The following is a 57,671-nucleotide window of genomic DNA, read 5'->3' on the forward strand; positions in this document are numbered from 1 at the left end:
GGAAATCCGGGCATGGCAACCGCCGGTAGCGGAGATGTGCTGACGGGTATCATCCTCAGCTTATTGGCGCAAGACTATTCTCCGGAAACAGCCGCTGTAGTCGGAGTATTCTTGCACGGCACAGCCGGTGATCTCGCCGCCGCTTTCCGCTCGGAAGAGAGCATGATCGCCAGCGACATCACGGATATGCTCGGAAAAGCGTTTAAGCAAATCAAATAAATCCAGCAAAAACAACGGGCGTTTTTACTCTCGTTTGTTACAATTACTACCGCTATTCCATATATTATACGGACTTACAGTGTACATATAGAATGGTGGTAGTAAATTTTCATGGTACCCCAACGCCTTTTGCTATCACATTTCAACCTTTTCTTACTCACTCAATAAATGTCGGCGATATCTTTTATGACAAAGCTCTGTAAAGTAGAGTTATTGTAACTTTTAAACATGTATAATTGTATCCCTATCATTTTATAGAAAAACACGTACATGAATTTTTTTAAACATGTACGACTTTTTTCGAAAACACGTACGTGTTTCAGCATAAACATCATGATATTTTCACAATACTGATTATCAACACTTTAAATAAAGTATTCGATTACTGGCTTATTGTAGTATTTTCTGTAAAGAAAAGCTTCAGTCGTTGATACCATAACTATTACAGCAACATTTGGCTACATCATATAATGTATTTAGTGTATCCAAATCAGATATACTGCGTTGGCGATGTTTGTATATATTACTTGGCAAAGTCAGTACTACTGCGTTTGCCGACTAATAAATGACCGATTGCCATACACTTCCGTTAAAATAAATAAAAAAGGAAAAAGAGCTTACGTATCCCTTGCCCCAGAGTTGTCTCATATATAAAACACCGACAAATTTGTATTAACAATAAAGCTATACGTACATGAAAATAACAATCGTATCGTTCGCAATGGCAGCTGCTTTCGGTTTAATCGCCTGTGATAACACGAAGCATAACACATTGACCGAACAAGAGAAAGCGGAAGGTTGGGAACTTCTATTCGATGGGGAAACCTTGGATGGCTGGCGGGATTATAACGGAACTGCCTTGACCGGACCTTGGGAAGTTGTAAACGGAACCATCCAAGCGGACGGGCAAGGTAGCGATGCCAGCGGATACATCGTCACCGACAAGGCTTATGAGAATTTTGAGCTTTCGTGGGACTGGAAAATCTCGAAAGGAGGAAATAGCGGTTTATTATATCATGTGGTAGAACGTCCTCAATTCCCGGTTCCCTACGTTACCGGTCCCGAGTATCAATTGATTGATGATATCAATTTCGCGGAGCCATTGGAAGATTGGCAACGTTGCGGAGTGGATTACGCGATGTATTTACCGGACTTCAACACGATAAAAGTACATCCGGCCGGCGAATGGAACAACTCTAAGATTATTTTTGACAACGGACATGTCACCTACTTTATGAACGGGCACAAAACCGTAGAGTTCGATGCATGGTCTGATGATTGGTTCTCCCGTAAGAACAGCGGTAAATGGGCGAACGCTCCTGAATACGGATTAGCGCATAAAGGCTTGATTTGTTTGCAAGACCACGGTTATCCCGCATGGTTCCGTAATATCAAGATCAAGGAACTTCCCCGCAAGACACGAGAGGCTCGTTTATTCAACGGCGAGGACATTACAAACTGGGATAAATACGGCACAGAATTATGGTATGTAAAAGATGGTTTATTAGTATGCGAAAGTGGCCCGGATAAACAATACGGCTATCTAGCCACCCGGGAATATTACGACGATTTTGACCTTACCGTGGAATTTAAACAGGAAGCGGATGGTAATTCTGGCGTATTTATTCGTTCCTTTGTAGAAGAAAAAGATGTAAAGGTAAACGGCTGGCAAGTGGAAGTCGCCCCCAAAGGCTTTGACACGGGCGGTATCTACGAATCCTACGGACGAGGATGGTTGATACAGATCCCGGACGAGAAGGAGAACATCCTAAAACAAGGAGAGTGGAACACGATGCGTATCCGGGTACAAGGAGATAATGTACAGACTTGGCTCAACGGAGAGGAGATGGTAAACATCCGGGATGAAAAGATCGGAGCCGGTCAAGGGCGTATCGCTTTGCAAATACATGATGGTGGCGGCATCAAGGTTCTTTGGCGCAACCTTCATTTACAAACATTATAGAATATCGTTTTCTTAAAATTTAATAGTTATGAAAAACATTTCGAGAAGAAGTTTCCTCAAGACCGGAGCCGTAGCGGCAGCCGGACTAACGATCGTTCCGGGTTCTGTACTCGGTAAATCCTTTGGCTATACAGCTCCTAGTGACAAACTGAATATCGCGGGTATCGGTGTCGGCGGTATGGGACGTCGTAACCTCGCCAACATGAACACGGAGAATATCGTAGCTTTATGCGATGTAGATTGGCACTACGCGGACAAGACCTTCAAGGACTATCCGAAGGCTAAACGCTTTAAAGACTGGCGTGTCATGTTCGATGAGATGGGTAAATCAATCGATGCGATTATGGTAGCCACCCCAGACCATACACATGCCGGCGTGACCGCCCACGCAATCACGCTAGGCAAGCATTGCTATACGCAAAAACCGCTTACCCACTCCGTTTACGAATCGCGTTTGCTTACCAAACTGGCGAAGAAATATAAGGTAGCCACCCAAATGGGTAACCAAGGTAACTCATTCGACTGGTGCCGGCAGATCGCAGAGTGGATACAGTCTGGCGTAATCGGCGATGTATATGAGGTACATTGTTGGACAGACCGCCCCATCTGGCCCCAAGGCTTGATGAAGCCGAACGATACCCCGAAGTGCCCGAAGACACTGGATTGGGATTTATGGATCGGCCCGGCTCAAAAGCGGCCTTATAATCCGGTCTATACCCCTTGGAACTGGCGTGGATGGTGGGACTTCGGAACCGGGGCCTTGGGCGATATGGCTTGCCATATCATGGACCCGTTGTATTGGGCACTCGACTTAAAATATCCGACCAGCGTAATCGGCAGCTCTACTTTGAGTAACCTGTACTCCCCTCCTCACGCACAGATCGTAACCTATACATTCCCCGCACGTCCACCCAAAGGAAATGTCAAGATGCCGGAAGTGAAAGTCTATTGGTACGATGGTGGTCTGATGCCTCCCCGTCCGGAAGAATTGAAAGACGGGCAGATGATGGGCGACGAGAACGGCGGTATCATCTTCATCGGAACGAAAGGAAAGATCATGACAGGCTGTTATGGAATGAACCCGACCTTATTACCGGTTTCCGACATGGAACATTTCAACCAGCCCAAACCGACGATCCCGAGAGTGAAAGGTGGCAATGGAGACATATGGTCCACCAATGCCCATGAGCAAGACTGGATCCGGGCTTGCAAGGAATCCCCGGAAAATCGTACGGAAGCCTCATCCAACTTCCAGTTCTCCGGTCCGTTCAACGAGATGGTCGTGATGGGAGTCTTGGCCGTTCGCCTCTCCGGACTGCAAGGTTTGCATCGTGAGTTGCAATGGGATGGAGAGAACATGCGGTTTACGAACATCTCCCCGAACGATAAGATCAAGATCGTCACGGTGGATGATTTCAAGGTAATTGACGGAGATCCGCGTTTCGACCGTCGCTTCGCCGAGTTTAACGCTGCGGAAATGGCCAACGAATGGATCAAGCATACGTATAACAACGGTTTCTCTTTGCCGGATATGCCAAGATAAACCTTTTAATAACAGCCAAATATGATAAGACATATCTATAAAATAATGATAGCGATCGTTTGCTGCCTATTGGCTATTCCAAGCGAAGCGCAAACGAAGGCCGAGAAGAACGGATGGCGTCTAGGGATGCAATCCTATAGTTTCCACCTGTTCCCTTTGACGGAAGCTCTCGATAAGACACAAGAACTGGGATTGAAATACATCGAGATTTATCCCGGCCATAAGCTCGGTGGTAAATGGGGAGATAAAGTATTCGATTTCAACCTTGATGCGCAGACCCAGAAAGAGATCAAGGAGCTTGCGGCATCCAAAGGTATCAAGATCGTAGGAACCGGGGTGTATGTAGCCGAAAAGTCGTCCGATTGGGAAAAGATGTTCAAATTCGCGAAAGCGATGGACCTAGAGTTCATTACTTGCGAACCGGCTTTAAGTGACTGGGACTTGGTAGAAAAATTGTCCAAGCAATACAACATTAAGATCTCCGTCCATAATCACCCGCAGCCTTCCGACTACTGGAAACCTGAGAACCTGTTGAAAGCCATCTCCGGACGCAGTCAATCGCTTGGTTCTTGTTCCGATGTGGGGCATTGGCGTCGGGAGGGGCTAAACCAGATTGATTGCTTAAAGCAACTCAAAGGTCGAATCATCTCTTTGCATTTCAAGGATATCGCCCCGAAAAAAGCAGGAGAGAATGAGCAGCACGACGTGATCTGGGGCACAGGCATCCTAGATGTAAAGGGAATGTTGAAAGAACTCAAATCCCAGAATTTCAAGGGAGTATTCTCTATCGAGTATGAATACAACTGGGAAAACTCTGTACCGGACATTAAAGAATGTATCCAATACTTCAATAAAACCGCAAACGAAATCTTATAATAGGGATTAGCATTAATTGACAGGTAGTAAGCGTATAGGCCCAAGGGACGTTCTCCTAGCCTATACGCTCCACCTTTCTAATAATACACGGGAATAAAATGGCATCTGACAACAAAATAATCGAATTGATCAAACAAGGAGATATAGCCGCCTTTAATACCCTGTTCAAGTCTGTTTATCTCCAACTTTATATACATTGCCGAAAATTTATCCCCGCCCCGGAAGACGCAAAAGACATCTTACAAAACGTCTTCCTCCGCTTCTGGGAAAAGCGTGAGAACATCGATATTCACACGTCTTTAAACGCTTATTTATACAGGGCTATACAGAACGAATGCCTCAATTACCTTCGTTCTACCGGAACTCCCTATCTGATTAGCCATAATTAATAAATTTAAGATTAATAATAAGATCTAACAATGTTACGTTTTTTATCCGTATTACACTAAAAATCATCCATTTCTCATAAGCAAGACTGTTTTTAAGATTAATAATTCAATGATTTATTATTTGATTACTATAGTATCTTTCAGTATTTGATAGCGAATACCCGTATTCGTCTTTATCACATTGAGAATCTCCGATAAATCTTCGTTGTTACGGAAACTACCGCTAAACCTTAATTTTTTTATCCCTTGATTTTCATAACGAAATACAACGTTATAGTTCCTTTCCAACAACTTTGTTATATCTTGCAGATACATCATTTTAAAAGACAAGAAACCTCCTCTCCATTGAGCGAATAGTTTCTTATCGTAAGGTACTACTTCTATCTTATTTCTACTTTTATCATAAACCGCCACTTGGTTAGGCTCAAGTAAGACCTCTTGTTTAGTCAACGTAGGTTGTACGGCGACCTTGCCATTGAACAAGGTTGTGGTTAGTTGCGAGTCTTCCATATAAGCGGAAACATTAAAGGCCGTACCAATCGCTTTCACATCAATACCGTTTGCCTTTACAACAAATGGTAAGTCTTTATTCTTTGCGACTTCAAAATAAGCTTCTCCATCCAAATAAATGCTACGATTGGAATGGCCGTAGTTCTCCGCATATTCTAGAGTTGTACAAGAGTTAAGCCAAACCCTCGTACCATCCGGTAATTGCAAATAGCTCTTCTCTCCTTTGCTCGTTACTAATTTATAATTTCCAACTGTCGATAAGTTCTCTTGATTCGTAAGATACAACGTTGATAGTGAAACACCTATGCCCAAAACCACGGCAGCGGCATATTTCATGTATTGAAGGAATAGCCTTCTTGTTTTCATTTTGGAAATAGTTTTTTTCTCTATGGATGAAAACAAACGCTCCCACTCCCTATCAACATCTACTTCGTCTTTGAGACTTTCCGCAATTATATTTTTTATATATTCTTTCATTGTTTTTTCTCGATTCTATATGTATGACACTTCAAAACGATGTGCTACTTACAAGATTGATAGATTTTTGTATTATATTTTTTCAAGAAACCAGATAATCTTTCAATCTACTTTTCAAAATCTTAAGGGCTCTATATATCTGTGTTTCCACTGTACGGACGGAGATATCCAATTTATCTGCGATCTCTTGGTTCTTGAGTCCATTTATACGACTCAATTTAAAAATGGATTTACATTGATCTGGTAATTCCTCTATCGTATTTTCCGTGATTCGTTCTATTTCAAAAATACTAAGTATCGAATAAGGATCATTATCTTCCACAGCCTCTTGTTTATCCATCTCTGATATTTCATATCGGGGAATGTCAATGGTTCCGGTAGAACTAATTACAGAACCCTGAAAAAATCATTATTTTTAGGTTTGTGCTTAACCTTTTTCCAGCCGTACACAGTAGCGGCATCAGCACAAATTATATCCTTAAATATCACAAAAGGAACTATCACTGAAGTTTTTAAGGCGATTGAAGACCAAAGTGAATATAAATTCTTTTATAATGACAATCAAATCAATTTGAATAAACGGGTTGATGTCAATATCCATGAAGAATCCATAGAACAAGTATTAAACAATGTCTTTAGAGGTACGGATATTACGTATAAGATCGTCAAGAATCACGTAGTACTTACCAACAAGACCATGAAAGATACGGAGTTGCCATCCACCAACCAAAATCGCAAACGGCTAACCGGACAAGTAGTAGGACAAGATGGGGAGCCTCTGATCGGAGTAAACGTTGTAGTGAAAGGTACTACAATCGGATCTATGACCGATATGGACGGAAACTACATTCTAGAGAATGTTCCCTCCAATGCTACCGTTGAATTCTCGTACATCGGCTATCTCCAACAAAGTATCAACGTAGGCAATAAAAGCAACCTCAACGTCACTTTAGCGGAAGACACTCAAAAGTTGGATGAGGTAGTAGTTGTTGGTTACGGTTCCTTCAAGAAAAGAGATTTAACCGGAGCTGTTTCTCAAGTAAAAGGAGACGAGATCTCGAACCTACCGCTTCGCAGCGCCGCCGACGCCTTGCAAGGAAAAGCAGCCGGTGTAACCATAACATCTAGTTCCGGTAGCCCAGGTTCACTCGGTAATGTCCGTATCCGTGGTGTCGGTACTATCAATAATAATGATCCGTTGTATGTAGTAGATGGTCTACCTCAAGGTGATATCGGTTGGTTAAATGCCCGTGATATCGAGAGCATAGAGGTATTGAAAGACGCTTCCGCACAAGCGATCTATGGTGCCCGTGCTGCCAACGGTGTGATCCTAGTATCCACAAAGCGAGGAGCTTCCGGCGAGAGTTACCGAAGCAACATCGAGTTTGATATGAACATTGGTTTCCAAGATGTAGTGAAAACGTATGACATGCTAGACGCCGAAGGTTTCATGGAATATAAGAACCGGGCTTACGCCGCATCCGGGAAAGCCTTGATCGATGATTTCGCCACATCAGAGAAGCGAGAGCAGATCCTTACTTTCCTAGGGAAAAACGGAGGACGATCCGGTACGGATTGGTGGAAAGAGAGCACCCGTAAACCCAAGGAAGCTATCAGTCAGAATTACAACCTAGCTTTCTCCGGAGGTATGAAGAAACTCAGATACCGTGCTAGCTTCGGCTATATGGATCAACAAGGAATCTTGAAAGGTTCCGACTATGAACGCCTCTCCGGTCGGTTGAACGTAGACTCTGAGGTAACCAAGTGGTTGAACCTCTCCGCAAATGTGAACGTCACGTACGAATCCAGGCGCAACCTAGATGAGAATAACTCTTACACAGCAACCGTGTTCAGTACCCTTGCGGCAGACCCAATCACTCCGGTATATCGCGACAACCTAGTGGATATCCCAGATTTCTTGCAAAACCGGATTATGGGTGGTTATGAGCCGACCAATCCTTGGTCTCGCTATACAGGCGTAATTTACTCAAACAAACCGAACACGGTTGGACAGGTAGACCGCTCCGCATTAAATCAATGGCACGGGATCGCCACGAAAAGTAATATCTCCGGCGAAGTCAAGTTGTTACCCTTCTTGACCTTCAAATCCAGTATCGCTCTTGACTTAGTCCGTAACCAAAGCGACTCTTTCCGTCCTTCTTACTATCTGGATGGAGATGAGTACTCCACTTATGCGGGCGCCAGTCGGAGCGTAGCGAATAAAGATTACTGGGTATTCGACAATTACCTAACTTACAATCAAAAATTCGACAAACATGCGGTAACAGCCATGGTCGGTACCTCCGCAGAGAAAGAGCGCTACGAGGAGATCTACGCCTATAAAGAAGGACAGGTCAACAACAACCCGAACCAGCAGATCATCAACGCCGGTACCATGAATCCCGCCGCATCAGGCTACTACGCCACGAGTACGCTGAATTCTTATTTCGGTCGTGTATTTTATTCCTTTGACAACCGTTATATGATCACAGCCAATATCCGTTGGGATGGATCCTCTAAATTTGCAGATGGTAATCGCTGGGGTTACTTCCCCTCCGTATCCGCCGGTTGGAATTTCTCGGAAGAGAGCTTCATGAAGAACCTTGAGTGGCTGTCACAAGGTAAGTTAAGAGCAGCTTGGGGTGAGATCGGGAACCAGACTATCTCCTCCGGAGCCTATATGAATACGTTCGGAAATGGTAGCTACTACCTCTTCGGTAATCCGTATCAGACGAACTTGTATGCCGGACGTACGCAGGTGGGTAATCCGGATCTGAAATGGGAGACTACTCGCCAACTGGACTTCGGATTGGATTTGGCCTTTTTCCAAGGTTCCTTGAGAGCAACCTTCGACTACTTTGACCGTCAGACAAGTGATATGTTGGTGCAAGTACCCGTGCCCAGTTCACTAGGATTCCCCAACACGCCGTGGATGAATGCCGGTAGCGTAAGCAATAAAGGTTTTGAAGTAACGCTCGGATACGACGGTAAGATCGGGAACGACTTCCAATATCATATCAACGGAAACGTATCCACCTATAAAAATAAGGTAAAAAGCCTAGGTAGTGGAGCGAATATTCCGGGTAAAGGCATCCATCTAGGATACTTCTCCTATACGATGACAGAGCCAGGACAACCGATCGGTTATTTCTACGGATATAAAACCGATGGTGTCTTCCAGACCCAAGAAGAGATCGACAACTACAAGAACAACGGTCAAATGGTAATGCCAAACGCAAAGCCGGGCGACTTAAAGTTCCAAGATTTGAACAAAGATGGTAAACTAGACGACGAAGACCGCACGATGACAGGAAATCCTCATCCAGACTTCACCTTTGGTTTGACCTTAGGCGCAGAATGGAAAGGATTCGACATCTCCGCCTTCTTCCAAGGATCAGTCGGCAATGACATCTTAAACATATTGAAATATGACATCTATTCAGGTACCGGTTGGTACAATGCTCCGAAGGATATATTAACAACCTACTGGAACGGACCGGGTAGTACAAACGAGAACTTCGCAATCGATGCGGATAGCCGCATGAACTTGGAGATGTCCGATTGGTATGTGGAAAATGGTTCTTATGTTCGCTTGAAGAACCTGACAATCGGTTATACGCTTCCGTCCGAATGGACTAAGAAGATCACGATCAACAACCTTCGTTTCTTTGTTGCCGCACAGAACTTATTCACGATCACCGGTTATTCCGGACTAGATCCTGAGATCGGAGAGATCAATAACTCGCCTCTTTACAAAGGCTGTGATATGGGATTCTATCCGCAACCGCGTACATTCATGTTCGGTCTTAGTTTGAAATTATAATCTTAAAATGAATTATTATGAAATCTATAGTTAACATAGGGAAATTACTTGTATCGATCGCATGCGTCGGTGCCCTTACGACAAGCTGTAACAGCGACTTTCTAGACCGCCCGCCATTGGGAACATTGGATGAGGTAACTTATCTGAGTACCAAGGATGCCGGCTACAAACTTTTGGTCAATTGCTATCAGCCCTTACAAGATAGCTGGAACTATCAGGACATGAAATTTGTCTTGGGAGATCAATTGAGCGACGACTGCTCCAAAGGCGGCTCTGATGCAGGAGACCGCGTTCGTATCACGGAAATCGCCCGCGGAACACCAATGGCGACTAATCAAGTCTTGTCCGACCTTTGGACTCATCGCTACCAAACAGCGATCTCAGCCTGCAACGTATTCCTGTCGCTAATCACACCTGAATCAGAATTGATCGATGATGCCGGAGGCTTGGTCAGCACAGAAACCAAACAGCGATGGATCGCAGAGGCTCAATTCATGCGTGCGTTCTATTACTACGACCTAGCTACAATCTTCCAGAATATTCCACTAATTGACAAGCCCATGGAAGTCGTCGACAAAAGTACGATCACGAAATCCAGCAAAGAGGAGGTCATGAACTTTATCCTGAAAGACCTGAACACCGCAATCGCCGAACCTAATCTACCTAATGCAAAAAGCCTTCCGACCAGCGAGATTGGGCGAATCACCAAAGAGGCCGCCATGGCTTTCCGTGCTAGGGTATTGATGTTCTACGGCAACTACGGAGAGGCTCTGAAAGACCTGAAGGCAGTTGTCGAATCCGGAAGCTATGAATTAGTAGATGACTACGAGAAGCTATTCAATAACGCCACAGAGGGCTATATGTCAAAAGAGTCCGTCTTCATCACCCTGCGCTCTTACATTCCTAGCTACACTAGCGGTAGCGTTTGTCCACAAATGAATGTCGGTCGCGGTATTGCCGGCGGATGGGGCGGCGAGTGTCCGACGAAGGATTTGGTAGACGAATATGAGGTAGGCGATCCACGCTTGGTACACACGGTATTGTCATCCGGCGATATATTCGTCAAGAACGATGGTTCCGAAGAGGTACACGACTATTCCGGCTACGACAATTTCCCACAGCAACACAGCCGTAAGCAGTATCCAGACTTCTCCAGACGGCCACTAAACGATTTATTGAACACGGATTGGACCCACTATCACATCCGCTATGCCGATGTATTGCTGATGTACGCTGAATGCCTGATCGAGACGGATGGCGACAAACAACTAGCGGCCGACCTGATCAACCAAGTACGTTATCGTGCCTTCGTGACAACCTCTTTGACAGATAGCTACGCTAAATACCGTAAGTTCAACCTCAAGGAGAGCGATCGAGTGACCGAGGATACTTTCAACGCTAAGTATAAAGTGAAAGCTTCCGATGATCTGCGTGCCGCCGTTCGCCACGAACGCCGTATCGAACTTGCAGGCGAGGGATTACGCTTCTACGACTTAATTCGCTGGGGCACCTTCGTATCTACAATGCAGAAATTCGGCAAGACTGATGAGGGCAAGTATTCCGGTGCCGGGACACTCGTCACCGATAAGACATACCCCTACCCGATTCCACAAAGCGAGATCGACTATGTAGGAGGCGCATTAACACAGAACGATAATTATTAATCTTCAATTTTTATTACTGTAGCCCCCGCAGATAGTCCTTCTTGTTGTCTGCGGGGGTTTCTATTCACGAAATACCTTAGAAATCCATGAAACGAATCTTATTTCTCCTAACCATCGCCCTCCTAAATTTGGGAAGTGGCCTATGCAAGACACGACAATCGTTAAGAATCATGAGCTACAACATCCGCATCGGGATCGGTATGGACCAACAGACCAATTTGAAGCGAATCGCTGAAGTGATCAACAAGATCCAGCCGGACTATGTCGGGCTACAAGAGGTGGACAGTGTATGCGAACGCTCTGGATGGATCAACCAATATGCAGAATTGGCACGGTTGACCGGCATGTATCCAATCTTCGCACCTGCCACAGAACGTTCTAAGGGATTATACGGAATCGCCGCACTCTCCCGCAAAAAACCTCGCAGCTACCAATACATACCTCTGCCGGGAAAGGAAGAGCCACGTACCTTCCTTTGTCTCGAATATCCGAACTATACCTTGTGTAACACACATTTCTCGCTCGACCCAGACTCTCGCCTGGCCTCTATACGACTCATCAATGAGACGATGAAAAGCGAAAACAAACCAATCCTGATCACCGGAGACTTCAACATGGAGCCAGACTCTAAGGAATTCAAGGCGATGAAACAAACGTGGAGGCTCTTATCCGACCCTACGTTAGAGACCTACCCCTCGGATCATCCCCGTTTGCGTTTAGATTATATCTTCGGCGACCTAAGGCATGAATTTAGGATTATCAACGACCAAGTGATCGATATCCAGTCGTCCGATCACCTGCCGATCTATATAGACGTGCTATTTTAAGCTTTCTCCCCCGGACATCCTCAGAATCCCGAACAATGCGAATCTAGAAATTCTTAATGTTGTCCGGGATTTTCATGCAATAAGAATACTTCCAATTGGTTTTAAGCAAAATATTTCCTAGTTTTGCGCAATAATATACAGAATTAAAATAAACTGGGATATGAAGAATATAATCATTATAGCTAGTTTACTCCTCGGGATGCCGCTTATGGCACAAACCAAGGTGGTAAAAAAGAACGCTGTAAAAGCCAATAATTTCGGAATCACCTACTCGTTGCCCAAGACCTCGCTAGTCGTAGACGCCGAAGTGACGAAAGTAACTTGCAAAGCCGGGCCTTACTATCAATATGCAGAGAAGTATCTAGGCGTAAAGGATGCGGTCACGGAAGACAAGGTTTATTTCGATCTCGGAAAAATCAGTCTGATCAACCGGGGATTACCCGATGCGGATAATACCTATATCGTAGAATTCAAACAAGGTACGGTCGCCCCTTACGCTTATCTTACCGAAGATGGATTATTATGCTCGATAAACGCAGAATATACACCAGTTGAATCCGAGCTAGATGCCGCAAAGAAAAATAAAGGCTCCCAACAAAAAGTGACAGACGCTTCCGTTTTCTCAGAGGAATTACTAATGGCAGGCTCCACCGCCAAACAAGCGGAGGTGGCCGCTAAACAAATTTACCGTATCCGGGAAAGCCGTTTGAACATCTTGACCGGCGAGGCGGATAATTTACCTCCCGATGGTGAAGCCATGAAACTGGTGATCCAGCAATTGGAGGAGCAAGAAAAAGCATTAACAAACCTATTCACCGGAATCTTGACCAAAGAAACCGAGCATTATGAGGTAAGTATCATCCCCCACGACAACCTAGATAAAGAAGTATTGTTCCGTTTCTCCAAGCAGCTAGGTATCGTAGACGCTGACGATTTGGGCGGTACCCCTGTCTATATGAACTTGAAAGCGACAGAAAGAGCTCCGATCCTTGATGCCAAGGAAGCCGAGAAGAAAGACAAATCATTGAAAGGAATCGTCTACAATGTTCCGGGAAAAGCCAGCATAGAAATACTAATGAACAAAAAAACGCTCTACAAAGGAGAGGCCCAAATCACTCAATTCGGAACACGGGAAGGATTAGCCCCTGTTATGTTTGAGGATAAGAAAGCCCCCGTCAAAGTTCTTTTCTATCCGGAAACCGGCGCCATAAAGCAAATTATTCAATAAGTATAAACTAATATTATCTAAAACACATGTTACAAGGACAACCTAAAGGTCTCTATGCCCTAGCACTCGCGAACACGGGCGAACGCTTCGGTTATTACACGATGCTTGCGATTTTCACACTATTCTTGCAAGCGAAATTCGGCTATACGGCCGCTGAGACATCAACGATTTTCGCTAGCTTCTTAGCGTTCGTGTATTTTATGCCATTGATTGGCGGTATGATGGCCGATAAGTTCGGTTATGGAAAGATGGTTACCTCGGGTATCATCATCATGTTTGTCGGTTATCTTTTATTAGCCATCCCAACAGATGCCGCCTCGGGAAAAATCATGATGTTCGGCTCGCTAGCGCTAATCGCTTGCGGTACCGGATTATTTAAAGGTAACTTACAAGTGATGGTAGGTAATCTTTATGATGCCCCGGAATATAGAAGTAAACGTGACCAAGCCTTTAGTTTGTTTTATATGGCGATCAATATCGGTGCCATGTACGCACCTACGGCTGCCACTAAAATGACAGACTGGATGTTGGGTAAGTATAACCTTTTCTACGAGTCACAAATTCCGGCACTCGCTCACCAATTCTTAAACGGAACAATCTCCGCAGAGAACAAAGAGGCACTCGCCGCTCTGCAAAGCGCACAAGGTTTCACCGGCGATATGGCTACGTTCTGTTCCACGTATATCGAGAAGTTGTCTGAGGCATACAACTATGGATTCGGTGTGGCTTGTATCTCATTGATCATATCGATGGCTATCTATATGGGATTCCGCTCTACCTTTAAGCATGCGGATGTCAATACCAAACAAGCAAAGGCTTCCCACGCTCCGCAAGAGGAATTGTCACCTGCCGAGACGAAACAACGTATCACCGCCTTGCTGCTGGTATTCGCCGTGGTATTGTTCTTCTGGATGGCTTTCCATCAAAATGGTCTGACAATGACGTTCTTTGCTCGCGACTATACGGCCAACCAAGTGACCGGACTGGATCGTATCGGCTTTGATGTGATTAACTTAACGTTATTGGTTATCGCCGTGTATGGGGGATTCGCTATCGCACAATCCACAACGAGCAAAGGTAAGACGATCGCCAGCATCGTGACCGTGGGCGCATTAGCCGCTCTAGGTATCAAATATATGGCTCTGCCGGAAACCGTAACGATCCTTCCGCAGACCTTCCAGCAATTTAACCCGTTCTTCGTGGTTGTATTGACTCCGGTATCGTTGGCGATCTTTGGTTATCTGGCTAATAAGAAGAAAGAGCCGTCCGCTCCTCGTAAGATCGGATTGGGTATGATGATCGCCGCTTGCGGTTTCTTGATCTTAGCGATCGGTTCTATGGGCTTGCCTACACCGGACGCTTTAGCGGCAGATAGCAAATTGCAGGTATTGGTTTCTCCGAACTGGTTGATCTCGACTTATCTGGTATTGACCTTCGCCGAATTATTGCTTTCTCCGATGGGTATCTCTTTCGTATCCAAAGTGGCTCCTCCTAAATACAAAGGTATGATGATGGGTGGTTGGTTCGTGGCTACGGCTATCGGTAACTATCTGGTCGCTATCATCGGTTATTTGTGGGGAAGCATGCAATTATGGATGGTATGGAGCGTGTTGATCGTTCTTTGCTTACTGTCTGCGTTGTTCATGTTCTCTATCATGAAGAAACTGGATAAAGTGGCTTGACAATTGAGAATTGAAAATTAGAGGATGAGGAAGTCGTATACATATCGTTCGCAGGCACTCCGTTTCAGAAGATGGAGCCGGAAGGCGTATGCGGCTTTCATCAGTATACAGAGGGCTGTTACGATCGGACAATTATCCTTTTCCGTAGCCGATCGCTTCGAGAAAAAGAACCAGTCTTTACATACCGGCATCGGTATGTTCACGGACGGATTTTTCGAAGAGGATGACGAGGAGAGGGAGAATACCGAGGAGAACAAACGGAGCCTCGCAGTATCGCATGGACTGTTTACGGCATTACTCCCGGTATTAGTATCAAATGAGATCGCTCATCCGGCTCATCGTGTAGCTCACTATACATTATATAATATAGTAAAGGCGGGAAGTATTCTTTCGGATACTTCCCGCCTTTCTTATTTCCATCCGGTTGTAGAGACGGGGCACGCCCCGTCTCACTACAGACTAATGCGTACCCTAAGTTACCATTTGGAGGGGATGAGACGGGGCACGCCCCGTCTCTACAACTAGGTATATATATACGTGGAATTATTAAATGAGAGAAAATGACAATAGAAGAAGCAAAGCAGTACATCCTAGAGGGTGGGAAGATTACTGAGGAACAGGCTTTAAGCTTGGTGAATCACCCGGACAAAGAGGCGCTTTACAAGGCCGCCCACCAAATCACCCGCCATTTTATGGGGAATAAGTTCGACACTTGTTCCATCATCAACACCAAAAGCGGTAATTGCAGCGAGGATTGTAAATGGTGCGCACAGTCGGGACATTACAAGACCCTCGTAAACTTATATCCTTTGCTTCCGGCCAAGGAATGTGTCTATCATGCGGTATATAACCGGAAACAGGGTATCCGGCGTTTTGCCTTGGTGACTAGCGGCAAGCGAGTATCGGATAAAGAATTGGAACAGATCACCGATACGATCCGGCAAATCAAGCGGCAAAGCGATATTAAATGCTGTGCCTCCATGGGATTGCTAACCCGCTCCCAACTCCAATCGCTTTACGATAGCGGAGTGGAGAATTATCACTGCAATATCGAGACTGCCCCTTCCTATTTCCGTCAACTCTGTTCCACGCATACGATCGAGCAGAAGATGGAAACCATCCATACCGCCCGGGAAATCGGTTTCCGTATCTGCTGCGGCGGCATTATCGGCATGGGCGAGACGATGGAGGAGCGAATCGAGATGGCTTGTTTCTTACAGCAAGAAGGTGTCTTATCCATCCCTCTCAATTTATTACAGCCGATACCGGGAACTCCTATGGAGAATACACAGATCCTAGAAGAAGAGGAATGGCTAACAACGATCGCCCTTTTCCGCTTGATCAATCCGAACGCATTTCTCCGTTTCTCCGGCGGACGGGCACAATTAAGCGAGGTCACGCAACGGAAATCCCTATATATAGGGATTAACTCCGCGATCATCGGAGACTTATTAACGACTATCGGAAGCAAGGTAGAGGAAGACAAAGTCTTATTTACCTCCGAAGGCTATTCACTCACCGAAAACACCGATTGGGAAAAATGACAACAACCGAACTTTTACAATACGACCGGGATCATCTATGGCATCCCTACACCTCGACCATCGATCCACTTCCCGTCTATCCGGTATCCAAAGCGGAGGGCGTGACGATAACCCTTGCGGACGGCAGGGAGCTAATAGACGGAATGTCTTCTTGGTGGGCGGCAGTCCACGGATACAACCATCCGGTACTTAACGCGGCGGCTAAAGCCCAATTGGATAAGATGAGTCATATCATGTTCGGGGGATTCACGCACGAGCCGGCTGTCGAGTTGGCCGCTAAATTATTACCGCTATTGCCCCCTTCCCTAGAAAAGATATTCCTAGCGGATAGCGGCTCGGTCGCCGTGGAGGTAGCCTTAAAGATGGCGATCCAATACTGGCAGTCCAAAGGCATACCGGGAAAACATACCTTCGCCACGATCCGTAGCGGTTATCACGGGGATACTTGGCACGCCATGTCGGTATGCGATCCGGTGACGGGTATGCATGGGATCTTCTCCGGAAGCCTACCCATCCAATACTTCATACCTCAACCTTCGGTCCGATTCGGCGAGGAATGGAGAGAGGAGGCCATGGCTCCCTTGCGGGATTTACTAGAGCGGCATGCCGACGAGATCGCCGCCTTGATCTTGGAACCGGTCGTACAGGGGGCAGGAGGCATGTATTTCTACTCCCCCACTTTCCTCGTTCGTGCTCGGGAACTTTGCGACCGGTATAACGTCTTATTGATATTCGACGAGATAGCGACAGGCTTCGGACGTACCGGAAAGTTGTTCGCATGGGAACATGCGGGAGTCGAACCCGATATCATGTGTATCGGAAAGGCATTGACGGGAGGTTATCTTACGCTTTCCGCCACGATCACGACGAAGCCGATAGCCGACACGATCTGTTCCGGCGAGGCGGGATGCTTTATGCATGGACCTACGTTTATGGGAAATCCCTTGGCATGCGCTATCGCTTCGGCCTCGATCTCTTTATTGATCGCCAGTCATTGGCAGGAGAAAGTGAAGCTTATAGAGGAACAATTGCGGGCGGAGTTAGCGCCAGCCGCCAAACTGCCTGAAGTCGCTGAGGTACGGGTATTGGGGGCGATCGGGGTGATCGAGATGAAGCATCCGGTGAATATGGCGGTATTGCAACGTCGATTCGTAGAGGAAGGGATATGGGTACGTCCATTCGGACGGCTGGTTTATCTCATGCCTCCTTTCGTTATCTCCACGTATGAACTATCCAGACTAACCTCCGGATTATTGAGAGTATTAACGCATAATTAACATATCTACAACCGGGTAATATATAGATATATGAAATCATATAACGAGCAACTTACGGCTTTACGAGCCTCCGGGAATCTTAGGCACCTACCGGAAGTCGAGCATCAAGGAATATGGATATTAAAAGAGGGAATGCGTATGCTGAATCTCTCTTCCAACGATTATCTTGGATTAGCCAGCCGGCAGGATTTACAAGAGGAGTTTCAAGCATCCACACAAGACCGCTTCTATCCCTACTCCTCCTCATCATCCCGCTTGCTGACGGGTAATTTCTCCGTCTATACGAAACTGGAGAAACAGATCGCCCGCTCCTTCGACCGGGAAGCCGCATTGATCTTCAATAGTGGCTATCATGCCAACACCGGAATCCTCCCGGCCTTAACCGATAAACAGACCTTATTACTCGCCGACAAGCTGGTGCACGCCAGCATCATCGATGGCATCTTGCTGAGTGGTTCCCCATTCCTCCGTTACCGCCACAACGACTATGACCAACTGGAACGCCTCGTACAAAAGAACGCCTGTCAATACGAGACAATCATCATCCTGACCGAAAGCATTTTCAGCATGGACGGGGATGTAGCGGACTTAAACCGCCTGATAGCAATCAAAAGGCAATATCCCAATATCCTATTGTACGTAGACGAGGCTCATGCCATCGGAGCCCGTGGAAAGACGGGGCTAGGTATCGCCGAGGAACAAGGCTGTATCCAAGAGATCGATCTATTGGTCGGTACTTTCGGCAAGGCGTTAGCGTCTATGGGGGCCTATTTGGTTTGTTCCCGTACGATACGGGAATATCTGGTCAATACGATGCGACCGCTCATATTCAGTACGGCCCTGCCACCGTTCCAAATCGCATGGACTTCCTTCATCTGGGAGCAACTCCCCTCGTTCACGAAGGAACGGGAGAATCTTCTAGCGTATAGCCGATTGTTAGCGGAGGCTTTAACGGGCAAAGGAGGCGAGATCAGCCAAAGCCACATCATCCCCTTCATCGTGGGAGAGAGCGAGGATTGCGTACGGAAAGCGGAAGAGCTACAACGAAAAGGCTTCTACTGCCTCCCCGTTCGCCCGCCGACAGTGCCCAAAGGTACCTCCCGTATCCGCTTCTCCCTTACGGCAAACCTCACAATAAAAAATATTCATCAACTGATTGTAGAGACGGGGCGTGCCCCGTCTCCCACCGACTGATAGAGAACTGGATAGATAGTATGTATATAAATTGAATTGATAGTATGTATATAGATAAGATAATAAATAAGCGATCCCCTAGTCTGATCCTCTGTCTCGCCGGCTGGTCCACCTCGCCGGAGCTTTTCCGCCATCTGGAAGTACCGGAGCAGACAGACCTATGGATTGCCTACGATTACAGGACGCTCGGGTTCGAAGAGACATTCGCCCCCTATAAGGAGGTGCATCTGGTCGCTTGGTCTTTAGGCGTATGGGTAGCCACCCGGCTCTGGGCAGGCCACCGATCCTTTACCACGGCGACCGCCCTGAACGGTACCCCTTTTCCCATGCACGATACGCTAGGCATCCCGACCGCGATCTTCGAGGGAACCCTCCATCATATCAGCGAGGAAGGTATGCGTCGCTTTAACCGCAGGATGTGCGGAGACAAGGAGACATTCAATTGCTATTCGGAACTCTCACCACGTCCGCTGGAGGAGATCAAGGAGGAACTGGAATCTCTATATAATCAGATCCTCCCGGAAAAGCTCGAATCAGCCGATCCGCGGATATCCGCCTTCTGGGATCAAGCCATCCTGTCCACCGAAGATAAGATATTCCCGGCAACCAACCTCCGGAACTACTGGCAAGGCCGTTGCCCCATCCAAGAGATCAAGGCGCCTCATCTTCCTTTTTACCACTATCAATCATGGAACGAATTATGGAAGTAATCGAACAAGAACGGATCCGCCGGCGTTTCAGCCAAGCGGTGAATACATACGACGATCACGCGGATGCCCAGAAACGGATATGCGCCCATCTGGTACAGCTATTGACCGTATACACCTCCTCTCATTTCCGCAGGGTGCTGGAAATCGGTTGCGGAAGCGGCGGATTCACCCGTTTATTAAAACAAGAATGCCAAATCGAGGAATGGGTACTCAACGATCTTTGCGAGACTTGGCAAAGCGCCATCGAGGAGTTGTTTCCTTCCGCCCCTCCTCTATTCTTGGCCGGTGATGCCGAGCGACTGGCTTTTCCCGGCACGTTCGACTTGATTGCCTCGGCCTCCGCCCTGCAATGGATGAAAGACCTTCCACGTTTCCTCCATAAGCTATCGTCCACCCTATCGCCCGGAGGCATGCTGGCTTTCAACACCTTCACGCCAGACAACCTTCACGAGATCAAGGAACTGACCGGAGAAGGGCTCACCTATCCTACCGCCGGACAATTAAGGGAGTGGTTATCCACCTACTTCCGGATCGTCCATGAAGAGGAAGGAAATATCGCCCTGACCTTCCGGCACCCGCTGGAGGTGCTAAGACATCTAAAGTACACGGGTGTCACGGCCAACGCCTCTTGCGTCTGGACACGGGGAAAACAGGAACGTTTCTGCCGGGATTATCAAGAGAGATTCCCCTCGGCGGATGGTGGGGTCACATTAACTTACCGTCCACTCTATATCTTAGTGGTCAAAAGATAAAGGTGAGGTAGATCGCCTCTTCCGAGGTATTGATCCTTTCACCTATATGATATGATCGTATCACAAGGGTGAAACGATCTTTTCACAAAGGTGATACGTTCTTTTCACAAAGGTGAAAAGATCAATAGCGCAGAAGAAAAGGAATAAATCTCTTAGAGACAAGGAGTAATATCCATAGAGACAAAAGATTAATCAAGCAACTATTTAAACAACAGAACAATGAACCATCAAACGAAAGAAAATGTATTATTTATCTCCGGCATAGACACGAACGTCGGAAAGACCGTAGCCACCGGAATGATCGCCAAGGCATTGGCGAAAGCCGGAAAGAAAGTGATCACCCAAAAGATGATACAGACCGGATGCGAGCACGTATCGGAGGATATCGAGGCACACCGCCAAATCCAAGGGCTCCCCTTTACCGACGAGGATACGCAAGGACTGACTTGTCCTTATATCTTCACCTATCCCTGCTCTCCTCATATGGCGGCGGCGAAAGATGGAAGACGTATCGATTTAGAAACGATCACCCAAGCCACCCGGCGATTGCGAGAGACCTACGAGTATGTATTACTGGAAGGAGCCGGAGGACTGATGGTTCCGAACGACATGGAATCCCTTACGATCGATTATGTGAAGGAACAGGCGTATCCCCTGATACTAGTCACGTCCGGCAAGCTGGGAAGTATCAATCATACTTTGCTCAGCCTGTACGCCTGCGAGCGATACGGTATCGAGGTAAAAGCCATCGTCTATAACCAATATCCAAGCATCGACCCGCTGATCGAGGCGAATACCTTGGAGTATCTAAAGGCCAAATTCCCGGAGATCCCCTTAATCCTCCTTCCGGAAATGAAAAAGGGAAGCGAGGAGCTTCCCGATATTCGCCCGTTGCTATAACGCCCTATCAAGCCGGATCAGGAAACAGATCCAGTATTTTCTGATCCGCTTTTCTCCGGATCTCCGGTGTAATGCTATCCTTCACCATTTTCAATACGAAAGTCATCACCGCCACATCGTCCGTGAAGCCGATAATGGGGAGCACGCTCTCCGGGATCAAGTCGAAAGGCAATATAAAGTATCCTAAAGCCCCGATTATATAAGCCTTATGTTGAAGAGGTACCTTTTCATCCTGCAACATATAATACAGCGTGAAGACAGGACGCAATACCGTAGCCCCCACTTTCTTCGCTACCCGCTCTATCTTCTTCCAGAAACTCTTCTCCGAGAAATAAGTCCCATATCTTTGTATCTCATGTACTTCCTCGAAAGGAACATCCTCAATCTTTCTTGTGTCCATAAACGAATCCTATTAAATCATCTTTCACAAAGATAACAAGTAGTGTAGAAAAATTGCACATCAAATGAGGAAATATTACACAATGCCACCTCCACACCCGTATTCAAAGCTTTTCGTAATAATCTCATAAGAAAACAATTATAAAGAAATCTACAGGATTTATCACATCTGGCACGTCTTTTTCAGATAATCCTTTAGTTAGTATAGGTATTAATAAGACGTTTTAAACAAAAAGAGATGAGAAATGTAAAAACATGGGGCATACTATTCCTATGTCTACTTCTATTGCCCGGGGTAGCGTATGCACAAAAAAGACAGATCGAAGGAACGGTGATTTCCCAAGAGGACAAGGAGCCTCTGATAGGAGCGACCGTTATCGTAAAAGGGAGCCTGTCGGGAGCAGAGACCGATCTCGACGGGCATTTCACGCTGGAAGTTGATCCTGACGCCAAATTCATTATTGTCGATTACATCGGCATGAAGCAGACCCAAGTACCTATCCCGAAAAGCGGTATCTTAAACGTGGCTTTACAACCGGAGGCGATGAACCTCGATGAGGTCGTGGTAACCGGTTACGGTAACTTCTCACGTTCTTCCTTTACCGGTTCCGCCAACACTTTACGGGCTGACCTACTGAAAGAGATGCCGGTGGTTTCCATAGAACAGAAACTACAAGGCATGACCTCCGGTGTCAATATCACGGGAAGCTCCGGGCAACCGGGAGCGAACGCATCCATCCGTATCCGTGGTATGGGCTCGTTCAACGCATCGAACGAACCTTTGTTTGTGATAGACGGAGTTCCCGTCACCTCGGGAAACCTAAGTACCGGAAGCGGATCGGAGGCCTCCTACATGAACAATGCCAAGACCAACATCATGAGTACGATCAATCCCTCCGATATCGAGAATATCACGGTTATCAAGGATGCCGCCGCCGCCTCCCTTTACGGTTCCCGTGCGGCCAACGGTGTTATCTTGATCACGACCAAACAAGGATCGAAAGGACGTACCCGGGTCACGTTGAACGCTAGCACAGGATTCTCGGACGCAGCGGTAGACTTCCGCCCGACCCTCAACGGAGAGCAACGCCGGGAACTACTTTATGAAGGCTTGGTTAATTACGCGCAAGACCAGATCGCCAAAGATCCCGCATCTTTCACCCAGACTCCGGAAGAGTACGCCAACGCCAATATCGGGGCATACACCTCTGTTCCCGCTTTAGGCTATACCGATTGGAAAGACGTGTTGATGAGACAGGCCGTACATCAAAATTATGAGGCTTCCGTTTCCGGAGGCTCCGAGAACACGACGGTCTACAGCTCCTTGGGTTATCAAAAACAAGAGGGTCTGGTGGAGAACTCATCGATGGAACGATACTCCGGACGCTTTAACGTGCAACAAAAGATCGGCAAACGAGGCGAGGCCGGAGCGAACCTCATGTTCTCGCAAGTGAATCAAGAGATGAACGAGGAACGTACATCCAGTATCAATCCTTTCTATTGCATGGCGGTAGCCACTCCTCCCTCCTACCCGGTATTTAACGAGGATGGTTCCTACGCCAATACCTATCCCGGAACGAACGTAAATCCTTTGCGGGATATGCGTACCGACTATAACCGGGTTCGTATGACCCGTATCTTCGGTACGGCGCACGGTGCGGTAGAGATTATCAAAGGACTTAAATTAAAGGAAGTACTCAGCTATGATTATAGCATCCAGAAGGATGCCCGATATTTCAACGCATTAAGCGGGGCGGGTCCCAAGAGCGGTAGCGATGCCCAATCGTCCAAAGGTTTTATCGAATACGGGAAACTGATCTCTTCTACCTCGTTGAACTACGTGAGGACATTCGCCAACAAACATCATCTGGATGTACTAGCCGCTTATGAGGCGGAAAGTTTCCAGACGGATAAAGCCGCCGGTGAGAAAAGCAAGATGCCGTCCGACCAATTATTTGAGCCGGACAATGCCGCCGTTATAAACAGTTTCGTATCCTCTACACAGGATTATCGGTTGCTTTCTTATCTAACCCGCTTGAATTACGATTACGACAACCGGTATTATATCGCCGGAAGTTTCCGTCGGGATGGTAGTTCCCGATTGGCGCCGGAGCATCGCTGGGGTAATTTCTGGTCGGTCTCAGGCATGTGGCATCTGGGAGCCGAGGATTTCATGAAAGCCGTAAAGCCGGTGTTGAGCGATGTCAAGATCCGTGCCTCTTATGGCGTGAACGGTAATCAGCCGGGATCTTATTACGGTTATATGGGTTTATATAGTTACGGAAAGAACTATATGGATAACCCCGGTTCGTATGAAAGCACACAAGCTAATCCCAATCTAAAATGGGAGAAGAACTATAATATGAACCTCGGACTAGACCTTGCGTTTATCGATCGCATCTTCGTAACGCTCGAGTATTACAATCGTGACACCAAGGATTTGCTTTACAACCGTCCGATCAGCGCCACGACCGGATTCCTGAACTATCTGGGTAATCTGGGGCAGTTAAACAATAAAGGTGTCGAGCTGGAGGTTCGTTCCTTGAATATCTCAAACGCAGATTTTAATTGGACTACGGTATTGAACTTGACACATAACAAGAATAAGATCGTGGCCCTTGATGGTAATCTCGATCAAGTGGTGGAAAGTAGTTGGTTTATCCGGAAAATAGGATTGCCATTCAATACATTCTATGTAAAGGAATTCGCCGGGGTAGATCCCTCGAGCGGAAATGCGCTGTATTATAAAAATACGGAAGACGAGAACGGCAATCTAGACCGCACCTTGACCCAAGATGTCAATGAGGCGCAAGCGGTTCCTTATAAACAAGTAGATCCGAAGATATCCGGCGGCCTTACCAATATCCTTTCTTATAAATGGTTCGACTTGGCCTTTACGCTCTCTTATTCATTGGGCGGCTATTCTTTCGACAAGACCGGTACGTATATCGAGACAGACGGAGCCAGCGAAGGAAACCGCAACCTGCCCATCTATGAGTTAGACCGTTGGCAAAAGCCCGGTGATATCACCGACATTCCCCGTTTCGTATTGGGACGCTCCGACAAAGTGAGCGGTGGTTCCTCTCGCTTCGTACATAGTACGGATCACTTGCGGTTAAAGAACCTGACGTTCGGGTTTACCCTGCCTCATAACTGGACCGATAAAGTCTTGCTGGATAAAGTCCGTGTCTATTTCTCCGGCAGCAACTTGCTGACTTGGGCGAAATGGAAGCAATATGATCCGGAAGTGCCCGTATCCGGCGAGGTATTCTGTGAGACACCGCCCATGCGCACCTTTAGTTTCGGCGTGGAAGTTAATTTCTAAACACAACAATTCATTCGATAAAAAAGAAATACAATGAAATGGTCAATTAAATATATCGTAAGCGCTCTTCCTTTCTTATTCACGGCTTGCTCCGGAGATTGGCTGGATCTGGATCCCTCCACTTCCGTGACCAGCGATAACGCTATTCAGTCACTGGAAGACGCTAAAACCGCATTAAATGGAATCTATCGCATAGCATCCGAGCATAGTTATTATGGAGACAACTACCTCTATTATGCCGACTGCCGTGGCGAAGACGTACAAGCTCGTATTGACAAAGGTCCCGGCAGACGTGTATCTCCGTACTATCTGTTCAACGTAGCCGCCGACGACGCTTTTAATATCACGAGAGTATGGAACCAACCCTATATCGTGATTCATCAAGCGAACAGCTTAATCGAGAAAATAGACAACGGTAGCGTCCAAACCTCCGACACGCAAGAAATCGCCCGTATAAAAGCAGAGGCGTTGGCTATGCGTGGCTTGGCCTTATTCGATTTAACCCGTCTCTTTGGCATGCCTTATACACTGGATAATGGGGCGTCCTTGGGTGTTCCCATCGAGATCAAGACGGAGTTGCCGACTCACCAACCGTCTCGCAACACGGTAGCCGAATGCTACAACCAAGTGATCAAAGACCTGACCGAAGCCTTACCCAACCTTGTTACAACCAAATTCGACGGTCACCAAAATGTATGGAGCGTGAAAGCACTTCTATCTCGTATCTATTTATATATGAACGATAACGAGAACGCCCTTAAATACGCTCAAGAAGTAATCAATAACGGAGATCTTTATACCTTGTTCACGCACGATGAGTATACCTCCGTATGGGGAAAAGACTTCAATTCCGAATCCCTGTTCGAGTTCTACTTTACGCTTACCGAGCCTTCCGGCGGTAGTGGCGGAGAAGGCGCTCCCATGGTATATGCCGATAACGTGAAAGATTGGAACAATTTGGTCTTGACGAAAGATTTCTTGGATTTACTGGGTGAAGACCCGGATGATGTTCGCCATGCCTTATGCCGCTTACCTCAAAAACCGGACGAGGATATCCTTCCAACCGGTTCGACCGGACATCCTAAATATCTGACGAAGTATCCCGGAAAAACAGGAGATGTATTGACCGGCAATCCGCAAGACAATGACCTATGCATCATCCGTCTGTCCGAGATATACTTAAATGCGGCCGAGGCGGCTTTCAAGCTAGGAAAACGTAGCGAGGCGTTAGGCTACCTGAATCAAATCGTAAGCCGAGCCAACCCCAATAAATCCGTTAGCGACTCCGAGCTTTCCCTAGAGAGAATCCTTAAAGAACGCCGCAAAGAATTGGTTGGCGAAGGACATGCGTTCTTTGATTACATGCGTAACAATATTCCGGTAATCCGCAAGGGCGGTTGGCATTTACCGCAATTACCTACCGACGCACAGGTGATCAACGCTTCCGATCCCCGGGTAGCACTCCCGATTCCGCAAAGCGAGATCGACGCAAACCCGAATATCGTACAGAATAAACGGTAACCAACAAGAAAAAGGGGAATGGCATTAAAACCATTCCCCTTTTTCTTGTTTCGCTTATTTCTTTTTCAAGATCCGTTGCGCCGAATCCGACAGCACCACGATCGCACCGGCCAGTATCGCCGTATCTTTTATCACCAATCGCCCGGCCCCCGATAATAACGGGAAACCAAATTCCCCGCTGCCGAGATTAGGTACCCAGACCTCCGGAGTCGTGACCAAGAAGGACAACGTCCCGAACGTCATGATTATAGCCAACCCCGCTCCTACCAAACCGATCTTCGGCGAGAAAATGCCGAGGAAAGTCAAGATACCAATCGCCATGATCAAGATTCCCAAGCCACGAGAGAAGCCATACGTGTTATTCTCTTGATGCCACTCATGCTTCGCTTGATCGAACTCACCCTCTTTTAATTTATACGTCTTATATTCGGGAGCGCTTTTTGTATAGAAGAAACTCATGAAAGGGCTGTTCGCCACAAACGGAACGATGCCTTCCGCTTCATAATTCCAGAACTTCAAACCGCCGATCCACACAAATATGATCAAGATCGATATACGGATCAAATTAATACCTAGCTTCTGAGTAGAGGCCGCCACTTGCAAAAACGAGTAAAACAGGTCATTCAACTTTTTCATCTTATTATTTGTTTTATAGTATTGAACTTATACCGCAAAGATCGGTAGAAACACCTATCCCGTAAATGGCGATTTTACCGGATGAGTTAGCAATTATTCCTGTTTCTCTCTTTTCCGGTACTCAGAGACGCTTTCTCCCGTCATTTTCTTGAAAAAACGGCTGAATGTGGCTTGATCCTCGAAGCCCAAGATCTCCGTGATTTCCTTCGCACTCTTCTGGCTATATAATAGCAATCGTTTGGCCTCAGCCTCAATTCGTTCATGAATGATCCGCAACGGGGAAGGTAATCCGCAAGTCGTAAAAAGATTGGATAAGGTTTTTGGGGAGCGATGCAGCATATTCGCATAATCTTGGACCATCTTCTTTTCTTTAAAATGGTTATCTACCAATACATAGAACTGGCGAACCATATCGAACGCCTTTTCCCGTTCCGGGCTTACCGAAAACTTCTCACGTGCGATCCGGGTGCACAAAATAATGAAACGTTTCAGTAAGATACGCAGCATCTCCTCTTGCAAATTATCCTTTATGGCGTACTCACTCGTTAGGCTGTCGGTGATATCGCGCAAAGAGGCAACTTGGGATTCGCTCAATTTCAATTGCATCACATTGGAAGTCCCGTTAAAAAGAAAACCATTACACGACACCTCATTGTCATGTCCGAAAATACAATAGAAGTTACTGTTAAACAGAAGGGTCAAGTACTCGCCATTGATCGCCTTGAACTCGATATGGTGCAAAGGAGTCAAGGGAATAATCTCACCTTTCATTAAGGTAGTCGGTACGTGATCGATCTCCAGTTGCAACGAACCGCTTTGTACCCAAATAAACTTGTAAAGCGTATTATCTTTCTGCAAAGCAAGGTTCGTGTGATACGAATCGGTCAACGCTATATTACCTCTTAAGCGAGTATTAAAAATATATTCCATAGATTTCTTCCGGATTTTAAGACGGATAAAGATAACAATATTATATAAACAAAAAGCGGAAGTTCACTTTATTCCCAGCAAACTTCCGCGTCACTAATCCCCAAAACACACTATACGAGTTATTTCGACTCTAATAAAATATCATCTACCAATTTCTTCAACTCATTCTTCGGCATAGCCCCTTGAACCATACTCGGTTCTTTCTTCATCGGTACAAACAATAAAGAAGGAATACTACGGATACCGAAAACACTCGCTAAATCCGCCTCTTTATCGACATTCACCTTATATACGTTGATTTTACCCTCGTACTCTTTGCTGATCTCATCCAAGATAGGAGACATCATCTTACAAGGGCCACACCAAGTGGCATAGAAATCGATAACCGCAGGTTTATCACCCTCGAACTTCCATGCGTTCGGGTTTGTCTCAAAGTCATACACTTTCTTTACGAAATCTTCTTGTGTTAATTCTGTTACTGTCATTTTATTTTCTGTTTTATTGTTATTATTCTTATTTCCATTACTAGCGTTCGCCATTCCTACCAAAAGACTTGCGAACAATACGGCACCGACCTTAATAAAACCCATCTTGAACCTCCTTTTTATTTATTACTTTGTCTTCTATTTATATTGCAAAGTTCATCTTATTTCCACGATTAAGAAATGGCCATATCGCCGGATAAGTTTGCAATACTTCCCGATCCCCATCAAAAAAGTATAAAATAAGTTTTTTCAAGATAAATGCCGAACCTTGCTAACAAGATCCGGCATATCGTACGTTCTTTATCTCGCAAAAACTCAACGACCTACAAATGCAACTGCAAGCCGATAGAAACCGGATGCACCTTCGGACCTTTCCCATTTTCAAAGAGGTCGATCGGTGAGTACTTGGCGTAAAGACCGATCCAATCCCAACCGGCTTGAAATAAGAAATCCATAGTTACCGGACGGATATTCATACCGGAATCCATTTTCTCTTTGTGCTTTTTACCGGAAGCGTCATTATATACGATCTTCGAGGAAGAACAAGTCTTGATCACACCGACTACACCCGCAGACAAGAAGAATTCACTCGAACGCTTTTTAGGTTGCCATTCCAATAACAACGGAATGGTCAGACTCGTGATATTCAGCTTACTCGCTTTCAACGTAACACTCTCAGGAGCCGGACGTAAAGCCGTAACACCGTCTATCTCCTTGAAATACTCATTCGTATCTATCCGGTAACGGCTCCAACGCATACCGGCACCGATCACCACCGCCCAACGATACCGAGAGAACGGGAACGCTTTTTCCAATACATTCAAATTATATTCCAATGAGTTTCCACTACGAAGGGAGACTCCGTCTACATCATTTACATGTAAACTCCCATCCGCGAAGTTCGCGAAGCCCATTCCAAAACCGGCCCAATGCGGATTGAAGTCTTTATCCCAAGTAGGCACAGGGATATTGATAGACTTCACGTGTTTACGGCGTTCATAGCTTTGTCCGTCCCGGTAATGCCCTTCGAAGATCAACTCGTCGTCCACGGAATCACCATCCTCGTCTACCTCATACACCCTGACTTTCATGCGATCGCCATTATCTTTCACCTCGATACGTTTTCTCTCAAGGGTGATAATCGTATCCCCAGCCAAAGGCTCAACCTCAGCGGCCATCAACCCGATTACCGGGAAGCAAGCCATTAAGACTAAAAGTATTCTTTTCATCTTCCTATCTGTTTTGTTTGTTTATAAATCTTTCTTCGTAAATAATAGCGTGATTAAATCATCACTATCCAAATCTCCCTCAATGTACACCAAGGTTATTACCCCTTTCTTGCTGACCTTAAAAAGGACAAAACGGTTGATATCTGCTTCTACGCCCTTCAACTGGTAATAAGCGGAGACTACCCCTCCATCGTCCGTCACCTCTTTGATCTTCCGGGCCCCTTTCTGGTCCGCTTCCAGACATTGGCGGGTAAACCGCAGGGCTTCCGGATCATCTTTGATCGTAATACTCTTATAACGAGTCATGCCATACGTTTCCAACATCTCGTTAGACAACTCCACCATCGTGACATTACGTTTTTTGCCATATCGTTGAAAGACTTCCTGAATCTTCAAATCTTTCTGTGTCTCGGCAGCCGAGACACCACAAGGCATTAAGCAAAATACCGCCACCAGCAACCATAACATGTATTTGAACCGTCTCATATTTACAGTATTTTTATTCATTATCATCAAATAAAGAACGAAGCTCGTCCAATTGGTTATCTATAATCACACGATCGGCCTCATCAAGATCCACTTCCGGGAAGTACTCGTCCGTAGGAGTGGCCACCTCCTGCAAAGCTTCCAGCGCCATGGAGCGAACTTTATGAATATCCGTATAACAACGACCGTTTATAACGACATAATTATCCGAGCAGAAGCAAGGATCTACCGGATTCAACAGATGGTTAAGCCCCAAAAGCAGCAAGAAACTGGCGGCGATACCGGATACCAAATACAACACGGATCGTAAAGTAAATGTCTTCTTTTCCTCCACCTTTTCCGCATCCAGCATAAAAAGGATATCCTCATCAATCGGAATCAATGCCTCATCTGGCTGTCGTTCCTTCCGACTCTCTTCCTCCAAATAGGTAAACATAGGCGTATAGACCGCCAACCTGTCCGGAACATTCCCGGAAGTAAAGAAGGCTCGAAGTTCCCGCTCTTCTTCCGAAGAGGTTTCTCCTTCAAAATATCGGTTTAATAACTCGTCTATGTCCATTTCTCTTGTTTATTTAATTGTAAAAACTGTTCCCGTATCTTTTTCCGAGCCCTTGAGAGATTCACCCGGACATTCTCGACCGGTGTAGCCGTGATCTCCGCGATCTCGGCTAACTCATAGCCTTCTATATCCTTCATCCGGATAATGGTTTGCTGCAAAGTGGGCAACTGGGCGATCAAGCGCCGTATGCACTCGGCGGCATCCTTTTGCTCCAGTTGTTCGTCCGGGCTTACCGCTTCCGATATCAATGTAACGCTCTCCAACTCCGATCCCTGCGGCTTTCGCAACTTTATCTTATCCAATGAGAGATTTTTCGTAACCTGCATAGCCAGCGCCTCCACGCTATGGTAGGCATCCAGTTTTTCCCGGATATACCAAAGCTTTATGAATGCCTCTTGCACCACATCCTCAGCATCGGCTGCGTCCTCAACCAGTCTCCGGGAGAAATTCAACATCTTCTGCCGGAGAGGTAGTACGGTTATTTTAAACGTCTCAAGTTCCATTTCTATAATCAAGACGACAAAGGAAGAAAAACATATCATGGAAAATTAACTTATTTGGAAAAAACTTTGCCTGTCACCCGTTTGTTTGTAATAGAAAACTTAAACGTTATGAAACTAAAAGTATCATTTACAGCCATTTTATTCATGAGCTGCTGCTTATTCCTCACCGTAGGTTGCCAACAAAAGAAACAAGGTTTCGATGACAAATCGGTCTCTCAAGCGATTCAAAAGGTGATCCAGATAAAATATCCGGGGGCGACCATTACCGATTACGATAAAGATGCCGCAGGTGTAGAAGTCGACATCAAGGATAAAGGCGTTAAGAAAGAGGTTCTGCTCGGCAAAAATAACGAGTGGCTAAGTACGAAATTCGATATCCATGCCGAAGATGTTCCCGTAGACATCATGGATAACCTAACAAATTCGGCTTATCATGAATATAAGATAGATGAGGTGACACAAATAGACAAGCCTTCGGGAACATTTTACGTATTCAAACTAGAGCATGAGAACAATGAGGTTCGTCTCACGTTTAACTCAGAGGCCCAATTATTGAAGTAGAACGATACTGAATCTTTTCTTATTCCAGATTTTTATCAGAATATTTCAGTAGCTTTGTGTGATTAACAAGCTAGCCTATGAAAATTCTGGTAGTCGAAGATGAAAACGCACTGAGAGAAGTTATCGTTCGTTCTCTTGAAAAAGAACGATATGTGGTAGAGAGCGCTTCCTCTTTCCGGGAAGCTTCTCTTAAAATAAATGATTATGATTACGATTGTATCGTATTGGACATCATGCTTCCGGGAGGTAGCGGCCTTACCCTTTTGAAGGAATTAAGGGCCTTACGCAAGAAAGACAGTATCATCATTATCTCCGCAAAAGACTCTATCGAGGATAAAGTTACAGGATTAGATCTTGGGGCCGATGATTATCTGACCAAGCCTTTCCATCTGGCGGAATTGAACGCCCGCATCAAGAGCGTTATCCGCCGCAAGCAACAAGATGGGGAATTGCAACTGTCTTTAGCGAACCTAACGATATATCCCGATAAACATTCCGTCTATATAAACGGGAAAGAGATCGTATTGAACCGTAAGGAGTTCGATCTGCTCTACTATTTCATATCCAACCCCAACCGTTTGATCAGCAAAGCTACTTTAGCCGAGTCCGTCTGGGGAGATTATATAGACCAAGCCGATAATTTCGACTTCATCTATAGCCAAGTAAAAAACTTGCGAAAGAAATTAAAAGCCGCCGGAGCCATCCTCGAAATAAAGGCGGTCTATGGCTTCGGTTACAAAATGACCGACGAGGAATAAATATGAAGCTAATCCATTACACCCTCCGCAATTTATTTGTCCCCATATTGGTCATTTTCGCCGCTTGGGGATGTGTTTTCTGCCTTATGATTCTACATGAGGTAGAAGACGAGACAAATGACAGCCTTGAGAACTACAAAGAGATTATCATCCGCTCCGCCTTAGCGGACAGCACATTGCTGAAAGATCATGTGGATATCATGACCCGGTACTACATTCGTGAGGTTCCGGAAAGCGAAGCGAAACTAGATAAGGACGAGTTCTACGATACTACGGTATACATAGAGATAGAGCAAGAATACGAACCGGTTCGTGCCTTACGCACTTATTTCATGACAAAAGATCGTAAATTCTACGAACTGACGCTGGAGTTATCCACCTTAGAACAAGAAGATATGATCGAGACGATTATCTGGAGCATGGCCGTCTTATATATCGCATTGATAAGTTGCATCTTATTCGTGATCCATCGAGGATTCAAAAAAAGCTTTAAGCCTTTATATAAGCTATTAAGCTGGCTGAAAAGTTTTCAAGTAGGCAAATATAATCCTCCATTAAACAACCCTACACCCATCGAGGAATTTAAGATATTAAACGAGACCGTTCAAGAAAGCGTCAACCAGAGTGACAAGCTATACAACAAACAAAGACATTTCGTAGAGAATGCCGCCCACGAGTTACAAACTCCATTGGCCGTATGCATGAATAAATTAGAATTATTGAGCGAACATCCGGATTGCACGGAAGATCAACTGAAAGAGATCGCTGGCTTGCATCAAGCGTTGAACGGCATCATCCGGTTGAATAAATCCCTCCTATTACTTTCTCGGATAGATAACAAACAATTCCCCGAAACCCGGGATATTTGCCTAAATCATCTTATCCATAAGATATTAGAAGGAATTAATGACATATACGAAAGAAAAGCTCTCCACTTACGAGTTTCAGAAAAAGAGAGTTTGGTATGCACCATGAATGAATCGCTGGCCACTACGTTAATCACCAATCTCATTAAAAACGCCTATGTCCATAATTACGAGAAAGGGGATATAGGAATCACGATCTCTCGCCGTATGCTTACAATCGCAAATACGGGAATCGACAAAACCCTTGATAAGGAATTATTATTTGCCCGTTTTGCCAGCCAAAGCAAACAACAAGAATCGACGGGCCTTGGGTTGGCCATTGTCAAATCAATAGTCGATCTATATTCGATCCGGATAGATTACCAATACGCAAATGGCATGCATACATTCACATTATTATTCTATTAACGGCCGAAATTCCCAATTTTTTCCAAAATGCATCCTTTTCTTTGCGGTATAATAAAAAACAAGGCATATGAAAAGGATCAATTATTTACTGATAGTCTTATCATTATTATCTGTCATGGCTTGTGCCGGCAACGATAAGATCACGAGTGACACCAACATATTGCCGGTTTCCAGCCGCCAATTCATATCGGATCATTTTAAAGACATCCCAGTATCGCATATCCAAATAGAGAAAAATCTGATCCGGATTAGCAGTTACGACGTGATCCTCACGGACGGGACCAATGTTGAGTTTAACCATAAAGGAGAATGGAAAGAGATTAAACGGCATGGGCTCCCTATCCCGCCAGCGATCATTCCGGAGGTAATACAAGACCTTATCAAGAAAAACTATTCATCGAATAAGGTTGTTAAAATAGAAAAAGAGATACGGGATTATGAGATAAAGCTAGATAACGGTCTTGAGATGACATTCGACTTAAAAGGGAACTTGATTGATATCGATGACTAATAGACACTCTAAGATAAGTATTAATATATTTTTAATTAAAATCAATCGTATGAAAACAAAAGCATTCATAATGGCAACTTTGGTTTGCAGCTCATTCGTATTCATGTCATGTGATGACGATGATGACAAATTCACACCTGAGAGTATTGTAACAAAAGCCTTTGACACAAAATATCCGGATGCGCAACGTGTCAGTTGGGAGAACGAGGCAGGCTATGTCAAAGCAGAATTTTACACCGGTTCATATGAGGCTGAAGCGTGGTTTGATCCGCAAGGCAACTGGATGCTGACAGAGACCGATCTTCCTTACAACGCTTTGCCCCAAACCGTAAAAAACAGTTTCGAGGCAAGCCTATACGCTAAATGGAAGATAGACGATGTAGATATGCTAGAACGTCCGGACGCTGGTACCATTTACGTTCTCGACGTTGAAAATGGCGAGCAAGATGCAGACCTACATTATACGGAAGGCGGTATTCTCATCAAGGAAGTAACCGATGGTAACGGCGACAACGAGCATCGTCCCTCTGTTACCCCCAGCGCTATTAAGGAACTCATTTCAGAGATGTATCCGGGAGCGACAATCCTTGAGATAGATACGGAGACAAAAGGTATCGAGGTGGATATCCTTCATGAGAATATCCATAAGGAAGTTTGGCTGGATACCCAGAACAAATGGTTATATACGGAGTGGGAAATCCGCTCTTCCCAAGTACCCGATATCGTGATGACCGCATTCAAGGCCTCCGCATATGCCTCTTATCAAATCGATGATATCCATGTCATTCAAAAAGCGGAAGGACTCTCTTATGAGTTCGAACTGGAGCAAGGAGACCGAGATATAACGATTCTTTTTAATGAAGAAGGGATCTTAGTCTCTCCTACCCATTAAAAAAAGACTCTTTATCGCAGTACTACTGCAACCCACGTGCAATATTGCCGCAACCGCCGTGCAGTAGTACCGCAAAAAAACCTCTTGAACTATATCGGAGTGGACAGATAAGGAAAGAATTACTGAAAATGATATTTCTGCCACGTATAGACTTTCGGTTCACTGAGATACGGCTCTATTTTCTCACGAGCCTCTTGGCTCAGATATTGAGGAGTCGTATAAATGGCGGTCAAAGTCTGATCATCCGGACTCAATCGATATTGAATTAAATCCATATCCAAATGTGAGGCGGCCTCTTGATAGGCTTCGTCTTTCTTATCTATTCCCTGCTTGATATACCAATCGGAAGTTGGCTGCGTGAATAAATCGGATGTTGCCAAAGGCTCCCAATTGGTCGTGAAAAACTCGATACGGCTATCCGGAACCGGGCCGTTTACCGTAGAGATCATACAAACCACGTAGGTATTGTTTACCAAGGGAAGTAATTTCATCTCTACCGTGCTACGCTCCGTAGTCTGTAGCAAAAGGTAATCGTTCGTTAGCTTTTGCAAGGTAGAAAAGCCATTCATCGTATTTTTCAGCCGGGATTCTTTTCCTGAAGTATAAAGATCCACCAAATCCTTTCGCCAAGCGTGCTCCAATTGAGGAATGTATTGGTCTGGCATCGCCGTGAACACACTTGTCATATCTTGTGCGTTCATTCCCAACGCAAAGACACAGATCAACAACGTAACTATAACTCGTCTCATTATCTAATTTTCTATTTTGTCCCCAAATATAGGAATATCATTCCTAACAACACAAGGAATAAGTCGATCGCCTTGTTCTTTAAGTTTTTTTCATGGAAGAAGATGGCTCCCGCCAAGAATGTCACCAATACGTTACTCCGACGTACCATCGATACGATCGAGATCATGGAATCAGGGAATGTCAAGGCATAAAAGTACACCCAATCCGCCACGCATAAGAATACGGAGATAAAGATGATATTCCATCGCCATTGGAAAGGCGTGCTCTTTTTCCGGTTCGGATACCATAGAAACAACAGGATAAATGACATGATAACACATTGATAGACATTAAACCAGACTTGTACCGTCATTACATCCATACTACGCATCAAATGCTTATCATACAATCCGCTCATCGCTCCGGTCAAGATAGACAGGACCGTGAAGAAGATCCATTTATTATGGGCAAAATGAATCCCCTCTTTCTTCCCCGATGAGGAAAGGAGATAAAAGGAAGCGATAGAAAGCAAGACTCCGACCCATTGAAATAGATTCAGTCGTTCCCCGAACAGAAGCATCGCACCCAGTAATGTAAGCACGGGCTGGCTGGCCTTGATCGGCCCGGTTATCGTCAGCGGCAAATGTTTCAAGGCAAAATACCCCGATATCCAAGAGGATAAGACGATCACCGCCTTTATCAATACCTTCAGATGGTCCTCCAAAGAGGCACGGGGTACATACACCATCGTCCCGTCCAAGCAATCCGTATAAAAAGAGAGCAAGATGAACGGGACGAAAATCAAACTGCTTATGAGCGTATTGAAGAATAAAACGGGAATAACGGCATTCCCATTTAACGACATTTTCTTATTGACCTCGTAACAACCTAACAAGAAGGCGGAGAGGAAGGCTAGAGCTAACCACATGGTTTAACCCTCCACAGGAAAGAGTTCTTCCGGGTACGTGACGTCTACCAAGAACAGGGCGTGTCCCGGCACGGAGGTTCCGGCCTTGCAACGATCCTTTGCCTCAATCACGTTTCGGAAGCCGTCTATCGTTAAACGTCCTCTTCCGACTTCCAATAAAGTACCAACGATCGCACGCACCATATTACGAAGGAAACGGTCTGCACGGATCGTAAACACCCAAATATCCCCTTCTTGCGTCCAACCCGCATGTTGGATATGGCAATTATTCGTCTTTACATCCGTATGCAACTTACTGAAACTCGTAAAATCGATATAATCGAATAAGACCTTACACGCCTCGTTCATCGCCTCGAAATCCAAACGACCGGGAAGCTTATAAACCAGCTCGTAATTAAACGGGTCTTTCCTTGTAGTAATATAATATTTATAGGTTCGTGAAGTGGCGTCGAAGCGGGCATGCGCTTCCGGTACGACAGGCACGATCTTATAAACGGCGATATCTTTAGGCAGCAGCCTATTTAATTTTTCCGCAAGGAAAGCCAAATCCTCGATCGGTCCTTCCCAATCAAAATGGGCGATCATTAAGCGGGCATGTACACCGGCATCGGTACGGCCGGCCCCCACAATAGGCACGGGCTTACGCATCAAGATGGCCAAGGCCTCCTCTATAGATTGCTGCACCGTCATACCATTCGGCTGGATCTGCCAACCCCGAAAATTCTTTCCGTTATACCCCAGATATATAAAATATCGTCTCACGCTTATACTCTTTACTTTATCTTTTCTAAAATATGGCACAAAGGTACAGAAATCCAGCCAAGCCGTTGCCTGAATGGACTAAAAAGTTTAATTTTGCATCTTTAACAGCTTCACTTCAAAACTATCTGACATGTTTGAAACATTACTTCAGTCTTCTTATTTTGCCCTGTTTCTGATCATAGCGCTTGGATTCATGCTAGGCCGGATACAGATCAAAGGTCTTTCGCTAGATGTATCGGCAGTTATTTTCATCGCCTTGTTATTCGGCCATTTCGGGGTTATCATACCCAAGGAATTAGGGAATATGGGGTTGGTGTTATTCATCTTTACCATTGGTATCCAAGCGGGCCCCGGATTTTTCGACTCCTTCCGTTCCAAAGGCAAGACACTCATTATCCTGACGTTATTAATTGTCGGTTCGGCATGCCTGACAGGAATCTTATTCAAGTATATCTTGGATATCGATACCCCGAGTATCGTCGGTCTGATCGCTGGGGCATTGACGAGTACGCCCGGTTTAGCGGTAGCGATCGACTCCACGCAATCATCCGCAGCATCCATCGCCTATGGTATCGCTTATCCGTTCGGCGTAATCGGTGTGATCCTTTTCGTGAAGCTATTGCCAAAAATGCTTCGCAAGGATTTGATAGCTGAGGCTAAAGCGCTGGAAACCCAAAGGAAAAGCCAATATCCTACATTACATACCGCCGCATTTAAAGTCACGAATAAAAACATCTGCGGAAAGAGTTTGGCTCAATTGCAGGTACGGGCCATGACCGGAGCGGTAGTCTCCCGTATCAAGCACAACAATGTCATTTCTATGCCAACTCCCCATACCTCACTTCACGAGGGTGATTTATTGAAGGCCGTAGGTAATGACAAAGCCTTGGAGCAACTGACATTATTGTTGGGAGAACGTGTCGAGGGAGATTTACCGTTAAGTGGCGGACAGACTTTGCAATCCTTGTTACTTACCAATAAGAGCATTATCAATAAATCGCTAGGGCATTTAAATTTACAAGGCACTTTCGGTTGTACGGTAACCCGTGTGCGTCGAAGCGGAATCGACCTTTCTCCAGAACCTAATTTAGTGTTGAAGTTTGGAGATAAGTTGATGGTCGCCGGCGAGAAAGAAAGCGTAAATGAACTCGCCCAATTCATTGGCAATGACGAGAAACGTCTTTCAGATACGGACTTTTTCCCGATCGCTATGGGTATCGTATTAGGCGTATTGTTTGGAAAATTAAATATATCCTTCTCGGATTCCTTCTCATTCTCTCCTGGACTGACCGGCGGTATCCTTATGGTTGCCTTGGTATTAAGCGCCATCGGAAAAACAGGTCCGATCATCTGGTCTATGTCCGGTTCCGCTAATAACCTGCTTCGCCAATTGGGGTTATTACTATTCCTCTCCGAAGTAGGGACATCTGCCGGTGTAAACCTAGTTTCCATTTTCCAATCAAGCGGTTTAACGTTATTCGGAGTCGGTATCGCTATAACAATGATCCCTATGATCGTAGCTGTATTAGCCGGATATTATTTCTTTAAGATCAACATTCTCGATTTAGTCGGAACAATCGCCGGCGGTATGACCAGTACCCCGGGACTTGCCGCCGCAGATTCTATGACAGACAGCCCAGCCCCAAGCGTGGCTTATGCGACGGTTTATCCGATAGCGATGGTATTCCTGATCTTGTTTATACAGATGATAGCGAATTTGATTGTCTAAATCTTTATTTATTGAAAAACATAGAATATGAGAAGAAAGAACATGAAAAAAACCGCGGCTTTATTCCTCTTAAGTGTAGGTGTAAACTGCATGACCGCACAAGACATCGTTCCTGTCCATGGGTTTGACATCGATATACAGAAAGTAGGCTCGCCTATCCAGTCAACCATGTATGGAATCTTCTTCGAGGATATCAATTTCGGGGCAGATGGAGGATTGTATGCGGAGCTAATCAAGAACCGCTCCTTCGAGTTTGAGAATCCATGGGGAGGTTGGGAGCCTTTCGGCGATGTAAGTATAGCTGAGAAGAATCCCTGTTTCAACAAAAACCCCCATTACGCACACCTGACTTATACCGGGCAAATCACCGGAACCGGTCTGGAGAACGAAGGCTTCAAAGGTATCGGTATAAAGGCTGACGAAAATTACGACTTTTCCTTATATGCCCGTACCGAGACCAATAACCCGATCAAACTACGTATTGAATTAGTAAACAGGGATAACGATATTTATGAGACACAACACCTAGAGATAAAAGGAAAAGACTGGAAGAAATATTCCGTTATCTTGTCTCCCAAAGCTACCGAGGCTAAATCACGCCTACGCATCACGATGGAAACGGCAGGTACTTTGGATATGGAACATATCTCCCTTTTCCCGGAAAAAACATTCAACAATCGCACGAACGGCCTACGCCGCGATCTGGCACAAGCGTTGAAAGATCTAAAGCCGGGAATCTTTCGTTTCCCGGGTGGATGTATCGTTGAGGGTACAACCATCGCCACACGCTACCAATGGAAAAATACGGTAGGCCCCGTAGAGAACCGGCCTATCAATATCAGCCGATGGAATTATACATTTCCTCACAAGAAATTCCCGGATTATTATCAATCTTACGGTTTGGGATTCTTTGAGTATTTCCAATTAAGCGAAGATATCGGAGCCGAGCCCCTGCCTGTATTGAATTGCGGGCTGTCATGCCAGTTTGAGAATGAGGGTATGGACCAGCATGTGCCGGTAGATAAATTACAACCTTATATAGACGATGCCTTGGACTTAATCGAATTCGCCAATGGCCCGATTACCTCCCAATGGGGCAAAGTGCGTGCGGATATGGGGCATCCGGCTTCTTTTAATCTGAAATTTATCGCTATCGGCAACGAGCAATGGGGACCATTATATCCCGAACGCCTCGAACCATTCGTGAAAGCCATCCGAGCCAAATATCCGGAGATCAAAATCATCGGCAGTTCCGGTCCTGATTCGGAAGGAAAAGATTTCGAATATCTATGGCCGGAGATGAAACGCTTAAAAGTAGATCTGGTGGATGAACATTTCTATCGCTCACCGGAATGGTTCCTAAATAGTGCCAAACGATATGATTCGTATGATCGGCAAGGCCCCAAAGTGTTCGCCGGTGAATATGCTTGCCACCCGACTAACCGGGAGAATAGCTTCCTGACCGCATTATGCGAGGCTGCGTTTATGACCGGTCTTGAACGGAATGCCGACGTGGTGGAATTATGTACATACGCCCCTTTATTCGCACATGTCGATGCGTGGCAATGGCGTCCGGACTTAATCTGGTTCAACAACCTAAACATCGTGAAAACTCCTAACTACTATGTACAACAATTATACGGGCACAATGCCGGAACAAACGTATTGCCCCTGACGATGAACAAAGAAGCCGTTACCGGGCAAAGCGAGCTATTCGCCACAGCCGCCCTCGACAAAGGCACAAACGAGCTCATCATCAAAATCGTCAATACCGGCATCCAGAGCAAAAAGATCCAATTAAACCTAAACGGAATCTCATCCGGCAAGCATAAAGGAAAGTTGATGGTCTTACATGCCTCAGACTTAGAAGCGAAGAACACATTGGGTAAACCGGAAACAGTCATACCCATTGAATCAGCGGTGGAACTAGAGGCTCCCGCTACTGAAGTCTCCGTCCAACCATTGAGTTTCTTAGTCTATAGGATATCGCTATAATCTATCATACATACGAATGTTATGAATATTGAAGAGTTTAGGGAATATTGCCTTTCGTTGAATGGTGTTTATGAAAAAATGCCTTTCACGAATGTTCCTGATAAATACAGTCGGGACGTTCTTTGCTTTTATGTAGGAAGTAAATGGTTCTGCTTCGTAAATATCGAAGTATTTGATTTTTGCTGTATCAAATGTGACCCGAATGAATCGGGAGAGTTGCAAGCTCGATACTCTGGCATAACACCCGGTTGGCATATGAATAAAAAATACTGGATTAGTGTCTATTTTAATCAAGATGTACCCGACAACAAGATCAAAGAGCTTATAAAACAATCCTACGATATCGTATATCAATCTCTTCCTAAAAAGGAAAAAGGGATGTAGATTTTAGCGCAGTTACTCCGTTTATTTTCCATTTGAGAAGGACGTTTGAAAGATTATACGTACATTTGTGAATTCACCTAAACAGCTTAAATATGATGCAGACGAATTTACAATTGGACCTTGCCTTCAACTATCTGGAAAATACCGGAACCAACATCTTCCTTACCGGAAAAGCGGGAACAGGAAAGACCACATTCTTGAAAAAACTTAAAGAGACTTCCCCAAAACGGATGATTGTGGTAGCACCTACCGGAGTGGCGGCGATTAATGCGGGAGGGGTAACCATTCACTCCTTCTTTCAGCTACCTTTCGGACCGTATATACCGGGTAGCGAAATGGCCTCCGGGCAAAATAAATCCTATTCTCATAAATTCAGCCGGGATAAGATCAATATCATCCGTAGTATGGACCTGCTCGTGATTGATGAGGTCAGTATGGTACGTGCCGATTTGCTGGATGCTATCAGTGATATGCTACGTCGTTATCGGGATAGGAATAAACCCTTTGGGGGCGTTCAATTATTATTGATCGGAGATTTACAACAATTAGCCCCCGTAGCGAAGGAGGACGAATGGAATTTGTTGAGAGAACATTACGCCTCTCCCTTCTTTTTTGACAGTAAGGCTCTTTCCGAAAGTGATTATCTTTGCATCGAATTAACTCAAGTATATCGCCAAGCGGACGATACGTTCGTACGCTTATTGAACAATATCCGGGAAAACCGCTTCGACGAGAATACGCTACACACCTTAAACCAACGTTATATCCCCAATTTTAAACCAAATGACAAAGCAGGTTATATCACGCTGACAACCCATAATTATCAAGCCCAGCAAATCAATAACCGGAAGTTGCAAGAATTACCCGGCCCGGCTTATACGTACAAGGCGGAGATCAAGGATGACTTTCCAGCTTACTCCTACCCGACCGACGAGGTATTGGAGCTAAAGCAAGACGCTCAAGTCATGTTCGTAAAAAACGACTCTTCCGGCGAAAGGCGATATTATAACGGAAAGATCGGCCGAATTGTCTTCATCAGCCCGAGCAAGATTATCGTATCCGACGAATTAGGAAACGATATCACCGTAGACCGGGAGACATGGACAAACGTGAAATATACGATCGACGAGAACACGAAGGATATCACGGAGACAATCGCCGGCTCTTTCAGCCAATACCCACTGAAAACCGCTTGGGCGATCACGATCCATAAAAGCCAAGGCTTGACTTTCGAGCATGCCATCATCGACGCATCCGCCGCCTTCTCACACGGACAAGTCTACGTTGCTTTGAGCCGTTGCAAGACATTGGAAGGAATGGTATTAAGTAGCCCGATCACTCGAAACGCCATGATTAGCGATGAGAAGATATTAAGTTATACCTCTTCCCTCTCGGAGCGTCAACCGTGTGAAGACCAACTGCGTCAAGCCCAACAATAGTATTATTTGAGATTGGCAACCGAGCTATTCGACTTCAATCCCGTACAACAAAAGTTGCAATATACATCTTACGCGGCATACACCCATCTGCAAAAACTATACCCGGAATTAAGCAACCAATATCCCCGGGTACGGGATTATTTCCGTTCGGATATAGTAGAAGTAGGCGAACGTTTCTGCCAGCAACTCACCCGTATGATCTCCAGCACGAATCTCTATGATACGGACGAGCATATACAAGACCGCATCCGAAAAGGTTGCGCTTACTTTCTGGAAAAGATCGAGACCTATTGCCTCCCTTTGATAGAGGCTTCCGATGTAGAGATCGACAATAAAGAGGCCCGTAAGGCATTTACATCCGCATTAAAAGCTTTCAGCGATGAGCTTACGATCAAGGTCGCTACATTAAAAGCCTGCCAAGATGGTTTTCGTCTCATCGACTATCTATCCGCCAAGGCTAAAGCGAACATTGAGGAGTCGGCTGTTGCCAGCAAGCAGAAATCGACGCGGAAATCGACGGAAGCGGAAAAGATCCCCGTCTCCACGGATGTCTTACATCCTGAGCTATATGCCCGTTTGAAACAATGGAGATACGAGCTTGCCGTAGAAAAGGAGTTGCCTCCTTACACGATCTTGCAACAGAAAGCCTTAATTGGCGTTTGCAACACTTTGCCCACGAACTCGAAAGAACTGTTGAAGATACCCGGAATCGGCAAAAAGATCATAGAGAACTACGGTGAGACCCTATTAGAAATCGTATCTTCCTACTCACCTTCCACGCATGGGAACGGGCTGTGAGATACGGAGACAACTCACGATAGCGGCGACTAAAGCGAAACCGATCGCTACATACATACAAACCGGCATACTATCGGTGGCAGAGGTAACACTAAAGATCAAAGCGACAAATGTCGTCCCCAGCGTTTGCCCCAACAGTCGTGCCGTACCTTGCATACCGTTCGCCCCGCCACTCCGGGAACGAGGGGCGGCCGATATCATCGTGCTATTATTCGGGGTCTGGAACAGGCCGAAACCCATACCGCAAAGCATCAATCGCCAAGCGATATCCATATTGGTGGGTTGCTCCGGCAATAAAGCCAATAGAAGAAGTCCGGTCGCATACACCACCATTCCGATACCGCCTAACAATCCGGGATGATATTTCTCGATCAGCCTCCCGGCCACCGGAGCGATCAAGATCGTCGCTACCGGCCAAGGAGTCAACAGCAGCCCCGTCTCCACCTCATTTCTTCCGGCCACATTTTGCAAATAAAAGGGTAATGATACCATCGCCAACAACTGTGCCGTAAATGAAGTAATCGAGGATAATACGGACAAGGCGAATATCGGAATCCGCATCAAGTCCAATGGCAATATCGGAACCTCCTGCCGTAGTTGCCTGCGGATAAAAAATGTTCCGATCACCAATAGAAGAAGAACCTGTAAAGCGATCATTCTCCAGTTCTCATGATGGGCGATGCCTTCCAACGAATAAATCAGCAATCCGAAAGTCAGGGCATTCGAGATTCCACCGATCTTATCAAACTTTCGTTTCGGCCCATCCTTGCAAGGATTTTGAGGCAAAAGAAAATAACCCGTTATAATCGCGCAAATCCCTAAAGGTACGTTGATAGCGAACAACCAATTCCAAGAAGCGACTGATAAGATAGCGCCCGCCAACGACGGCCCGGCAGCAATCGATACCGCCACGACCATGGCATTGATACTCATTCCCCGCCCTATATATTGAGGAGGATAAATAATACGAAGTAAAGCGGTCGTCACGCTCATGATAGCCGAGGCTCCGATCCCTTGCAATATTCTCGCGACCGTCAACATGGCGAAAGACGAGGATAAGGCACAGAATAATGACGTTGAGCAGAATATTGTCGTCCCGATCAAGAAAATCCGCTTATATCCATAAATATCTCCCAAAGCAGAGAATGATAAAAGAGACATCGTAATCGTCAGCTGATAAGCGTTGACAATCCAGATCGTGGAGGAAGGGGATGTCCCGAATTCACGGGACAAGGTAGGAAGCGCCACGTTGACAATCGTACCGTCCAACACGGACATGGTCAATGCCAACGCAACCGCTATTACTGCCCAATAACGCCTCGGTATAAATCGTATCATATTACATTATTTCTTCAAATCGAAACCCAGCATCATGCCATCATATTCACTTGCCAACTTATTGATAGCTTTCAAGGTCGTATTGCTGGATATAGAAGAAACCGTGCTCAAGAACTTCAGTAATTTGTCCGCGTTAAAAAGCAATGTCAACTCATTACCAGAAAGGACGACATGGGCGGTAAGCGTAGAAACGGTCAGCTTCTTATTACCTACCGTATACCGTAACGTCACCGTTTTATCCTCTGGATTCACCGAATAAGTACCTTTCAGGCTTCCCCTTTTCAATGCGCTCGTAAACGTACTATCCGAATTAAAGACATAATTAAATACACCTTCCACGATACCTACTTTCGCGCAATATTCCTTCATTTTCTTCTCTGCCTCGGTAGCCGCCAAGCTTCCCGCTACATTCTTCAAGGCATTATCACCTTCCAGTTGCAGGGCAGGGTTCACATACATCCAAGTTCCCTGTAAATTCTCGAAAGTCACGGCTTTCCCTCCGGTGACAGAAGTCACGGCGTTCTTTACGGCAGATGAATTTAAGATATCTTTCAAGGACTGTCCCTTCATGTTTCCGGGAATCAACAAAAGGCCGCATACGACCATCCACATACATAGTAACTTTTTCATCTCTTTGTTTTTTACTCAATTAGAAAAATCGGCCAAAGATACGAATATTATTCATACATTTGTTTTAAATAACTTTATACAAACATACCATGAGAAAGCAAGTCGTACGTATTTGTATGTTACTGGCCTGCGCCTTTAGCTTTATGCAAGGGCAAGCCAGCATCCAGCCTTCTATCGTAAAAGCTACGATTGACGAGCTAATAGCCAAGGACGCTAAGAATCAAGCAGGAATCACAAAGGGTGTCGAGCAAGTAGCCCGCCTCTGGCAAACCTCCGATGGGGATGAGCAAGCGTTTCAAACCTTCTGCCGGGAGAATTATCTATCCGATCCCGCCGAAAAAGACCAAGTTTTCCTCAAGATCAGCGAGTATATTGAAGGTATCAATGGCAATTTCAACGAGATGGTACTCTGTCTGCAACGAAATTTGAACCTAGATACCGGACCTCTACACGCCATCGATGAGAAATTCGGATCCTACAGCCCCAGTTCCCACCTAATGGACGATCTATACGCCAACAAGATCGGCTTCATCATCGCCCTCAACTTTCCCCAACTTACTCTCAAGGAGAAAGAGGCGTTAGGGAATGACCGTAAAGCATGGGCCTACGCCCGGCTAGGCGATATGTTTACGGAACGGATACCGGCGGAAGTAAAGCAAGCCGCCGCAGATACGGAAAGTGACGCGGATATTTACATAGCGGATTATAATATCTATATGGGGCATTTACTAACTCCTAAAGGAAAAACCATTTTCCCCTCCGACATGCGCTTACTTTGCCATTGGAACCTTCGCGACGAGATCAAGGCCAATTATAACAAAGGAAAAGAGGGATTGGAAAAACAACGGATGGTATATGAGATCATGAAGCGAATCATCTCGCAAGAAATCCCGAAAGAGGTGATCAACTCGGATCGTTACGAATGGAACCCGTACGCCAATACGTTATCTCAAGCAGGAAATGAACTAGAAGGTACCCCTGAAAGCCCGGCCCGCTATCAGAAAATGTTGAATAACTTCAACGCCATGCAGCGTATAGACAAATATACGGGAAACACCTATATAGACCGTAAGTTCACGGAAGATATGGAAATAGATGTCAACGATGTAGAAGCCCTGTTCGATCAATTCCTTTCCGCCCCCGAACTAAAGGAAGTGGGGAAAATCATCTCCAAACGCCTCGGACGCAAACTGGAAGCCTACGATATATGGTACGATGGCTTCAAGGCCCGTAGCAATCTGGACGAGAACAAGCTAAACGAGCAAACCCGTACCCTGTATCCCGATGCGGTAACGATGGAAAAGAAGCTACCGGAAATATTACAGAAACTAGGATTCAGCCCCGATCGTGCCCAATATCTAGCGGATAAGATCGCAGTCGATCCCGCCCGTGGTTCCGGTCATGCGTGGGGAGCCTCCATGAAAGGCCAGCGTTCCCGTTTACGTACCCGTATCCCTTCACAAGGGATGGATTACAAAGGATATAATATCGCCATCCACGAGTTCGGACATAACGTAGAGCAAACGATCTCATTATATGATGTCGATTATTATATGCTCAACGGAGTTCCCAATACGGCTTTCACCGAAGCGCTGGCCTTTGTCTTCCAGAAAAGAGACCTTGAGTTACTGGGCATAAAAGACGAGAATCCGGAAAAAGAAAAGATGGATATCTTGGATAAGATATGGAGCATGTATGAGATTTGCGGTGTTTCCATGCTGGATATCTCCGTATGGAAATGGATGTACGCACATCCTAACGCTACCGCCGGGGAATTGCAGGAGGCCGTGATCCGTCTTTCCAAGGAAATCTGGAATAAGTATTACGCTCCGGTATTCGGTGTAAAAGACGAGACCGTTCTAGCGATTTACTCCCATATGATCGGTTATCCGCTCTACCTTTCCGCCTACGCTTTCGGACAGATTATCGAGTTCCAGCTAGAGAACTACCTCAATGGCAAGGATTTCGCGAATGAGGTTAGCCGGATATTCAAGCAAGGCCGCCTCACCCCGAATGTGTGGATCAAGCAAGCTACCGGCAACGATCTTACCGTAGATCCGATGTTGGAAGCGCTTCGTAAGGTATTAAAAGACTAAACTACAGACCAAAAGAAAAGCCATCCCGATACCGAGATGGCTTTCTTTATTTATATCAAGAAACTTCCGATTATAACTTGTCGTTAGAACCAAGAACGTTGATGATCTTGTGTTTGTAAAGTTTCTCCATGTTATCACGAGCCGGGCCCAGATATTTACGAGGATCGAATTCAGCCGGTTTCTCAGCGAAAGTCTTGCGGATAGCGGCAGTCATCGCCAAACGAGAGTCTGAGTCGATATTGATCTTACATACAGAAGATTTAGCAGCCTTACGCAACCACTCTTCAGGAATACCGATAGCAGCCTTCAAAGCGCCACCGAATTTGTTGATAGTCTCAACCTCTTCCTGAGGAACAGAAGAAGAACCGTGAAGAACGATAGGGAATCCCGGAAGTTTCTCCATAACAGCGTCCAAAACGTCGAATGCCAATGGAGGAGGAACCATCTTACCTGTAACAGGGTCGATCGTACATTGCTCCGGAGTGAACTTATAAGCACCGTGAGAAGTACCGATTGAGATAGCCAAAGAATCGCAGCCCGTACGAGTAGCGAAGTCGATAACTTCCTCAGGATTGGTATAAGTGTGGTGGTCTGAAGAAACCTCATCCTCAACACCTGCCAATACACCAAGCTCGCCTTCTACAGTTACATCGAATTGATGAGCGTACTCAACAACTTTCTTAGTCAAAGCGATGTTCTCTTCATAAGGAAGGTGAGAACCGTCGATCATTACAGATGAGAAGCCAGAGTCGATACAGCTCTTGCAAGTCTCAAACGTATCACCATGGTCTAAGTGAAGAACGATCTGAGGATTCGGGCAACCTAATTCCTTAGCATATTCAACAGCACCCTGTGCCATGTAACGAAGCAAAGTAGCGTTTGCGTACTGGCGAGCGCCCTTTGAAACTTGCAAAATAACCGGAGATTTTGTCTCTACAGCAGCCTTGATGATAGCCTGCATCTGTTCCATGTTATTGAAGTTGAAAGCAGGGATAGCATATCCGCCCTTGATAGCCTTAGCGAACATTTCTTTTGTGTTCACCAAGCCCAAATCTTTGTAATTTACCATAGTTGTTATTATGTTATTACGTTAATGATTAAAAACTTGCACAAAGATAATCAAGATTCACGACAAATGATGCTTCAAAGCATATAAAATAACACAAAATCAACGCCCTTGAAAAAAATAATACGATTTTCTTTGTTTGTTTGTGGCAAACCCTTACCTTTGCAAGCCAAAATACCGGTTACCAAATATATACAGAGTATAAATTAAAATAGATAATAAAGCAATGAAAAAAGGTATTCATCCTGAAAATTATCGTCCTGTAGTATTTAAGGACATGTCAAACGATGATGTATTCATCACTCGTTCTACTATTAACGCTAAAGAGACGATCGAGATCGACGGCGTAACTTATCCGTTGGTAAAGGTCGAGATCTCTAACACTTCTCACCCGTTCTACACTGGTAAGTCTAAGTTGGTCGATACAGCCGGACGTGTTGATAAGTTCATGAGCCGTTATGGTAACCGTAACAAGAAATAAGATTTCTTTCTTTAAGAAATAAAAAAAGGTCACGATTTGTATCGTGGCCTTTTTTTGTATCTTTGCCGGAGTTAACATAATGAAATATCATGGCAAAAACGAAAGAACAATTACTAAACATCTTGGATCAGTTCCAGTTGGACGAGAAAGTAGTTTCCGCTGAACCATTCGGAAACGGACACATTAATGATACATTGAAAGTGACCAACGAGAAAGGGGAGATCAAATACGTGCTACAGCGTATCAACCATTTAATCTTCACCAATGTGGATATGCTGCAAAATAACATCCATGTGGTTACCACTCATATCCGCAAAAAGCTGGAGGAAAAAGGTGAAACGGATATCGACCGTAAGGTATTAACCTTCTTGCCGACTAAAGACGGGAAAAAATATTATTTCGATGGAGATAGTTATTGGCGGGTATGCCTATTCATCCCTCGCAGCAAAAGCTATGAGGAAGTAACTCCTGAGCTTTCTTATGAGGCTGGCAAAGCGTTCGGTGATTTCCAGACCATGTTGTCCGATATACCCGAGGGTACGCTGGGCGAGACCATCCCGGATTTCCATAATATGGAGTTCCGCTTGCGACAATTCCATGAGGCTGTAGCCGCTAATCCGGCAGGCCGGTTGGAAGAAGTGAAAGATTTGGTAGAGGAGATCGAGAAACGTGCCGAAGCGATGTGCATTCAAGAACGCCTGTACCGTGAGGGCCAATTGAAGAAACGCACGAACCATTGCGATACAAAAGTTAACAATATGATGTTTGACGCTGATAGCGACAAGGTGCTTTGCGTGATCGACTTGGACACCGTGATGCCGGGCTTCGTCCTTTCCGATATCGGCGACTTTATCCGTACCGGAGCCAATACGGGTGCCGAGGACGATGAGAATCTGGATAACGTAAACGTTAATATGGAGATATTCAAAGCCTATACCCGTGGATACATGGAAAAGGCCAAGGCGTTCTTAACTCCTACCGAGATCAAATTGCTACCTTACGGTGGACGCTTATTGACTTATATGCAGACCGTTCGTTTCTTAACCGATTATATCAACGGCGATACCTATTACAAGATCCATAGCCCGAAACATAACTTAATCCGTACGAAAGCCCAATTCAAGCTACTTCAAAGCCTGGAAGCCCATGCGGAAGAGATGGATCAGTTCATGAATCAATGGTTATAATATAAAGTAACTAAGGAATATAAAAACGGGCGGGGTGACTCATCGATTCATCCCGCCCATTCTTTTTATTTCGTCCAATAATCCAACACCGTAACCGCCGATGCCTTCCCTCCTAACACCTTGCCAAATGCTTTATGCGCCGGATGTACCAAATAGGCGTCCCGATCCGCATCCGAATGAAAAGTCAAGAAAAAGCAATGAGTCAAGCCCTGTTGCAATCCCTCCGGACTACAATCCGTTCCCCACTCATATCCTTTGATCAAGTCGATTTGAGAAGGCAACTTACAAAAGGCATCCTCAACCTCTTTCACCTGCGCCTCGGACACATCCGGCTTAAAACCGAACATAACAACATGGCGAAGAACTTTCTCCGGCTTTTGATCACTCGAATAGCTTACCATTAATACAGAAAATACGATAATCGCAAGGATAAATAATACAGATACTACTTTCTTCATGATATTCAAGATTAGATTTCTATTGCATTTATACGGCCCAAAGATAGTATAAAATCCAGTACAGCTTGCCCAAAACCTCCGTATCCTTTAGTCCTTTCCATCCCTATCTTTAGACTTTTCCTCTAGAGACATCCATCATCTATCAACTGTTGGACGATCATGCAACGACTGGTAGAAGATCGTGCAACAGTTGGTAGATGATCATGCAACGGCTGTTGCATGATGAATACAAGCAGACAAAAAGGCTAACACCTGTAAGGATACAGCCTTAGCCTACAAGGGAAAAACCTCAAACCATAAAGGGATTATTTCAACTAAACCAAATCTTAAACCTTGTCAATCCATCTGCGTAAGAGCGGAGAGAGAATCGGCAATCATGTTTTAACAGCACCTCACGGATAAAGATCAAGCCGATACCTTGTCCGTTCGGTTTCGTAGAGAAGAACGGGCTGAACAGTTTCGTTTCCGTTTCCTTGTCGATGCCCTTGCCCGTATCGGCTATCTCCAAGCAGGTAGGACGCACTGTCGTCCGGATATAGATCTTTCCGTCCCGGTCGATGGATTCGGCGGCATTCTTGATAATATTGACCAAGACTTGCTCGAATAATGAATTATCCAAATTCACGACTGGAGATTCCTCGCTCAGATCCATAACAATCTCGATATTCCGGTTCTGGCAAACTGTCTCCATAAAGCGTTTACAAGCGGACACCACTTGGTTCAATTCTTGCGGACGACTTTGGGGTTCGGGTATACGCACCACATCGGCGAAATTGGTGATGAAATGGCTCATGCTATAGCAGCGTTCTATGGAGACCCGCAAAACCTCGCAGACATCCTCCATATCTTCCATCCCGCTGAAAGTAGACTCCAACGTATCCAAGGTAGAGGTGATACCCGCAGTCGTATTATTCACCTCATGAGAGATCATACGTATCACTTTCTCATACGCTTTCTTCTCGGCCTTGAACACCTCTTGGGTCAACGTCTCTATCAAATAAAACGGGTGGTGAAAGCCTCGGTCCACAAATGAGGAATGCGTACATTTATAAATATTAGCGTCGTTCAACCGAACGGTTTGCGCTTGATACATCGGAACCCGTACCAATTCTTCCGCCAAGGGAGAATCTAGTTGAAGAAAACGTTTTCCCACCATATCCTCCGAGCTTTGCGCACCAAACAATTTACATGCGGCCGGGTTCATGGATAGAATCTCTTCATCCAAGTTCAAGATGATCACTCCCATCGGAGAGGCGTTGACCAGCAAGTCCAAGAAATGGTTTTGCTCCCGGAGGTGCAAACGCTCATTCTTCAACTGCTCCATCATCTTATTAAACACATCGACCACCCGGTCCGCCTCCGTTTGCCCGACCTTTCCCAAGCGGGAACTAAAGTCTTGCTCTTTCAATAACTCCATACCGTTACCGATGATATGCAAGGGCTTTATGATACGGCGATAAAAGACAAATAAATAGATGATCGTAAGCAAGACCAAGGCTTCTACCGCGAAAAACATCCGGATAGAAGACGTATAAAAGACATAATAAGTCACCACCGCCAATATAGTCAACAGCAGCGTCGTCAATATCCAGAATAGTCCTTTCAGCCTCATCCTTGCCTCTTCTTATTTATCGATCGGGATTCCGTATTTCTCTAATCTCCGGTACAAGGCGGCACGACTGATTCCCAACGCCGTAGCGACATGCGATAAATTACCTCCATGCGCTTCCAAGGAGCGTAAGATGGTTTGCTTCTCCAACTCATCCAAGGTCAAGCCCTCCAAAGAAGGCGGAATCGTCGATTTAGCACCGGATGTATTCATGCAATGAACCTCGAAATCAGCGGTATCCAAAAGCGTCTTACCCGACACAAGGATCGTCCGCTCCACCAAGTTCTTCAACTCACGGATATTACCGGGAAAAGGGAGACGGCTTAAATAGGTCTGGGCATCCGATGAGAACTCCACCCTCGGTAGCCCATTGATCTCCGATTGCTTATCCGCGAAATACCGGGCCAGCAATGGGATATCCTCCCTTCGCTCACGTAAGGCGGGTAAATGCACCGTGATCAAATTGATCCGGTAAAAAAGATCCTCACGGAACGTACGGTCCGCCACCATCGATCGTAAATCCCGGTTTGTAGCGCTTACGACCCGTATATCCACCTTCCGGGGACGGCTATCCCCCAAGACCTCAAAGGTCTGGTCTTGCAATACCCGAAGCAGCTTTACTTGGCAAGACAGTTCCAAATCGCCGATCTCATCCAAGAAGATCGTACCTTTGTTCGCCATCTCGAAACGCCCTACCCGATCCATGTACGCGTCCGTAAAAGCCCCCTTCTTATGTCCGAACATCTCGCTCTCAAAAAGACTTTGGGAAAGTCCGCCTAGGTTTACTTTTACGAAAGCCTCTTTCGACCGGGGGCTATTCGCATGGATCGCTTCCGCTATCAGCTCTTTACCCGTACCGCTCTCGCCGGTAATCAAGACAGAGGCGTTTGTCGGAGCGATACGCGAGACCGTCCCCAAGACATCCATCAAAGCGGCACTTTGCCCCACGATCTTATCAAAATGAAATTTATGATCGGCATCCGAACGGTTCAAGGGAGCGTTTGCCTCCTTCTTCTGCTCGCTCAGTTCCAAGGCGGTCCGGATCGATTTTAATAATACCAAGTTATTCCAAGGCTTCGTGATAAAATCGAAGGCTCCGGCTTGCATTCCCTGCACGGCCAAAGAGATCGATCCCCAAGCGGTCATCAAGATCACGGGTACATCGGGACGAAAGATCTTCACCTGTCTCAATAATTGAATCCCCTCCTCGCCCGTGGTAGTCAACGTGAAGTTCATATCCATCAAGATCAGCTCCGGCGCCGTGGCACGGACCACCTCCAAGGCCTCCTTCGGCCCCGGAACCGCCTCCGGCCGGAAACCCGCACGTTTTAGCATGAATGTAAGCGAGGAACGAACAGCCGCATCATCATCTATTATCAGTATCATATAATCAATTTATCGTTTCACGATTTCCTCGAAATCGGCATCTAATGTACGATTATTCAAGAAATCATACAATGTTATACTACGGATGTTATAAAAATAACGCCAGTAATAATACAGTTCTTGGATATGCTTTTGCTTCGCGTCATCCTTCGAACTCTGGGCGTCATTCAAGTCTAGGATATCGATCTTTCCGATCATGAAAGTCTCGATCGAGGTCTTGTAGCGCTTTTCCGCCAACGTGTCCACCTCGGCGGCTATCTCCAATTGAGCGGCTTGATTATTGAAATTCTCCACCAAGAGGTAGATATCTTGATTAAAATCCATTTGCTCCTGACGGATCTTGGAAAGTACGACATCCCGATTCGATTCGGCTACTTTTACCTTTCCCTTCCGTTTTCCCCAGTCCAAGATAGGAATCGAAAGCCCGACCTCTACGATCTGGTTATCTTTCAACGGGTTGTAAGCTCCTCGCATGGACATATCCTTACCGGTATAACCCACGGAGGCAAACAGGTTAATACTTCGACGGTTTCCCTTGGCGGTCGCCACATCATAATCCGCTTCCAACTGGCGGCGCATGATATTCTTTGAGAATGAGTTATTTTCTTGAGCCTTCTCCAATACCGCCTGATAATCCATACGGACCCCTTCTATCGCCTCGGGAAGAACAGGCTCGATCACGTCTTGCTCGCTCATCCCTAAAAAGGAACGGAGCTTGAACATCATCGCGTTATAATTGGATTGGGCCTCGGTTAGCTTACCTTTCGCTTGCAAGGCCGACTGTTTCAAACGCATCAACTCGCTCTCCGAGATATGCCCGATCTTACGCTTCGCTACCGCTATGTCATAGAGTTTATTGGCGTTCAGCAAGTTCTGATTACAGATATCCAGATTATCTTCCGCCAACAGTAAGTTGAAGTAATTCGTGATGGTAGCGATCGTTACATTCTCCACGTTCTCCATATAAGCGGCCTTAGCCTCTTGGTAACGAACAGGCTCGATACGACGTTTCCATTTTTGGTCATTCACGCCGAAGATCGGTTGCGTCAATGTCAAACTAACAGGTACGCTCATAAACTCGTTGTAAGCGCCACTACCTAGCTGACGGGTAAAATCCAAGGAGGTATTCAAGGCGATCTTACCTCCGGTCAAGGCTATGTTCTGGGCGATAGAGATCTCTCCATTTAAGCCTAAGGCATTGTTTTGCACATAGGTATAAGAACCATCCGATTGCTGGTACTTCGAGTATTGCTTGCTATATGAAGGCAGAGTCCCCGTAAATATCACTTCCGGCAACTGATCCGCCCGATGCGTACGGAATTCCCAATAGGCCGTTCGCAACTCATTGAGCGCCACGGCAGCGTCTACGGATTGAAGCTGTGCGATCTGGATCGCTTGCCGCAGGGTTATTCGAACTTTATTCGTATTGTCTTGGGCACATACTCCCGAAATCCCCGCCCACAGACAACACATCGCTATATAGATCCTTCTCATCTTAGTATAAGTTTTTTTACCCTGCCTAAGGCAAAAGGCATGCCAAAAACATATACTATTGATAATCCGATAAATAGGAATATTTAAAGTGTTCGATAATGAACAGTGTGTTCGTTTTTGGATACTTATCTTTGAATGAGTTGATTATTGACGATCGATTTATATACCTCTTCCCGTAAAGGACGCGACACCGGGATTTTATGCTCCCCAATGATTAATAGATTTCCTTCTATCGCTTGTACATAAGAAAGATTTACGATGAAAGAGCGGTGCACTTGCATAAAAATTTGTGCCGGCAGCGTTTCCTGTATACTCTTCAACCGGAGATGAACGATCTCTTTGGAAGTGAGGGTATGGATAACAATATAGTTCTCCATGCCCTCTATAAATTGAATCTCCTTTAAATAAAGCCTTTTAAGTTGCTTCTCCGTCTTGACGAAGATATAAGCGGGCTCCTCGCTTTTCGATGTAGATTCCATCAACGCATGTGCTTTATTGACCGATTTCAGGAAACGGGAAAAAGAGATTGGTTTCAATAAATAGTCCACCACGTCAAACTCATATCCTCTCAACGCATACCGCTCGTATGCCGAGGTGATAATTACCTTAGGAGCGTTCTGAGCACTCTCCAAGAAGTCCAGTCCGGACATATCCGGCATCTCTATATCCAGAAAAAGCAAATCCGCCTGAACCGAATTCAGCATATTATTGAGTTGTATAGCGTCCTCACATTCTCCGACGATGGTCAGAAAATCAATTTTACCGATGTGTCGCCGAAGTCCTTTTCTGGCGATTGGCTCATCATCCGTTATGATACACTTTATTTCCATATTATTCTGATAAATCAATACATAACTCAACCCTAAAACGGGTATTGTCTTTTTTTATACGTAACTCATGTTTATCCGGGTACAATAGTTCCAACCGTTTTCTCAGATTGTCGATCCCAATGCCTTTCCCCTTTCTTTGTTCCAAGAAATCCGGATTGAAAGTATTGCTTACCCCCAAACAGACCTTTGCCCCCTCTTTCCGCATAGATACTTGTATCCGATACGCTCCGCCTATATATTTAAACGCATTCTCCAATAATGGCTGGAAAAGCAACGGATGTATTTTTTGTCCGGTCAATTCCGGGTCAAAGGACTCCTCGAACTGTAAGCGTTTCGTCATACGAAGTCGCTGGAATTGAATATATGTTCGCAAATAATCAATCTCCTCTTCGATCGTCACTTTCGTATTTATATCATATAATTGATAACGGAGTAAGTCCGAAAGTAACTCTACAGCCTCAATCGCTTCCTCATTTTCCTCATCGATCAAGAAATAGATCGTATTCAAGGCATTAAACAGGAAATGGGGATGGTATTGCATCTTCAGCAGCTTCAATTGCGTTTCCAGCTGATCTACTCTCAGTTTCTCCAATTGAACGATTTTCTCCGAATAGCGTTTGGCTAATATATTATTACGGATCAAGAAATAGTATAGGAGAAAGATCGGCACAGCTACCGCATTGAT

General features: G+C 45.5%; 52 protein-coding genes and 1 pseudogene (2 of these 53 running past the window's edge). 31 read left to right on the forward strand and 22 right to left on the reverse strand.

Annotated elements, in window-relative coordinates; all coding sequences use genetic code 11:
• From QVP94_RS04135 to QVP94_RS04155, 5 genes are all read left to right on the forward strand, one after another.
• A protein-coding gene (locus QVP94_RS04135) for a bifunctional ADP-dependent NAD(P)H-hydrate dehydratase/NAD(P)H-hydrate epimerase (RefSeq protein WP_005854801.1) crosses the window boundary here: on the forward strand, positions 1-219 show its 3' portion. It extends 1,293 nt beyond the left edge of the window; 219 of the gene's 1,512 nt are visible here — the last part of the coding sequence; the start codon falls outside the window, past its left edge; its stop codon occupies positions 217-219.
• A gap of 721 nt (positions 220-940) precedes the next feature.
• Positions 941-2,182 (forward strand): 3-keto-disaccharide hydrolase, encoded by a 1,242-nt coding sequence (locus QVP94_RS04140; protein WP_370510636.1) that lies wholly within the window; start codon positions 941-943, stop codon positions 2,180-2,182.
• 28 nt (positions 2,183-2,210) lie between these two features.
• A complete protein-coding gene (locus tag QVP94_RS04145) occupies positions 2,211-3,725 on the forward strand; it encodes a glycoside 3-dehydrogenase (RefSeq protein ID WP_005854795.1) in 1,515 nt (504 codons plus the stop codon).
• 21 nt (positions 3,726-3,746) lie between these two features.
• Entirely contained in the window at positions 3,747-4,601 is an 855-nt protein-coding gene (locus QVP94_RS04150; protein WP_005854793.1) for a sugar phosphate isomerase/epimerase family protein, read from the forward strand.
• Between the two features lie 98 nt (positions 4,602-4,699).
• The gene (locus tag QVP94_RS04155; RefSeq protein WP_005854791.1) at positions 4,700-4,990 is read left to right on the forward strand and encodes an RNA polymerase sigma factor; all 291 of its coding nucleotides are present in this window, start codon (positions 4,700-4,702) and stop codon (positions 4,988-4,990) included.
• Positions 4,991-5,107: 117 nt separating this feature from the next.
• On the opposite strand, the gene QVP94_RS04160 is transcribed toward QVP94_RS04155, so the two are convergent.
• On the reverse strand, positions 5,108-5,977 hold the full coding sequence (locus tag QVP94_RS04160) for a FecR family protein (RefSeq protein ID WP_005854789.1): 870 nt from the start codon (positions 5,975-5,977) through the stop codon (positions 5,108-5,110).
• An 82-nt stretch (positions 5,978-6,059) separates the two neighbouring features.
• Positions 6,060-6,317: a sigma-70 family RNA polymerase sigma factor gene (locus QVP94_RS04165; protein ID WP_005854787.1), complete on the reverse strand. Its 258-nt coding sequence runs from the start codon at positions 6,315-6,317 to the stop codon at positions 6,060-6,062.
• A gap of 81 nt (positions 6,318-6,398) precedes the next feature.
• Between QVP94_RS04165 and QVP94_RS04170 the strand changes: the two genes are divergently transcribed.
• The 12 genes from QVP94_RS04170 to bioD all read left to right on the forward strand — a co-directional run bounded on the left by QVP94_RS04170 (position 6,399) and on the right by bioD (position 21,578).
• On the forward strand, positions 6,399-9,800 hold the full coding sequence (locus QVP94_RS04170) for a TonB-dependent receptor (protein ID WP_005854785.1): 3,402 nt from the start codon (positions 6,399-6,401) through the stop codon (positions 9,798-9,800).
• A 17-nt stretch (positions 9,801-9,817) separates the two neighbouring features.
• On the forward strand, positions 9,818-11,464 hold the full coding sequence (locus QVP94_RS04175) for a RagB/SusD family nutrient uptake outer membrane protein (RefSeq protein WP_022192032.1): 1,647 nt from the start codon (positions 9,818-9,820) through the stop codon (positions 11,462-11,464).
• An 86-nt stretch (positions 11,465-11,550) separates the two neighbouring features.
• Positions 11,551-12,291: an endonuclease/exonuclease/phosphatase family protein gene (locus QVP94_RS04180; RefSeq protein ID WP_009018206.1), complete on the forward strand. Its 741-nt coding sequence runs from the start codon at positions 11,551-11,553 to the stop codon at positions 12,289-12,291.
• 160 nt (positions 12,292-12,451) lie between these two features.
• Complete coding sequence (locus tag QVP94_RS04185) at positions 12,452-13,519, forward strand: DUF4831 family protein (protein ID WP_005854780.1); 1,068 nt, start codon at positions 12,452-12,454, stop codon at positions 13,517-13,519.
• A gap of 26 nt (positions 13,520-13,545) precedes the next feature.
• Positions 13,546-15,201, forward strand: coding sequence for a peptide MFS transporter (locus tag QVP94_RS04190; RefSeq protein WP_022192033.1), 1,656 nt, complete (start codon positions 13,546-13,548; stop codon positions 15,199-15,201).
• A gap of 24 nt (positions 15,202-15,225) precedes the next feature.
• The gene (locus QVP94_RS04195; RefSeq protein WP_022192034.1) at positions 15,226-15,726 is read left to right on the forward strand and encodes a hypothetical protein; all 501 of its coding nucleotides are present in this window, start codon (positions 15,226-15,228) and stop codon (positions 15,724-15,726) included.
• A 35-nt stretch (positions 15,727-15,761) separates the two neighbouring features.
• Positions 15,762-16,745 (forward strand): biotin synthase BioB, encoded by a 984-nt coding sequence (bioB, locus tag QVP94_RS04200; RefSeq protein ID WP_022192035.1) that lies wholly within the window; start codon positions 15,762-15,764, stop codon positions 16,743-16,745.
• On the forward strand, positions 16,742-18,022 hold the full coding sequence (gene bioA / locus QVP94_RS04205) for an adenosylmethionine--8-amino-7-oxononanoate transaminase (protein ID WP_022192036.1): 1,281 nt from the start codon (positions 16,742-16,744) through the stop codon (positions 18,020-18,022). The genes bioB and bioA overlap by 4 nt, the downstream gene beginning before the upstream one ends.
• Positions 18,023-18,052: 30 nt before the next feature.
• Positions 18,053-19,216: an 8-amino-7-oxononanoate synthase gene (locus QVP94_RS04210; protein WP_022192037.1), complete on the forward strand. Its 1,164-nt coding sequence runs from the start codon at positions 18,053-18,055 to the stop codon at positions 19,214-19,216.
• A gap of 44 nt (positions 19,217-19,260) precedes the next feature.
• On the forward strand, positions 19,261-19,926 hold the full coding sequence (locus tag QVP94_RS04215) for a DUF452 family protein (protein WP_022192038.1): 666 nt from the start codon (positions 19,261-19,263) through the stop codon (positions 19,924-19,926).
• Positions 19,917-20,678, forward strand: a complete 762-nt coding sequence (bioC, locus tag QVP94_RS04220; RefSeq protein ID WP_022192039.1) for a malonyl-ACP O-methyltransferase BioC — start codon at positions 19,917-19,919, stop codon at positions 20,676-20,678. The genes QVP94_RS04215 and bioC overlap by 10 nt, the downstream gene beginning before the upstream one ends.
• A 219-nt stretch (positions 20,679-20,897) precedes the next feature.
• Positions 20,898-21,578: a dethiobiotin synthase gene (gene bioD / locus QVP94_RS04225; RefSeq protein WP_005854764.1), complete on the forward strand. Its 681-nt coding sequence runs from the start codon at positions 20,898-20,900 to the stop codon at positions 21,576-21,578.
• A gap of 7 nt (positions 21,579-21,585) precedes the next feature.
• Here bioD and QVP94_RS04230 read toward each other — a convergent pair whose 3' ends face one another.
• Positions 21,586-21,978, reverse strand: coding sequence for a YkvA family protein (locus QVP94_RS04230; RefSeq protein ID WP_005854762.1), 393 nt, complete (start codon positions 21,976-21,978; stop codon positions 21,586-21,588).
• 237 nt (positions 21,979-22,215) lie between these two features.
• Between QVP94_RS04230 and QVP94_RS04235 the strand changes: the two genes are divergently transcribed.
• Both QVP94_RS04235 and QVP94_RS04240 read left to right on the forward strand, forming a co-directional pair.
• Positions 22,216-25,302, forward strand: a complete 3,087-nt coding sequence (locus QVP94_RS04235; RefSeq protein WP_005854760.1) for a SusC/RagA family TonB-linked outer membrane protein — start codon at positions 22,216-22,218, stop codon at positions 25,300-25,302.
• 33 nt (positions 25,303-25,335) lie between these two features.
• Positions 25,336-26,823: a RagB/SusD family nutrient uptake outer membrane protein gene (locus QVP94_RS04240; protein WP_005854758.1), complete on the forward strand. Its 1,488-nt coding sequence runs from the start codon at positions 25,336-25,338 to the stop codon at positions 26,821-26,823.
• Positions 26,824-26,877: 54 nt separating this feature from the next.
• Here the strand turns inward: QVP94_RS04240 and QVP94_RS04245 are convergent, their stop codons facing one another.
• The 7 genes from QVP94_RS04245 to QVP94_RS04275 form a co-directional block, all read right to left on the reverse strand.
• Complete coding sequence (locus tag QVP94_RS04245; RefSeq protein WP_005854756.1) at positions 26,878-27,459, reverse strand: DUF417 family protein; 582 nt, start codon at positions 27,457-27,459, stop codon at positions 26,878-26,880.
• A gap of 93 nt (positions 27,460-27,552) precedes the next feature.
• Positions 27,553-28,389, reverse strand: a complete 837-nt coding sequence (locus QVP94_RS04250; protein WP_005854754.1) for a helix-turn-helix domain-containing protein — start codon at positions 28,387-28,389, stop codon at positions 27,553-27,555.
• 119 nt (positions 28,390-28,508) lie between these two features.
• Entirely contained in the window at positions 28,509-28,979 is a 471-nt protein-coding gene (gene trxA / locus QVP94_RS04255) for a thioredoxin (protein WP_005854752.1), read from the reverse strand.
• A gap of 218 nt (positions 28,980-29,197) precedes the next feature.
• Positions 29,198-30,103, reverse strand: a complete 906-nt coding sequence (locus QVP94_RS04260; RefSeq protein WP_008780172.1) for a Rossmann-fold NAD(P)-binding domain-containing protein — start codon at positions 30,101-30,103, stop codon at positions 29,198-29,200.
• Positions 30,104-30,124: 21 nt separating this feature from the next.
• Positions 30,125-30,589, reverse strand: coding sequence for a DUF6108 family protein (locus tag QVP94_RS04265; protein WP_005854747.1), 465 nt, complete (start codon positions 30,587-30,589; stop codon positions 30,125-30,127).
• Positions 30,590-30,602: 13 nt separating this feature from the next.
• Entirely contained in the window at positions 30,603-31,148 is a 546-nt protein-coding gene (locus QVP94_RS04270; RefSeq protein WP_005854744.1) for a PG0215 family putative anti-sigma factor, read from the reverse strand.
• Entirely contained in the window at positions 31,139-31,690 is a 552-nt protein-coding gene (locus tag QVP94_RS04275; protein ID WP_005854742.1) for a GFO_1088 family ECF-type sigma factor, read from the reverse strand. The genes QVP94_RS04270 and QVP94_RS04275 overlap by 10 nt, the downstream gene beginning before the upstream one ends.
• Before the next feature lie 69 nt (positions 31,691-31,759).
• Between QVP94_RS04275 and QVP94_RS04280 the strand changes: the two genes are divergently transcribed.
• The 5 genes from QVP94_RS04280 to QVP94_RS04300 all read left to right on the forward strand — a co-directional run bounded on the left by QVP94_RS04280 (position 31,760) and on the right by QVP94_RS04300 (position 35,647).
• Positions 31,760-32,212, forward strand: a complete 453-nt coding sequence (locus tag QVP94_RS04280) for a PepSY-like domain-containing protein (protein ID WP_005854740.1) — start codon at positions 31,760-31,762, stop codon at positions 32,210-32,212.
• 77 nt (positions 32,213-32,289) lie between these two features.
• Entirely contained in the window at positions 32,290-32,970 is a 681-nt protein-coding gene (locus QVP94_RS04285) for a response regulator transcription factor (protein WP_022192040.1), read from the forward strand.
• A 2-nt stretch (positions 32,971-32,972) separates the two neighbouring features.
• Complete coding sequence (locus tag QVP94_RS04290) at positions 32,973-34,244, forward strand: sensor histidine kinase (protein WP_022192041.1); 1,272 nt, start codon at positions 32,973-32,975, stop codon at positions 34,242-34,244.
• 67 nt (positions 34,245-34,311) lie between these two features.
• Positions 34,312-34,755, forward strand: coding sequence for a PepSY-like domain-containing protein (locus QVP94_RS04295; RefSeq protein WP_005854734.1), 444 nt, complete (start codon positions 34,312-34,314; stop codon positions 34,753-34,755).
• A gap of 49 nt (positions 34,756-34,804) precedes the next feature.
• Complete coding sequence (locus tag QVP94_RS04300; protein ID WP_005854732.1) at positions 34,805-35,647, forward strand: PepSY-like domain-containing protein; 843 nt, start codon at positions 34,805-34,807, stop codon at positions 35,645-35,647.
• Positions 35,648-35,766: 119 nt separating this feature from the next.
• Here QVP94_RS04300 and QVP94_RS04305 read toward each other — a convergent pair whose 3' ends face one another.
• From QVP94_RS04305 to truA, 3 genes are read right to left on the reverse strand one after another with little or no spacing between them, the layout of a single operon-like run.
• Positions 35,767-36,396 (reverse strand): DUF3256 family protein, encoded by a 630-nt coding sequence (locus tag QVP94_RS04305; protein WP_005854730.1) that lies wholly within the window; start codon positions 36,394-36,396, stop codon positions 35,767-35,769.
• A gap of 11 nt (positions 36,397-36,407) precedes the next feature.
• The gene (locus QVP94_RS04310; protein WP_005854727.1) at positions 36,408-37,304 is read right to left on the reverse strand and encodes a DMT family transporter; all 897 of its coding nucleotides are present in this window, start codon (positions 37,302-37,304) and stop codon (positions 36,408-36,410) included.
• Between the two features lie 3 nt (positions 37,305-37,307).
• Complete coding sequence (gene truA, locus QVP94_RS04315) at positions 37,308-38,066, reverse strand: tRNA pseudouridine(38-40) synthase TruA (protein ID WP_005854725.1); 759 nt, start codon at positions 38,064-38,066, stop codon at positions 37,308-37,310.
• Between the two features lie 130 nt (positions 38,067-38,196).
• On the opposite strand from truA, the gene QVP94_RS04320 reads away from it, so the two are divergent.
• The 4 genes and pseudogenes from QVP94_RS04320 (at position 38,197) to QVP94_RS04335 (ending at position 44,411) form a co-directional block, all read left to right on the forward strand.
• Positions 38,197-39,795: an aspartate:alanine exchanger family transporter gene (locus QVP94_RS04320; protein WP_005854723.1), complete on the forward strand. Its 1,599-nt coding sequence runs from the start codon at positions 38,197-38,199 to the stop codon at positions 39,793-39,795.
• Between the two features lie 42 nt (positions 39,796-39,837).
• Positions 39,838-41,790 (forward strand): alpha-L-arabinofuranosidase family protein, encoded by a 1,953-nt coding sequence (locus tag QVP94_RS04325; RefSeq protein ID WP_502685436.1) that lies wholly within the window; start codon positions 39,838-39,840, stop codon positions 41,788-41,790.
• 21 nt (positions 41,791-41,811) lie between these two features.
• The gene (locus QVP94_RS04330) at positions 41,812-42,174 is read left to right on the forward strand and encodes an MmcQ/YjbR family DNA-binding protein (RefSeq protein ID WP_005854719.1); all 363 of its coding nucleotides are present in this window, start codon (positions 41,812-41,814) and stop codon (positions 42,172-42,174) included.
• A gap of 92 nt (positions 42,175-42,266) precedes the next feature.
• Positions 42,267-44,411, forward strand: a pseudogene (locus tag QVP94_RS04335) (HRDC domain-containing protein).
• On the opposite strand, the gene QVP94_RS04340 reads toward QVP94_RS04335, so the two are convergent.
• A complete protein-coding gene (locus QVP94_RS04340; protein ID WP_005854714.1) occupies positions 44,382-45,749 on the reverse strand; it encodes an MFS transporter in 1,368 nt (455 codons plus the stop codon). The pseudogene QVP94_RS04335 and the gene QVP94_RS04340 overlap by 30 nt on opposite strands.
• A 6-nt stretch (positions 45,750-45,755) precedes the next feature.
• Complete coding sequence (locus tag QVP94_RS04345; protein ID WP_005854712.1) at positions 45,756-46,379, reverse strand: DUF4923 family protein; 624 nt, start codon at positions 46,377-46,379, stop codon at positions 45,756-45,758.
• Positions 46,380-46,468: 89 nt separating this feature from the next.
• Between QVP94_RS04345 and QVP94_RS04350 the strand changes: the two genes are divergently transcribed.
• The gene (locus QVP94_RS04350) at positions 46,469-48,475 is read left to right on the forward strand and encodes a gluzincin family metallopeptidase (protein WP_005854711.1); all 2,007 of its coding nucleotides are present in this window, start codon (positions 46,469-46,471) and stop codon (positions 48,473-48,475) included.
• A 70-nt stretch (positions 48,476-48,545) separates the two neighbouring features.
• Here the strand turns inward: QVP94_RS04350 and QVP94_RS04355 are convergent, their stop codons facing one another.
• The gene (locus tag QVP94_RS04355; RefSeq protein ID WP_005854709.1) at positions 48,546-49,544 is read right to left on the reverse strand and encodes a class II fructose-bisphosphate aldolase; all 999 of its coding nucleotides are present in this window, start codon (positions 49,542-49,544) and stop codon (positions 48,546-48,548) included.
• A 223-nt stretch (positions 49,545-49,767) separates the two neighbouring features.
• On the opposite strand from QVP94_RS04355, the gene QVP94_RS04360 reads away from it, so the two are divergent.
• Entirely contained in the window at positions 49,768-50,022 is a 255-nt protein-coding gene (locus QVP94_RS04360; protein ID WP_005854707.1) for a type B 50S ribosomal protein L31, read from the forward strand.
• 89 nt (positions 50,023-50,111) lie between these two features.
• On the forward strand, positions 50,112-51,209 hold the full coding sequence (locus QVP94_RS04365) for a phosphotransferase enzyme family protein (RefSeq protein ID WP_005854705.1): 1,098 nt from the start codon (positions 50,112-50,114) through the stop codon (positions 51,207-51,209).
• A gap of 65 nt (positions 51,210-51,274) precedes the next feature.
• On the opposite strand, the gene QVP94_RS04370 is transcribed toward QVP94_RS04365, so the two are convergent.
• The 6 genes from QVP94_RS04370 to QVP94_RS04395 all read right to left on the reverse strand — a co-directional run.
• Positions 51,275-51,667: a Dabb family protein gene (locus tag QVP94_RS04370; protein ID WP_005854703.1), complete on the reverse strand. Its 393-nt coding sequence runs from the start codon at positions 51,665-51,667 to the stop codon at positions 51,275-51,277.
• Positions 51,668-51,977: 310 nt separating this feature from the next.
• Positions 51,978-53,279: a sensor histidine kinase gene (locus QVP94_RS04375; protein WP_005854701.1), complete on the reverse strand. Its 1,302-nt coding sequence runs from the start codon at positions 53,277-53,279 to the stop codon at positions 51,978-51,980.
• 12 nt (positions 53,280-53,291) lie between these two features.
• Positions 53,292-54,662, reverse strand: coding sequence for a sigma-54-dependent transcriptional regulator (locus tag QVP94_RS04380; RefSeq protein WP_022192045.1), 1,371 nt, complete (start codon positions 54,660-54,662; stop codon positions 53,292-53,294).
• A 9-nt stretch (positions 54,663-54,671) separates the two neighbouring features.
• Complete coding sequence (locus QVP94_RS04385; RefSeq protein ID WP_022192046.1) at positions 54,672-56,156, reverse strand: TolC family protein; 1,485 nt, start codon at positions 56,154-56,156, stop codon at positions 54,672-54,674.
• A 125-nt stretch (positions 56,157-56,281) separates the two neighbouring features.
• Positions 56,282-56,986 carry a LytR/AlgR family response regulator transcription factor gene (locus QVP94_RS04390; RefSeq protein WP_008780163.1) on the reverse strand — a complete coding sequence of 235 codons (705 nt, stop codon included), beginning with the start codon at positions 56,984-56,986 and terminating at the stop codon, positions 56,282-56,284.
• Position 56,987: 1 nt separating this feature from the next.
• Positions 56,988-57,671: the 3' portion of a sensor histidine kinase gene (locus QVP94_RS04395; RefSeq protein ID WP_008780162.1), read on the reverse strand. The gene runs 357 nt beyond the window's last position; 684 of the gene's 1,041 nt are visible here — the last part of the coding sequence; the start codon falls outside the window, past its right edge; its stop codon occupies positions 56,988-56,990.

Source organism: Parabacteroides sp. CAG:2, assembly GCF_000436315.1.
Taxonomy (GTDB): domain Bacteria; phylum Bacteroidota; class Bacteroidia; order Bacteroidales; family Tannerellaceae; genus Parabacteroides; species Parabacteroides distasonis.

Excerpts from the sequence above, each read along its gene's own strand:
- QVP94_RS04140 (WP_370510636.1), top strand. The coding sequence starts at position 941 with ATGGCAGCTGCTTTCGGTTTAATCGCCTGTGATAACACGAAGCATAAC.
- QVP94_RS04145 (WP_005854795.1), top strand. The coding sequence starts at position 2,211 with ATGAAAAACATTTCGAGAAGAAGTTTCCTCAAGACCGGAGCCGTAGCG.
- QVP94_RS04150 (WP_005854793.1), top strand. The coding sequence starts at position 3,747 with ATGATAAGACATATCTATAAAATAATGATAGCGATCGTTTGCTGCCTA.
- QVP94_RS04155 (WP_005854791.1), top strand. The coding sequence starts at position 4,700 with ATGGCATCTGACAACAAAATAATCGAATTGATCAAACAAGGAGATATA.
- QVP94_RS04160 (WP_005854789.1), bottom strand. The coding sequence starts at position 5,977 with ATGAAAGAATATATAAAAAATATAATTGCGGAAAGTCTCAAAGACGAA.
- QVP94_RS04165 (WP_005854787.1), bottom strand. The coding sequence starts at position 6,317 with ATGGATAAACAAGAGGCTGTGGAAGATAATGATCCTTATTCGATACTT.
- QVP94_RS04175 (WP_022192032.1), top strand. The coding sequence starts at position 9,818 with ATGAAATCTATAGTTAACATAGGGAAATTACTTGTATCGATCGCATGC.
- QVP94_RS04180 (WP_009018206.1), top strand. The coding sequence starts at position 11,551 with ATGAAACGAATCTTATTTCTCCTAACCATCGCCCTCCTAAATTTGGGA.
- QVP94_RS04185 (WP_005854780.1), top strand. The coding sequence starts at position 12,452 with ATGAAGAATATAATCATTATAGCTAGTTTACTCCTCGGGATGCCGCTT.
- QVP94_RS04190 (WP_022192033.1), top strand. The coding sequence starts at position 13,546 with ATGTTACAAGGACAACCTAAAGGTCTCTATGCCCTAGCACTCGCGAAC.
- QVP94_RS04195 (WP_022192034.1), top strand. The coding sequence starts at position 15,226 with ATGAGGAAGTCGTATACATATCGTTCGCAGGCACTCCGTTTCAGAAGA.
- bioB (WP_022192035.1), top strand. The coding sequence starts at position 15,762 with ATGACAATAGAAGAAGCAAAGCAGTACATCCTAGAGGGTGGGAAGATT.
- bioA (WP_022192036.1), top strand. The coding sequence starts at position 16,742 with ATGACAACAACCGAACTTTTACAATACGACCGGGATCATCTATGGCAT.
- QVP94_RS04210 (WP_022192037.1), top strand. The coding sequence starts at position 18,053 with ATGAAATCATATAACGAGCAACTTACGGCTTTACGAGCCTCCGGGAAT.
- QVP94_RS04215 (WP_022192038.1), top strand. The coding sequence starts at position 19,261 with ATGTATATAGATAAGATAATAAATAAGCGATCCCCTAGTCTGATCCTC.
- bioC (WP_022192039.1), top strand. The coding sequence starts at position 19,917 with ATGGAAGTAATCGAACAAGAACGGATCCGCCGGCGTTTCAGCCAAGCG.
- bioD (WP_005854764.1), top strand. The coding sequence starts at position 20,898 with ATGAACCATCAAACGAAAGAAAATGTATTATTTATCTCCGGCATAGAC.
- QVP94_RS04230 (WP_005854762.1), bottom strand. The coding sequence starts at position 21,978 with ATGGACACAAGAAAGATTGAGGATGTTCCTTTCGAGGAAGTACATGAG.
- QVP94_RS04235 (WP_005854760.1), top strand. The coding sequence starts at position 22,216 with ATGAGAAATGTAAAAACATGGGGCATACTATTCCTATGTCTACTTCTA.
- QVP94_RS04240 (WP_005854758.1), top strand. The coding sequence starts at position 25,336 with ATGAAATGGTCAATTAAATATATCGTAAGCGCTCTTCCTTTCTTATTC.
- QVP94_RS04245 (WP_005854756.1), bottom strand. The coding sequence starts at position 27,459 with ATGAAAAAGTTGAATGACCTGTTTTACTCGTTTTTGCAAGTGGCGGCC.
- QVP94_RS04250 (WP_005854754.1), bottom strand. The coding sequence starts at position 28,389 with ATGGAATATATTTTTAATACTCGCTTAAGAGGTAATATAGCGTTGACC.
- trxA (WP_005854752.1), bottom strand. The coding sequence starts at position 28,979 with ATGGGTTTTATTAAGGTCGGTGCCGTATTGTTCGCAAGTCTTTTGGTA.
- QVP94_RS04260 (WP_008780172.1), bottom strand. The coding sequence starts at position 30,103 with ATGAAAAGAATACTTTTAGTCTTAATGGCTTGCTTCCCGGTAATCGGG.
- QVP94_RS04265 (WP_005854747.1), bottom strand. The coding sequence starts at position 30,589 with ATGAGACGGTTCAAATACATGTTATGGTTGCTGGTGGCGGTATTTTGC.
- QVP94_RS04270 (WP_005854744.1), bottom strand. The coding sequence starts at position 31,148 with ATGGACATAGACGAGTTATTAAACCGATATTTTGAAGGAGAAACCTCT.
- QVP94_RS04275 (WP_005854742.1), bottom strand. The coding sequence starts at position 31,690 with ATGATATGTTTTTCTTCCTTTGTCGTCTTGATTATAGAAATGGAACTT.
- QVP94_RS04280 (WP_005854740.1), top strand. The coding sequence starts at position 31,760 with ATGAAACTAAAAGTATCATTTACAGCCATTTTATTCATGAGCTGCTGC.
- QVP94_RS04285 (WP_022192040.1), top strand. The coding sequence starts at position 32,290 with ATGAAAATTCTGGTAGTCGAAGATGAAAACGCACTGAGAGAAGTTATC.
- QVP94_RS04290 (WP_022192041.1), top strand. The coding sequence starts at position 32,973 with ATGAAGCTAATCCATTACACCCTCCGCAATTTATTTGTCCCCATATTG.
- QVP94_RS04295 (WP_005854734.1), top strand. The coding sequence starts at position 34,312 with ATGAAAAGGATCAATTATTTACTGATAGTCTTATCATTATTATCTGTC.
- QVP94_RS04300 (WP_005854732.1), top strand. The coding sequence starts at position 34,805 with ATGAAAACAAAAGCATTCATAATGGCAACTTTGGTTTGCAGCTCATTC.
- QVP94_RS04305 (WP_005854730.1), bottom strand. The coding sequence starts at position 36,396 with ATGAGACGAGTTATAGTTACGTTGTTGATCTGTGTCTTTGCGTTGGGA.
- QVP94_RS04310 (WP_005854727.1), bottom strand. The coding sequence starts at position 37,304 with ATGTGGTTAGCTCTAGCCTTCCTCTCCGCCTTCTTGTTAGGTTGTTAC.
- QVP94_RS04320 (WP_005854723.1), top strand. The coding sequence starts at position 38,197 with ATGTTTGAAACATTACTTCAGTCTTCTTATTTTGCCCTGTTTCTGATC.
- QVP94_RS04325 (WP_502685436.1), top strand. The coding sequence starts at position 39,838 with ATGAAAAAAACCGCGGCTTTATTCCTCTTAAGTGTAGGTGTAAACTGC.
- QVP94_RS04330 (WP_005854719.1), top strand. The coding sequence starts at position 41,812 with ATGAATATTGAAGAGTTTAGGGAATATTGCCTTTCGTTGAATGGTGTT.
- QVP94_RS04340 (WP_005854714.1), bottom strand. The coding sequence starts at position 45,749 with ATGATACGATTTATACCGAGGCGTTATTGGGCAGTAATAGCGGTTGCG.
- QVP94_RS04345 (WP_005854712.1), bottom strand. The coding sequence starts at position 46,379 with ATGAAAAAGTTACTATGTATGTGGATGGTCGTATGCGGCCTTTTGTTG.
- QVP94_RS04350 (WP_005854711.1), top strand. The coding sequence starts at position 46,469 with ATGAGAAAGCAAGTCGTACGTATTTGTATGTTACTGGCCTGCGCCTTT.
- QVP94_RS04355 (WP_005854709.1), bottom strand. The coding sequence starts at position 49,544 with ATGGTAAATTACAAAGATTTGGGCTTGGTGAACACAAAAGAAATGTTC.
- QVP94_RS04360 (WP_005854707.1), top strand. The coding sequence starts at position 49,768 with ATGAAAAAAGGTATTCATCCTGAAAATTATCGTCCTGTAGTATTTAAG.
- QVP94_RS04365 (WP_005854705.1), top strand. The coding sequence starts at position 50,112 with ATGGCAAAAACGAAAGAACAATTACTAAACATCTTGGATCAGTTCCAG.
- QVP94_RS04370 (WP_005854703.1), bottom strand. The coding sequence starts at position 51,667 with ATGAAGAAAGTAGTATCTGTATTATTTATCCTTGCGATTATCGTATTT.
- QVP94_RS04375 (WP_005854701.1), bottom strand. The coding sequence starts at position 53,279 with ATGAGGCTGAAAGGACTATTCTGGATATTGACGACGCTGCTGTTGACT.
- QVP94_RS04380 (WP_022192045.1), bottom strand. The coding sequence starts at position 54,662 with ATGATACTGATAATAGATGATGATGCGGCTGTTCGTTCCTCGCTTACA.
- QVP94_RS04385 (WP_022192046.1), bottom strand. The coding sequence starts at position 56,156 with ATGAGAAGGATCTATATAGCGATGTGTTGTCTGTGGGCGGGGATTTCG.
- QVP94_RS04390 (WP_008780163.1), bottom strand. The coding sequence starts at position 56,986 with ATGGAAATAAAGTGTATCATAACGGATGATGAGCCAATCGCCAGAAAA.